This window comes from Blautia sp. Marseille-P2398 (assembly GCF_964240315.1).
GTDB lineage: Bacteria > Bacillota > Clostridia > Lachnospirales > Lachnospiraceae > Blautia_A > Blautia_A wexlerae.
The window spans coordinates 1-57,671 of sequence record NZ_CAXSTD010000019.1; the positions used below are offsets into that span (position 1 = coordinate 1).

General features: G+C 42.2%; 55 protein-coding genes and 3 tRNA genes (1 of these 58 running past the window's edge). 49 read left to right on the forward strand and 9 right to left on the reverse strand.

Annotated features, from left to right (window positions below):
* The 3 genes from ACESZG_RS16885 (at position 1) to ACESZG_RS16895 (ending at position 298) form a co-directional block, all read left to right on the forward strand.
* Positions 1-73 (forward strand) — tRNA-Asn (locus tag ACESZG_RS16885).
* Between the two features lie 44 nt (positions 74-117).
* Positions 118-189: transfer RNA gene (locus ACESZG_RS16890), tRNA-Glu, on the forward strand.
* A 38-nt stretch (positions 190-227) separates the two neighbouring features.
* Positions 228-298, forward strand: a tRNA-Cys gene (locus ACESZG_RS16895).
* Between the two features lie 115 nt (positions 299-413).
* On the opposite strand, the gene ACESZG_RS16900 is transcribed toward ACESZG_RS16895, so the two are convergent.
* Both ACESZG_RS16900 and ACESZG_RS16905 read right to left on the reverse strand, forming a co-directional pair.
* Entirely contained in the window at positions 414-977 is a 564-nt protein-coding gene (locus ACESZG_RS16900; protein ID WP_022380558.1) for a GNAT family N-acetyltransferase, read from the reverse strand.
* A gap of 41 nt (positions 978-1,018) precedes the next feature.
* Positions 1,019-1,249, reverse strand: coding sequence for a hypothetical protein (locus ACESZG_RS16905; RefSeq protein ID WP_026650366.1), 231 nt, complete (start codon positions 1,247-1,249; stop codon positions 1,019-1,021).
* 359 nt (positions 1,250-1,608) lie between these two features.
* Here ACESZG_RS16905 and ACESZG_RS16910 point away from each other — a divergent pair, with 359 nt between their 5' ends.
* Positions 1,609-2,346 (forward strand): LytTR family DNA-binding domain-containing protein, encoded by a 738-nt coding sequence (locus ACESZG_RS16910; RefSeq protein WP_008707876.1) that lies wholly within the window; start codon positions 1,609-1,611, stop codon positions 2,344-2,346.
* 267 nt (positions 2,347-2,613) lie between these two features.
* On the opposite strand, the gene ACESZG_RS16915 is transcribed toward ACESZG_RS16910, so the two are convergent.
* The 4 genes from ACESZG_RS16915 to ACESZG_RS16930 all read right to left on the reverse strand — a co-directional run bounded on the left by ACESZG_RS16915 (position 2,614) and on the right by ACESZG_RS16930 (position 6,631).
* Entirely contained in the window at positions 2,614-3,807 is a 1,194-nt protein-coding gene (locus ACESZG_RS16915) for a DHHW family protein (protein ID WP_022380555.1), read from the reverse strand.
* A 12-nt stretch (positions 3,808-3,819) separates the two neighbouring features.
* Positions 3,820-5,208: an MBOAT family protein gene (locus tag ACESZG_RS16920; protein ID WP_368210762.1), complete on the reverse strand. Its 1,389-nt coding sequence runs from the start codon at positions 5,206-5,208 to the stop codon at positions 3,820-3,822.
* Between the two features lie 155 nt (positions 5,209-5,363).
* Positions 5,364-5,840: a DUF4358 domain-containing protein gene (locus ACESZG_RS16925; protein WP_025579382.1), complete on the reverse strand. Its 477-nt coding sequence runs from the start codon at positions 5,838-5,840 to the stop codon at positions 5,364-5,366.
* Positions 5,837-6,631, reverse strand: coding sequence for a GDSL-type esterase/lipase family protein (locus tag ACESZG_RS16930; protein ID WP_008707883.1), 795 nt, complete (start codon positions 6,629-6,631; stop codon positions 5,837-5,839). Before ACESZG_RS16930 ends, ACESZG_RS16925 begins: the two co-directional genes overlap by 4 nt.
* A 308-nt stretch (positions 6,632-6,939) precedes the next feature.
* Here ACESZG_RS16930 and ACESZG_RS16935 point away from each other — a divergent pair, with 308 nt between their 5' ends.
* From ACESZG_RS16935 to ACESZG_RS16960, 6 genes are all read left to right on the forward strand, one after another.
* Positions 6,940-7,800, forward strand: a complete 861-nt coding sequence (locus ACESZG_RS16935; protein WP_055060232.1) for an HdeD family acid-resistance protein — start codon at positions 6,940-6,942, stop codon at positions 7,798-7,800.
* 7 nt (positions 7,801-7,807) lie between these two features.
* Positions 7,808-8,644 carry an arginase gene (locus tag ACESZG_RS16940; protein ID WP_368210764.1) on the forward strand — a complete coding sequence of 279 codons (837 nt, stop codon included), beginning with the start codon at positions 7,808-7,810 and terminating at the stop codon, positions 8,642-8,644.
* Between the two features lie 55 nt (positions 8,645-8,699).
* Positions 8,700-9,482, forward strand: coding sequence for a prolipoprotein diacylglyceryl transferase (locus ACESZG_RS16945; RefSeq protein WP_373218790.1), 783 nt, complete (start codon positions 8,700-8,702; stop codon positions 9,480-9,482).
* A 133-nt stretch (positions 9,483-9,615) separates the two neighbouring features.
* Complete coding sequence (locus tag ACESZG_RS16950; protein ID WP_373218792.1) at positions 9,616-11,337, forward strand: S8 family peptidase; 1,722 nt, start codon at positions 9,616-9,618, stop codon at positions 11,335-11,337.
* A gap of 160 nt (positions 11,338-11,497) precedes the next feature.
* Positions 11,498-12,889 carry a uracil-xanthine permease family protein gene (locus tag ACESZG_RS16955; protein ID WP_022380549.1) on the forward strand — a complete coding sequence of 464 codons (1,392 nt, stop codon included), beginning with the start codon at positions 11,498-11,500 and terminating at the stop codon, positions 12,887-12,889.
* 145 nt (positions 12,890-13,034) lie between these two features.
* Complete coding sequence (locus ACESZG_RS16960) at positions 13,035-14,267, forward strand: 6-phosphofructokinase (RefSeq protein WP_055060235.1); 1,233 nt, start codon at positions 13,035-13,037, stop codon at positions 14,265-14,267.
* A 296-nt stretch (positions 14,268-14,563) separates the two neighbouring features.
* Here ACESZG_RS16960 and ACESZG_RS16965 read toward each other — a convergent pair whose 3' ends face one another.
* Entirely contained in the window at positions 14,564-16,285 is a 1,722-nt protein-coding gene (locus tag ACESZG_RS16965) for an ABC transporter ATP-binding protein (RefSeq protein WP_055152081.1), read from the reverse strand.
* A gap of 109 nt (positions 16,286-16,394) precedes the next feature.
* Here ACESZG_RS16965 and ACESZG_RS16970 point away from each other — a divergent pair, with 109 nt between their 5' ends.
* From ACESZG_RS16970 to ACESZG_RS17030, 13 genes are all read left to right on the forward strand, one after another.
* Positions 16,395-16,751, forward strand: coding sequence for a hypothetical protein (locus ACESZG_RS16970; RefSeq protein WP_173698178.1), 357 nt, complete (start codon positions 16,395-16,397; stop codon positions 16,749-16,751).
* Positions 16,720-17,958: a VWA-like domain-containing protein gene (locus ACESZG_RS16975; RefSeq protein ID WP_022380546.1), complete on the forward strand. Its 1,239-nt coding sequence runs from the start codon at positions 16,720-16,722 to the stop codon at positions 17,956-17,958. The genes ACESZG_RS16970 and ACESZG_RS16975 overlap by 32 nt, the downstream gene beginning before the upstream one ends.
* Before the next feature lie 183 nt (positions 17,959-18,141).
* The gene (locus ACESZG_RS16980; RefSeq protein ID WP_373218795.1) at positions 18,142-19,692 is read left to right on the forward strand and encodes an AAA family ATPase; all 1,551 of its coding nucleotides are present in this window, start codon (positions 18,142-18,144) and stop codon (positions 19,690-19,692) included.
* 122 nt (positions 19,693-19,814) lie between these two features.
* The gene (gene srtB, locus ACESZG_RS16985) at positions 19,815-20,627 is read left to right on the forward strand and encodes a class B sortase (RefSeq protein ID WP_195659154.1); all 813 of its coding nucleotides are present in this window, start codon (positions 19,815-19,817) and stop codon (positions 20,625-20,627) included.
* 63 nt (positions 20,628-20,690) lie between these two features.
* Positions 20,691-21,413: an NAD-dependent protein deacylase gene (locus ACESZG_RS16990; RefSeq protein ID WP_173700721.1), complete on the forward strand. Its 723-nt coding sequence runs from the start codon at positions 20,691-20,693 to the stop codon at positions 21,411-21,413.
* A gap of 31 nt (positions 21,414-21,444) precedes the next feature.
* Positions 21,445-21,636, forward strand: a complete 192-nt coding sequence (locus ACESZG_RS16995; RefSeq protein WP_008707901.1) for a DUF951 domain-containing protein — start codon at positions 21,445-21,447, stop codon at positions 21,634-21,636.
* A gap of 110 nt (positions 21,637-21,746) precedes the next feature.
* The gene (rpsF, locus tag ACESZG_RS17000) at positions 21,747-22,034 is read left to right on the forward strand and encodes a 30S ribosomal protein S6 (protein WP_020993443.1); all 288 of its coding nucleotides are present in this window, start codon (positions 21,747-21,749) and stop codon (positions 22,032-22,034) included.
* A gap of 79 nt (positions 22,035-22,113) precedes the next feature.
* Positions 22,114-22,569, forward strand: coding sequence for a single-stranded DNA-binding protein (locus ACESZG_RS17005; protein WP_373218798.1), 456 nt, complete (start codon positions 22,114-22,116; stop codon positions 22,567-22,569).
* 36 nt (positions 22,570-22,605) lie between these two features.
* A complete protein-coding gene (gene rpsR / locus ACESZG_RS17010; RefSeq protein ID WP_008707906.1) occupies positions 22,606-22,869 on the forward strand; it encodes a 30S ribosomal protein S18 in 264 nt (87 codons plus the stop codon).
* 405 nt (positions 22,870-23,274) lie between these two features.
* Complete coding sequence (locus tag ACESZG_RS17015) at positions 23,275-25,326, forward strand: DHH family phosphoesterase (protein WP_373218814.1); 2,052 nt, start codon at positions 23,275-23,277, stop codon at positions 25,324-25,326.
* Entirely contained in the window at positions 25,323-25,769 is a 447-nt protein-coding gene (rplI, locus tag ACESZG_RS17020; RefSeq protein ID WP_008707912.1) for a 50S ribosomal protein L9, read from the forward strand. The genes ACESZG_RS17015 and rplI overlap by 4 nt, the downstream gene beginning before the upstream one ends.
* Positions 25,770-25,789: 20 nt before the next feature.
* Positions 25,790-27,118, forward strand: coding sequence for a replicative DNA helicase (dnaB, locus tag ACESZG_RS17025; RefSeq protein ID WP_008707914.1), 1,329 nt, complete (start codon positions 25,790-25,792; stop codon positions 27,116-27,118).
* 407 nt (positions 27,119-27,525) lie between these two features.
* Positions 27,526-27,996 carry a MerR family transcriptional regulator gene (locus ACESZG_RS17030; RefSeq protein WP_008707916.1) on the forward strand — a complete coding sequence of 157 codons (471 nt, stop codon included), beginning with the start codon at positions 27,526-27,528 and terminating at the stop codon, positions 27,994-27,996.
* Positions 27,997-28,065: 69 nt separating this feature from the next.
* Here the strand turns inward: ACESZG_RS17030 and ACESZG_RS17035 are convergent, their stop codons facing one another.
* Positions 28,066-28,239, reverse strand: a complete 174-nt coding sequence (locus tag ACESZG_RS17035; protein ID WP_008707918.1) for a DUF362 domain-containing protein — start codon at positions 28,237-28,239, stop codon at positions 28,066-28,068.
* Between the two features lie 468 nt (positions 28,240-28,707).
* On the opposite strand from ACESZG_RS17035, the gene ACESZG_RS17040 reads away from it, so the two are divergent.
* The 5 genes from ACESZG_RS17040 to ACESZG_RS17060 all read left to right on the forward strand — a co-directional run bounded on the left by ACESZG_RS17040 (position 28,708) and on the right by ACESZG_RS17060 (position 33,998).
* Positions 28,708-29,838, forward strand: coding sequence for a BMP family ABC transporter substrate-binding protein (locus tag ACESZG_RS17040; RefSeq protein ID WP_370792857.1), 1,131 nt, complete (start codon positions 28,708-28,710; stop codon positions 29,836-29,838).
* A gap of 254 nt (positions 29,839-30,092) precedes the next feature.
* Positions 30,093-31,628, forward strand: a complete 1,536-nt coding sequence (locus tag ACESZG_RS17045; protein WP_347048898.1) for an ABC transporter ATP-binding protein — start codon at positions 30,093-30,095, stop codon at positions 31,626-31,628.
* Positions 31,625-32,704, forward strand: a complete 1,080-nt coding sequence (locus ACESZG_RS17050) for an ABC transporter permease (RefSeq protein WP_008707921.1) — start codon at positions 31,625-31,627, stop codon at positions 32,702-32,704. The genes ACESZG_RS17045 and ACESZG_RS17050 overlap by 4 nt, the downstream gene beginning before the upstream one ends.
* 12 nt (positions 32,705-32,716) lie before the next feature.
* Entirely contained in the window at positions 32,717-33,697 is a 981-nt protein-coding gene (locus ACESZG_RS17055) for an ABC transporter permease (RefSeq protein WP_008707922.1), read from the forward strand.
* Positions 33,698-33,797: 100 nt separating this feature from the next.
* Positions 33,798-33,998 (forward strand): DUF1858 domain-containing protein, encoded by a 201-nt coding sequence (locus ACESZG_RS17060; RefSeq protein ID WP_008707923.1) that lies wholly within the window; start codon positions 33,798-33,800, stop codon positions 33,996-33,998.
* Positions 33,999-34,179: 181 nt separating this feature from the next.
* On the opposite strand, the gene ACESZG_RS17065 is transcribed toward ACESZG_RS17060, so the two are convergent.
* The gene (locus ACESZG_RS17065; RefSeq protein WP_055054059.1) at positions 34,180-34,926 is read right to left on the reverse strand and encodes an adaptor protein MecA; all 747 of its coding nucleotides are present in this window, start codon (positions 34,924-34,926) and stop codon (positions 34,180-34,182) included.
* A gap of 697 nt (positions 34,927-35,623) precedes the next feature.
* Between ACESZG_RS17065 and ACESZG_RS17070 the strand changes: the two genes are divergently transcribed.
* The 21 genes from ACESZG_RS17070 to ftsH all read left to right on the forward strand — a co-directional run.
* Complete coding sequence (locus tag ACESZG_RS17070; RefSeq protein WP_008707925.1) at positions 35,624-35,824, forward strand: hypothetical protein; 201 nt, start codon at positions 35,624-35,626, stop codon at positions 35,822-35,824.
* 311 nt (positions 35,825-36,135) lie between these two features.
* The gene (locus tag ACESZG_RS17075; RefSeq protein ID WP_008707927.1) at positions 36,136-37,785 is read left to right on the forward strand and encodes a glycosyl hydrolase family 18 protein; all 1,650 of its coding nucleotides are present in this window, start codon (positions 36,136-36,138) and stop codon (positions 37,783-37,785) included.
* 164 nt (positions 37,786-37,949) lie between these two features.
* On the forward strand, positions 37,950-38,645 hold the full coding sequence (locus tag ACESZG_RS17080) for an N-acetylmuramoyl-L-alanine amidase (protein ID WP_020993441.1): 696 nt from the start codon (positions 37,950-37,952) through the stop codon (positions 38,643-38,645).
* Between the two features lie 125 nt (positions 38,646-38,770).
* On the forward strand, positions 38,771-40,783 hold the full coding sequence (locus ACESZG_RS17085) for a hypothetical protein (RefSeq protein ID WP_020993440.1): 2,013 nt from the start codon (positions 38,771-38,773) through the stop codon (positions 40,781-40,783).
* A 139-nt stretch (positions 40,784-40,922) separates the two neighbouring features.
* Positions 40,923-43,160, forward strand: coding sequence for a DUF2298 domain-containing protein (locus ACESZG_RS17090; protein ID WP_373218804.1), 2,238 nt, complete (start codon positions 40,923-40,925; stop codon positions 43,158-43,160).
* Between the two features lie 304 nt (positions 43,161-43,464).
* Positions 43,465-44,565, forward strand: coding sequence for an InlB B-repeat-containing protein (locus tag ACESZG_RS17095; protein ID WP_161233757.1), 1,101 nt, complete (start codon positions 43,465-43,467; stop codon positions 44,563-44,565).
* Positions 44,566-44,881: 316 nt separating this feature from the next.
* Positions 44,882-45,934: an L-threonylcarbamoyladenylate synthase gene (locus ACESZG_RS17100; RefSeq protein WP_025581118.1), complete on the forward strand. Its 1,053-nt coding sequence runs from the start codon at positions 44,882-44,884 to the stop codon at positions 45,932-45,934.
* A 137-nt stretch (positions 45,935-46,071) separates the two neighbouring features.
* The gene (gene rpiB / locus ACESZG_RS17105; protein ID WP_008707935.1) at positions 46,072-46,503 is read left to right on the forward strand and encodes a ribose 5-phosphate isomerase B; all 432 of its coding nucleotides are present in this window, start codon (positions 46,072-46,074) and stop codon (positions 46,501-46,503) included.
* A 227-nt stretch (positions 46,504-46,730) separates the two neighbouring features.
* A complete protein-coding gene (locus tag ACESZG_RS17110; protein WP_025581117.1) occupies positions 46,731-47,222 on the forward strand; it encodes a dCMP deaminase family protein in 492 nt (163 codons plus the stop codon).
* A gap of 555 nt (positions 47,223-47,777) precedes the next feature.
* Positions 47,778-49,217 carry a proline--tRNA ligase gene (proS, locus tag ACESZG_RS17115; protein WP_008707939.1) on the forward strand — a complete coding sequence of 480 codons (1,440 nt, stop codon included), beginning with the start codon at positions 47,778-47,780 and terminating at the stop codon, positions 49,215-49,217.
* 91 nt (positions 49,218-49,308) lie between these two features.
* Positions 49,309-50,634, forward strand: coding sequence for a CCA tRNA nucleotidyltransferase (locus ACESZG_RS17120; protein ID WP_008707941.1), 1,326 nt, complete (start codon positions 49,309-49,311; stop codon positions 50,632-50,634).
* Between the two features lie 117 nt (positions 50,635-50,751).
* Positions 50,752-51,750 (forward strand): phosphotransferase, encoded by a 999-nt coding sequence (locus ACESZG_RS17125; RefSeq protein ID WP_172678332.1) that lies wholly within the window; start codon positions 50,752-50,754, stop codon positions 51,748-51,750.
* 139 nt (positions 51,751-51,889) lie between these two features.
* The gene (locus ACESZG_RS17130) at positions 51,890-52,168 is read left to right on the forward strand and encodes an HU family DNA-binding protein (protein WP_008707945.1); all 279 of its coding nucleotides are present in this window, start codon (positions 51,890-51,892) and stop codon (positions 52,166-52,168) included.
* A gap of 87 nt (positions 52,169-52,255) precedes the next feature.
* A complete protein-coding gene (locus ACESZG_RS17135) occupies positions 52,256-52,495 on the forward strand; it encodes an RNA-binding S4 domain-containing protein (protein WP_008707948.1) in 240 nt (79 codons plus the stop codon).
* Positions 52,496-52,651: 156 nt separating this feature from the next.
* Positions 52,652-52,933: a sporulation protein YabP gene (yabP, locus tag ACESZG_RS17140; RefSeq protein ID WP_008707950.1), complete on the forward strand. Its 282-nt coding sequence runs from the start codon at positions 52,652-52,654 to the stop codon at positions 52,931-52,933.
* Positions 52,934-52,936: 3 nt separating this feature from the next.
* Positions 52,937-53,395 carry a spore cortex biosynthesis protein YabQ gene (gene yabQ, locus ACESZG_RS17145; RefSeq protein WP_055152126.1) on the forward strand — a complete coding sequence of 153 codons (459 nt, stop codon included), beginning with the start codon at positions 52,937-52,939 and terminating at the stop codon, positions 53,393-53,395.
* Entirely contained in the window at positions 53,356-53,670 is a 315-nt protein-coding gene (locus ACESZG_RS17150; protein WP_022380528.1) for a septum formation initiator family protein, read from the forward strand. The genes yabQ and ACESZG_RS17150 overlap by 40 nt, the downstream gene beginning before the upstream one ends.
* A gap of 186 nt (positions 53,671-53,856) precedes the next feature.
* Positions 53,857-55,350, forward strand: coding sequence for a SpoIIE family protein phosphatase (locus ACESZG_RS17155; protein WP_008707956.1), 1,494 nt, complete (start codon positions 53,857-53,859; stop codon positions 55,348-55,350).
* 40 nt (positions 55,351-55,390) lie between these two features.
* Positions 55,391-56,848: a tRNA lysidine(34) synthetase TilS gene (gene tilS, locus ACESZG_RS17160; protein ID WP_119243334.1), complete on the forward strand. Its 1,458-nt coding sequence runs from the start codon at positions 55,391-55,393 to the stop codon at positions 56,846-56,848.
* Positions 56,841-57,371, forward strand: coding sequence for a hypoxanthine phosphoribosyltransferase (hpt, locus tag ACESZG_RS17165; protein ID WP_020993437.1), 531 nt, complete (start codon positions 56,841-56,843; stop codon positions 57,369-57,371). Before tilS ends, hpt begins: the two co-directional genes overlap by 8 nt.
* A 16-nt stretch (positions 57,372-57,387) precedes the next feature.
* Positions 57,388-57,671: the start of an ATP-dependent zinc metalloprotease FtsH gene (gene ftsH / locus ACESZG_RS17170; protein ID WP_118572325.1), read on the forward strand. The gene runs 1,570 nt beyond the window's last position; the window shows 284 of its 1,854 coding nt (coding positions 1-284); its start codon is at positions 57,388-57,390; its stop codon lies off the right edge, out of view.

Here is a 57,671-nt window from a genome sequence, read left to right on the forward strand (position 1 = left end):
TCCTCCTTAGCTCAGTCGGTAGAGCATGCGGCTGTTAACCGCAGTGTCGTTGGTTCGAGTCCAACAGGGGGAGTTTTCGGAAACATGAAGTCCGATATCAAATTCAATTTTCTACCAGGCTCCATGGTCAAGCGGTTAAGACACCGCCCTTTCACGGCGGTAACAGGGGTTCAAATCCCCTTGGAGTCATTATGTAAGATTTCTTACATATAATAAAAAGTGAATATGGTGCCATAGCCAAGTGGTAAGGCAAAGGTCTGCAACACCTCTATCCCCGGTTCAAATCCGGGTGGCACCTCTTGAAAAACCTTAGAAATATCTTCTAAGGTTTTTTTGTGTTAATGTATACTGACACTTGCGATAGTGACACAGGATTGATTCTGATAATTTCTGGAAGTCACAGAAATAACAGGCTACAGGAGAGGGAATTTCGGTGGCTCCTGAACTGTTAGATGTTCACCGATCAGCTTCTCCATCCAGACCATATTATACCAGTGGTTGAATTTGTAACCGCATTTATGGAACTCACCTACAAGACGATATCCCATATGAGTGTGAAATTCCACACTGTTTTTGTCAAGATGTTCATCTTCCTTTGGAGGATAGGCAATGCAGGCATTCATATTTAAGATACCCTGCTCACGTAAAGCGGTTTCAAGGGCATCATGAAGCCTGCGGCCTATCCCTCTGTGTTTAAGAGACTGATCAACATAAATAGATGTTTCCACAGCCCAGTCATATGCAGGTCTTTCATGGAAAGGACCTGCATATGCATATCCAAGCAAAGTTCCTTTTTCCTCAGCTACAAGGTAAGGGTATTTTCTCAGAGTGTGTTGAATCCGGGAAGCAAATTCTTCTGTGGAGGGAACATCATATTCAAAGGTGATGGCTGTATTTTCTACATATGGTCTGTAAATTTTAAGCAGTGCCGGTGCATCTGCAGCAGAAGCGGTACGGATTATTATTTTATTGTCCATGATAATTTCCTTTCTGAAGTGTGTTTGAAAAATATATGTAACTATTCATCAAATTCTGCAGTCACTATAAAACCTCGCGGTGTATGTTCAATATTTTTTACGATTCCTTTTCTGGATCTGATGCGTTCTGCATTTGGATAACAGCCGGACATTGCCACAGCCGGTTCAATGATATAACTGTAATTCATAAAAGATTGATATTCGGAAATTTCTATTTCATCTCCCACATTTATTAATCCTTGACGTTCCATTTTAAATTTTTCCTGACGCATATAATTCCTTCTTTCTGTGTCAAGCGGATAAAATCATCCGCTTTGCTACGCAGCTTTACACCGAATAACTGCTCCGCAGGGGACTTACCTGATTCGGTTAAATAGAGTAACAGTTCTGTATATGATTGTTTTACCAAAGTGCTGTCATAAGTGAAGCTGCCATATAAGTATAACACAAAAAAAGTAAACAACAATGATTGTTATAAAAAAGTAAAATAAATGAAAAAAGTACTTGAATACGTAGGATTAAGCATATATAATTAATAGAAATTGTGCTGTTTACAGATAAATGTCAGAACTTTGCGACTGACAGGATTTTGGAAGCTGCTTTTTATATTGATACGGAAAGGGGAAATTACATGAAAACGATCGTCGTTTGTGATGATGTTGAGATTGAAAGACTTCTTTTAAAAGAAATATTGTGTCAGTATTTTGAAGAAATAAATGAAGAGGTTTCAATTGTAGAATATGATTCAGGAGAGACGCTTATAGCCGATGTGGAAGAAGGATACATTGCTATGGATCTGCTTTTTCTGGATATTTGTATGAAGAAACTTAATGGAATGGAAACTGCAAGAAAATTGAGACAGATACAGTGTAAGGTGCCGATCATTTTTCTTACCGCCTCACCGGATTATGCCATAGAGAGTTATGAAGTACAGGCTTCCGGATATTTGTTGAAATCATTTTCAGAAGAGAAACTGATGAAACTTCTGAACAGGATTCTTAAAACGGATATGAAAAGGCGTGTTGCAATCAAAAACAGAAGACAGTACCGTTATCCATGTACAGATGATATCATGTATATTGACAGCGATAAACATAATGTCACCCTGCATCTGTCAGATGGTTCCGAAATTATAACAGTGGACAAGCTGGGAGAAATTGAGAAGAGAATCAACGAGAAACGTTTTCTGCGCTGCCATCAGAGTTATCTGGTGAATATGGATTATATTAAGGATGTAGAGGACGATTTTATTATGGAAGATGGAACACTTGTGCCTATACGTGTTCGTGGGCGGAAAGAAATACTGGATACGTACTATGATTATTTTGTAAATCATTTTGGAGACTCAAAGGACACTTTTGCAGAATAAATTGCTGAATTTGCATAAAATGAAAAGTAGGCATAAATGCTGATATAATACACATTAAGGTACAGCTGATATAAAAACAGATAAACTGGGAACGGGGAATGAAAGACACAGTATTATTGTTTTAAATCAGTCGTTATACCTGACCTATTATTAAAAAGTGTGTGAAAAGTGTGTGTTATAAAATGTGTGTGAATGTGTGAAAAATCCCCACCGAAAGTCAATGTTTCCTCGGCATTGAAATTTCGGTGGGGATTTTTTGATATAATATTATCTGATATCAGATGTATCAGAAGAATCCTGTTCAGCAGTTGTCAGGGCAAGCTCCAGAGAAGTGTCTGTGAAGAAGGTATTAGCATTATACAGGTACAGAATTTCCTGAACATTTTCAACCTGCATTAACTGCTCCAGATCTCCAAAGTAATAACGGGGATCAATCATTATGATCTTTCGGTAATGCTGAGCAAGAAATGGGATGAAGCTGTTTGCGTATGAATCCTTAAGCACAAGCAGTGTATTATCTGTTTCAGTAGGAGTACTGATCTTTATCTGAGCGTGGTTTCCACCAAAGAATAATGCATATTTATCTCTTGTCTCAAGTTTCTCAGTATCATAGAAGCTGGCACTTTTTTTCTGTTCGTCTACATAATTAACTACAGAAGAGAGTGCCTGATCTCCGGTGGGGAGAAATACATCGATCTCATCTTTTTCGCCGGAGCGGAAACCGCTTTTGGCAGACAGTGTTCCCTGAAAAGAACGGGTGACAGGTGCTTTGTCATAAGTGTCTGCTGAAGTATCAATTCCCATATCTTTGGCTGCCTTAAGGTAGGCATAATAAGCACCCTGGGTAGTCCAGTGATGATCAGTGTGATAATAGAGGTCTTCCATTTTGTGATCTTTAAAAGTGCTGCGAACATCAATAAAGGTCACACCTGCATCGGTCAGGGAGGCAGAGAGGCTGTCAAGCCAGGAATTCTGATCCTGGACAGGGGCAAAAGCAGGAAGCCTGTCGCTCAGGATATTCACAGAATTTGGGGCGATCAGTGCATATTGTTTCAGATCAGAATGTTTTTGCGCAAAGTCAGTCATTGCTTTTACAGTGGCGTCATACTGTGTCTGATCAGGCGCTTTAAATTCTTCCATAAGATATCCGGATTTTCCAACGTATACGCCATTAGATTCTACTTTGCCCATCAGACGGTCAGTTCCTGCTTTCAGGGTAATCCACAGATCGCGAAGGGGAAACTGATCATTTTCATAGGTTTCAAATTGTTTTTCAAATCCGCCGGAAGCAATCTGACTGCCGTTTAAATGAGGCAGGGAAGAAAGTACGCGGTTTTCTTTTTCAGAAAATCCTCTGTCAGGAAGCACAATGCTCAGAATGAGTACGATCAAGGGGATAAATAAAAATAAAAGTCCCATTCTGTGGAAAAATAAACGATAATTTCTTAATGATTTTTTCATATTGTTTACCTTTTAAAATTTTGCATATAAAAATGGTGTGTAAGAGTTATAAACCATATAGGCAATCGATAATGCAAATAAAATAAGATTTATGATCACTGCAGCAACAGGTCTGCGTCTGACCAGACGCTTAAAGTACTGGTAAGGAGCAGGACGGCACATAAGAATACTGATCAGAAGAAGGATAAATCCTGTCTTGAGGTAGTAAAGTGCAGTTTTGTCTATGAAACCGGAAGCTCCGATCCCAAACATAGTTCCAAGGTAATGGCCAAGGGCACCAAAGTCTGTCTGGCTGAAGAATACCCATCCGATCATGACTGCAAGCATAGTGTATACAGTGCAAAGCCAGGATGGTATTTTTTTCAGATATTTCTGAAGTACAAATTTTTCGAGTAAAAGGAAGAGTCCGTAATAAACACCCCATAGTACGAAATTCCAGCTTGCACCATGCCATAGACCGGTAAGTGCCCATACCACAAGGATATTTCGGATATGTTTCAGAGTGGAGACCCGATTACCGCCAAGCGGGATATAAATATAATCTCTGAACCAGCTTCCAAGAGAAATATGCCAGCGTCTCCAGAATTCAGAAACACTGGTGGAAATATAGGGATAATCAAAGTTCTTATTAAAATCAAATCCCAGCATTTTTCCCAGACCGATGGCCATATCCGAATAGCCGCTGAAGTCAAAATAAAGCTGCATTGTATAAGCCAGAATGCCAAGCCATGAAGTAAATACAGACATCTGTGGATGACCACAGATACTGCTGTATAAAACCGAGAGGTTATCTGCCAGAAGAACTTTCTTTGCAAGACCTTTGACAAAAAGCTCTGCACCGATACCGAATTTGGAGATATTGATGGTACGCTGCTTCAGCTGCGTCTCTATATCCGCATATCGTACGATTGGTCCGGCAGAGGTATAAGGAAACATTGTGCTGTATACGGAAAAGGTCAGGAAATTTCGCTGCGCACTGACCTTACTTAAATAAATATCAAAAAGATAGGACAAATTACGGAAAGTGTAGAAAGAAAGTCCTATCGGCAGCGAAAGCTCCGGATGAGGGATATGGATACCGATGATTCCTCCGATTGTGTTAAGTAAGAATCCATAATATTTAAAAAACACAAGTACTGCAAGATTTATAATGATCGAGAAAATCAGATTAATTTTCTGTTTCCTGTCATCATAATATAAACGTTCCAGTTCTGTACCCATATAATAGTTGAAGATACTGGAAAACAGCATGAGGATCACATATACAGGTTCTCCCCAGGCATAAAAGATCAGACTGCCCAAAAACAGCAGCAGATTGCGGAGCTTTCCCGGTACCAGGTAGTAGATCAGCATGAAAACCGGAAGAAAGCAGAATATAAAAAATATACTGTTGAATACCATATTAAAAGTTCTCCAATCTGGATATTATGAATATTATAGTAATTCTCTTAACTGCATTTTCTCTTAACGGTATTATTAAGAGGACTGCCATAGTAATGGTTCTGCAGTCCATTAGCGTAAAATGCGGAACAGTTACGAGGATTAAAGTAAAATGCTTATATCATGGAAAGAAAGGCAGTGCGCCAGTTCTGTGCGTCTGCGCCGCACATATAATATACATAGTTCCCTTTTTTTCCAACAACTGCATTGTTCAGAAGAGCCATCTGATCTGTGCCATAGCCCTCAAATACCTGCTTCTGACCGGAGAGATGGGCGTTTGCATTTTCAAGCAAAGTATTTGCCTGGGTATTGTCAGTGGCCTTCATAATACAGATTTCTTCTACTGCCATGGGTGAAGCGGCTTTGTAGAAGAAATAACCGTCAATATTGCGGTCATCTGTCTGATAATAATGTTTCAGATCAGAACGTGCTTCTTTATTTAAAGAAGTGATATCAGAATCCTGTTCCATAGTCTGTGCAATCTGTTCCATGGGTACATTCTTTGCGCTGTCGGAGGTATACAGGACAGTCAGATATGCGATAAGGAAAAGAACAAATGCACCTTTGATAAAAATATGTAAATAATTTTTCATGCCTTTAACCCCGCAATCTGTGCCATATTTGTCAGCCATTTGGGATAGTAGTCCTGAATCACATGTTCACCGTCCGGTTCATACAGATTTTCTGAACTGTCTGTTACAATCGTTGAATTGTCAATAAAGGTACATCCCATTTCCTGACAGAGTTTGATAAGTCCTTCATTATAATCAGGGTAATATCCAAGATCAGGAGTCTGTGCGATCGCTTCATCAGTAATCGGCAGAATGCAGTTGATATAAATTGGGACATCCGGTAAGGCTGTCTGGATTTTCTTTATTTGCGTCCTGTATGCATCAATAAATTCTGATGAAGCCGAACCATATATTTCCAGGTCGTTGGAACCAAATGCCATGAATACATGAGAGGGATTCAGAGCAATTGCCGTACTGATCTGATCATCGGCTGCACCTACATTTAATCCTCGTTTGCTGACTACCACATCCGTATCCAGATATCCGTATTCTACGATGGATTCTGTGATAGAGTCACCGATGATGACGTTTCCGGCAAAAACCTGTCGGATTTCTACATCACTTAACAGGGTAGATCCGGAACCGTCTGAAGCATCAGAACCGGAAGAAATGCCGGTTGTCTGTTTCAGAGCCTGAAGCTGTTCTTCTGTCTGTGAAATGTCTGAATTTTCCAGAGCCTGAAGGCGGGCTACATTTTCTTTACAGACAGAATCATTCTCATTTCCGCGGGTGCATAAAAAAATCACTGCACCGGCGAGTATAACACCGACAGGGATAAGAAATAAAACTTTATTCTTTGGTTGTTTTTTCAAAATAAATCCTTCCTATGGAAAAATATCCATTTTATGACATAGTTTTATTTATAGCAATACTCTCAAATGTATTATTTATGAGTATCGCTATAATTATAATACGCACTAAAAAAACTTCAAGGAAAAATTCACAAATTTTACACAAAGTCATGCAGTTGCCTGTGGACGAAGAGAAAGAAAGAAGTTATACTATTTTAGAAGAAATGGAATAGTATTTTTAACCGAATCAAGTAAGTCCCCTGCGGAGATTGCGAAAAGCAATAAGAGTGGGTGTGGACTTGCTATCATACAGTCAGGAGGAAAAGGTTATGGGGAAAAAAGTTTCTGATTTTTTAAAAAGCGAGATTTTATCATCGGTTTTTTATCTGGCATTTGGTCTGTGTCTGCTCCTGGTTCCGGACCAGACCGTAAACATTATCTGCAAGATTGTATTCGGACTGGTAATGATCGCTTCCGGTATTTATCATATTGTTATTTATACAGCTGAGAAGGAAAAGGCAACGATTCTTGATCTGTTTACAGGTGTGATTGTCATGGTGCTTGGAATTTTTCTTTTCTTTACACCGCAGATCGTGATCAAAATCCTGCCATATTTACTGGGAGCCTTGGTACTGGTTGACAGTATCTGGAAGATAAAGGGAAGTTACAGACTGAAAAAAGCCCAGAGAGGACGCTGGAAGATTATTCTTATTGGCTGTCTGGTATTTATTGCGCTGGGTGTTTCCATGTTGCTCTATTCTTTTTTGAGTGTAACCCGGATGATCCTGTTTTCCGGAATTATTCTGACTGCTGATGGAGTGGCAGACATTGTATTTTTGATCATGATTCGTCTTGGAATGAAAAAATCCGAAAAACTCTGTGCTGAAAAAGAACAGGAAGAGAATGGCAAAGAGAAACCATGGGATGACCCGGCAGATGCAGGTCTGGACGAAAAAGTGCAGGATAAATCTTTAAATGAAGATGAAACAGAATGGAAGCAAGATACAGATTCTCAGGTTCAGGAAGCGGAGATGGAAATAGAAACCGGGAAGACTGCAGATGCAGCAGATGCAGACGCCATTCTGGATGCAGAGATGCAGACTCCGGATGAAGGCGTGGAAAGTCCCGGCAGAGAAATCCGGGAAATGCTGAAAAATCATGATGAACCGCTGGAAGAATGGAAGGACTGAGTGAAATATGCAGGAACAGAATCCCATTGTACTGATGAATTTCTCCGGAATTTACAGAGAAGAAGAATTCTGGAAAAACAGACAGGTATCCTGGATTGAGCTTCAGGATGTCTGTGGGACAAACTGCTATTGTGATGAGGAAGCAATCGCAGAGATTAATAAACGAACAGAAAATTATCCAACTGCCGGAATCCATTTTATTGATTCCGGCAATTATCACTATATGACAAGACTTTGGCTGACAAGAATGGATCAACCGTTCTGTCTGCTGGTATACGATAATCATACAGATATGCAGCCTCCGGCTTTTGGTGGGATTTTGTCGTGTGGAGGATGGATCGCGGCAGCGTTGGAGGAACTGGAGAATCTGAAATATGTGATCCTTGTGGGACCGGATGAAGCAGCCTATGAGCAGGTAGATGAGAATCTGAAGGACAGAGTGCTACTTCTCTCCAGAGAGAAACTTCAGGTGATGAATGATGAAGAGAGAAACTGGTTTCTCAGGGAAACAGTCAGTGAAGTATGTAATTGGAGAAAATCGGAAGGTTTACAGGAAGATGCTGAAAAATTCCTTCCATTATATATATCTGTTGATAAAGATGTGCTTTGTACAGAGGATGCACAGACGACATGGAGCCAGGGGGATATGAGGCTGACAACTTTGGTGTCCGGTGTACAGACTGTATTGGAATGTGCAAAAGAAAGCAGTGGAAAGATTGCCGGTGTGGATATCTGCGGAGAAGCAGATGCGGAAGCGGTACATGAGAATGAAGCCAATGATTATGCAAATGAAAAATTGCTGGAGGTTTTTGAAGGTTTATTTGGGAAATCCGACTGTGAATAATAAATAAAATGAGAGAGTGACAGGAAGTATTTTAAGATTTGAGAGGATTTGAGACATGCATAATGAATTGTTGCATATAGGACCGTTGACGGTATATGGTTATGGATTTATGATTGCCATGGGAGTATTGGCTGCCTGGTTTGTGGCTGAGCAGAGAGCGCGTAAACTGAAACTTGCATGTGAACATATTTTTTATCTGGTAGTGTGGTGCGCCATTGGTGGATTTACATCTGCGAAGATTTTGTTCTGGATCACCAACTGGAGGGAATTTCTGCAGAATCCAAGGCAGATCATAGGATCAGATGGATTTGTGGTATATGGAGGAATCATCGGAGGAATTCTGGTGGGCTGGCTGTACTGCAGGATAAAGAAGTTGAAATTTCTGGAGTATTTTGATCTGATGATGCCATCCATTGCACTGGCACAGGGATTTGGCAGGATTGGATGCTTTCTGGCAGGCTGCTGTTATGGGAAAGAAACTTCAGGGCCTCTGGCGGTTACGTTTACAAATTCAGATTTTGCACCCAACAATATTGCTCTGATCCCGACACAGATTTATTCCGTTTTTTTGGATTTTGCCCATTTTCTGTTGCTGCTTTATGTGGCAAAGCATAAGAAAGCAGATGGACAGGTGGCTGCCTGCTATCTTATTTTCTACAGTATAGGAAGATTTGTGATCGAATTTTTCAGAGGAGATATTGAAAGAGGAAGCGTAGGAGTATTGTCGACTTCGCAGTTTATCAGTATTTTTACAACTGTGGCTGGAATTATATTATTACTGACTGTTGTGAAGAAACAAAAGCAGGAAGCGAATATCAGTCTGAACAGTAAAGGTTAGAAGTGTCATAAAGAGCATATATTGTGCATATCATGTATAAAAAATCTAGAGTGTGTTTGAAAAATGCTTTACGCAAGATGTACGTCACAATTTGTGGGAATGATTTTTCAAACACGCTCCAGGGAGGACAGTAATGTTCAGACCTGACGATTTTGAAGTGCAGATACAGCAGGAAACCCCCCCGGGCATTCATGCTGAGCCGTCAATACCGCCGGCACAGGATGAAGAGTACGGGGATTTTATTGTAAAACATGGACAGAATATGGGCGGAAAATTTCTTCCTGTGAATGAATTGTTTGGAATTCTATATATTCCGCTGAATGAGATTGGTCCGCTGGAAATTAATTCCTATACGTATGCATCTTTGCCGAAGTGTTATACATTTATGGATGCGGATGCATTAAATTCATCCGGGATTACGCGGTTACATAATCATCCCTATCTGAAACTTCAGGGAGAGGGCACAGTGATCGCAGTGATTGATTCCGGGATTGATTATCTGAATCCAATCTTTCGAAACGGAGATGTAAGCCGTATTGCATATATCTGGGATCAGACAATTCCGGGAAATGAGGATGAACAGGTTCCTTATGGAAAGGTTTTTACCGGAGAGGAAATTAATCAGGCATTGCTGTCGGAGAATCCACAGGAGATTGTACCCTCATTGGATGAGAACGGACATGGTACAGCTATGGCAGGGCTGGCAGCAGGCAATTTTGTACCCACAGAAAATTTCTCAGGAGCAGCTCCGAAAGCAACGATCATTGTGGTGAAATTAAAGAAAGCAAAATCCTATCTGAGAAAATTTTACCAGTATCCGCCACAGGCACCGGTATTTCAGGAAGACGACATTATGCTGGGGATTTCTTTTGCAGTGAAGATGGCACAAGAGATGGGAATGCCGGTTTCCGTTTGTCTGGGACTTGGCACCAATCAGAGCGCACATGTTGGTGACAGTGAGCTGAGTCGATATGTAGATTATATTAATGAAGATTCTCAGGTATCAGTATCTGTGGCAGCAGGAAATGAGGGTGCAGCACAGCATCATTATACAGCAGAGTTGGACTATGTGAAAAATCAGGATACTGTTGAACTTCGTATTGCGGATAAAGAAGAAGGATTTTCCATGGAATTTTGGGGAGATCCGCCGGATGACTATGGGATATCGTTACAGTCACCAGCAGGAGAAAAGCTGTATGTGAGCAGTTCTCTTGGTGCAGGTACTCAGGAATTAAGTTTCATTTTTGTGGAGACGAAAGTGCTGGTCAATTACGTAAAGATGGAGCGGATGACCGGGAAACAGCTGATTTATTTTCGCTTCTTTCATCCGGCAGCAGGTATCTGGAAGGTAAATGTCAGTAAAAAAGGAATATCGGGAAGCAGGTTTCACATGTGGCTTCCGGTGCAAGGGCTGATTTCGCCGGATACTTATTTTCTGGAGTCTACACCTTATATAACTGTTACTGCACCTGGGGATTCAACCAGAGGTATTACGGCAACAGCTTATCAGTATCTGGATAACAGTCTGTATTTTCAGGCTGGGAGAGGGTTTACTCCAAATAACCAGGTGACACCTGATCTGGCAGCACCGGGAGTAGATCTGCTCATTCCATTGCCGGGAGGGGCGTTTGGAAAGGCTTCGGGGAGCAGTCTTTCTTCGGCTGTTGTTGCAGGAGCAGCAGCATTGGTGCAGGAATGGGCGATCGTGAGAGGAAATATTCCTTATGCATCGGGAAATACGGTGAAGTTTTATCTGCAGAAAGGGGCAGTGAGAGAAGAACAGATGGAATACCCCAATCCGGGATGGGGATATGGAAGACTGGATCTGTATCGGACATTTGAGATTATAAACTGAAAGGTTTATGAAATACTGGAAAATACATATAAAAGATAAAATAATAACCAAATTTTAAGAGTAAATATTGTATAGTTTTAGACCAAAAATAATTAGGAGGTCTAATTGTTTTTTGGGACAAAAAATGTTACAATCGTACAAAAGAAATTGGGAGGCAATTATGAAGAGAGGCAGTATTTTTGAAACTGACGGAATTCCCCGCATGAGTGAGGCTTTACCTCTTGCCATGCAGCATGTCGTAGCTATGATCGTTGGCTGTGTCACACCGGCGATCATCGTTTCCGGAGCAGTTCCAGGCGGACTCTCCAGAGAAGACCAGGTTATCCTGATCCAGTCGGCACTGGTCATTGCAGCATTGTCAACTTTGCTTCAGCTGTTTCCGATTGGCGGAAAGGCGAAATTTGCAATTGGCTCAGGCCTGCCTATTATCATGGGTGTCAGCTTTGCTTACGTGCCAAGTATGCAGGCGATAGCGGAATCGTATGGAATAGCAGCAATCATGGGTGCGGAGATTGTTGGTGGTGTCGTAGCAGTTGTTATGGGTTTGCTGGTCAAGAAGATTCGGGTATTTTTCCCGCCGCTAATCACAGGAACAGTCGTATTTACCATCGGTCTTTCCCTGTATCCGACTGCCATTAATTATATGGCAGGCGGTACCAGCAGTCCGAATTACGGATCCTGGCAGAACTGGGCAATTGCATTTTTCACGCTGATCGTTGTTACAGCTCTGAATCATTTTGGAAAGGGAATCTGGAAACTGGCATCTATTCTGATCGGTATTATAGTGGGATATCTGGTTTCTATTCCGTTTGGAATGGTAGATTTCTCAAGCATAGGGGAAGCAGGTGTCTGTCAGCTTCCATCTCTGATGCATTTTGGAGTACAGTTTGAGCCGTCTTCTTGTGTTGCACTGGGAATTTTATTTGCTATCAACTCTATTCAGGCAATCGGTGATTATTCAGCGACTACGATCGGAGCTATGGACAGAACACCTAAGGATGATGAACTGCAGCGTGGAATCGTTGGTTATGGTCTTTCTAACGTTGTAGGCGCATTGCTCGGCGGACTTCCCACAGCAACATACAGCCAGAACGTTGGTATTGTTACAACTACAAAGGTTATCAACCGTTGGGTACTGGGACTTGCAGCTGCAATTCTCGGTATAGCAGGTCTGGTTCCGAAATTCTCAGCTATCCTGACAACGATTCCTCAGTGTGTACTGGGTGGTGCAACTGTGTCTGTATTTGCATCGATCGCAATGACAGGTATGAAGCTGGTTGCTTCTGCTGAGATGGATTACCGTAATTCATCTATCGTAGGACTTGCAGCTGCACTGGGAATGGGTGTATCTCAGGCAACAGCTGCACTTGCAAGCTTTCCCACATGGGTAACAACAATTTTCGGTAAATCACCGGTTGTCCTTGCAACTATTATTGCAGTAATGCTTAATGTGATCCTTCCGAAAACACGGGATGAGCAGAAAGAAGAGGCAAAAAAAAAGATTAAAATAGAACAGAAACTGGAAGAAGACCACAGGGAATTCGGGGAATAAAAACAGAAACTGAATATGGGAAATATAAGGTGTGCTTTCACAGGGGGATGTGGGAACACACCTTTTTATTGAATTGCTATGGAAGGCAGTTGTATGATATAATGAAAAGCAATCACATTAAATCAAACGATACAGGAGGTTTCTTATGTCCAGAAAGAATCTGATCGTCGGTCAGTCCGGCGGTCCTACCGCAGTAATTAACAGCAGCCTTTACGGAGTTGTATCCGAGGGAATGCGTCATCCGGAAGCTATTGAGCATGTTTACGGAATGATAAACGGAATTGAAGGATTTTTAAATGGAACAGTTCTTGACTTTGCCGAAGCACTTCCGGGAGAGAAACTTGACGGTCTGAAAGTCACACCAGGTGCTTATCTTGGTTCCTGCCGCTATAAATTGCCGGAATCACTGGAAGATCCGGTTTATCCAAGACTTTTTAAAAAATTTGAAGAAATGAATATTGGCTGGTTCTTCTATATCGGTGGAAATGATTCCATGGATACGGTGAGCAAACTTTCCCGTTATGCTGCGCAGACAGGCAGTGATATCCGTATCCTCGGAGAACCAAAAACAATCGACAATGATCTGATCCACACAGACCATACTCCGGGATTTGGAAGTGCAGCCAGATATGTAGCTTCTACAGTCCGCGAGATTACCATAGATGCAAATGTTTATGAAAAGAAATCCGTAACGATTATAGAAATTATGGGCCGCCACGCAGGATGGCTCACTGCTGCATCTGCACTTGCCCGCAAATATACAGGAGACAACCCTCTTCTCATCTACCTTCCGGAAACAGCCTTTGACCAGGAAGAATTTCTTAAAGCAGTAGAGAACTCCTTTGAGAAAAACTGCAATGTCATTGTCTGCGTATCAGAAGGAATCCATGACGACAAGGGCACATTTATCTGTGAATACGACAATTCCGTAGGCACTGATACCTTTGGACACAAAATGCTGGCAGGCTGTGGTAAATATCTCGAAAACCTTGTCAGAAACCGCCTCGGTGTAAAAGCCCGTTCTGTAGAACTCAACGTCAGCCAGCGTTGCTCTGCATCCATGATGTCCGCCACAGACCAGCAGGAAGCCATCAAAGCCGGAGAATTCGGCGTACAGGCAGCCCTCAACGGCGAAACAGGAAAAATGATCTCATTTATCCGCAAAGAAACCTCTGACGGAACCTATATCATGGAATGTGGTCTTGAAGACGTCAATGCCATCTGCAACGAAGAAAAAACAGTTCCATCAGAGTGGATCACAGAAGACGGATCTGACGTCACTGAAGCCTTCATAAACTACGCCCGCCCCCTGATCCAGGGAACAGTACAGATCCCCTGCGGCGAAGACGGCCTCCCGGCATTCGTATACCGAAAATAGTATAGATTGACGGACGCGCAGGAAAATTAATTGTCTGGCGTGCGGTTTCGGACACTAAGATATTCTAAGGCGATAAAAATCTGCTAAAAGCATGAGCCCGCAGGGTCAAACTCGCTGTCGCTCAGACAGTGACCCTGTGGGCTCATAACGCATATTTTTATCGTCTAAGAATATCTAAGTATCCTGCAAATGCACGCCAGACAATTAATTTTCCTGCGCTGTTATAATATATATCAGTAGATTGCAAATATAAAGATAACTGTTTCGCAGTTTATTATCGGATACTATAAACAAAATCACATATTATAATAAGCCGCATACACTCCATTCATATCCAACAGCTCTTCATGTGTCCCCCTCTCAGCAATCCCATCCTCAGTGATCACAATAATCTCATCCGCATCCCTGATCGTAGAAAGTCTGTGCGCAATGGTAATAGTAGTACGGTTCTGTGAAAGCTCTTCAAGACTTCTCTGGATCCATCGTTCACTCTCATTATCCAGAGCGCTCGTAGCTTCATCAAGGATCAGGATCGGCGGATTCTTCAGGAACACACGTGCAATGGAAATCCTCTGTTTCTGACCGCCCGAAAGTCTTGTTCCGCGTTCTCCGACATAGGTATCATACTGCTGTGGAAGTTCCATAATAAAATCATGAATGCTTGCCCGCTTTGCAGCTGCAATAATCTCTTCATCAGAAGCTCCCGGTTTTCCATATGCAATATTATCCCGGATCGTACCGTCAAACAGATAGACATCCTGCTGTACAGTTCCGATATTATTTCTGAGACTCTTCAGAGTCAGGCTGCGGATATCTTTTCCATCAACAGTGATCCGTCCCTCTGTTACATCATAAAAGCGTGGCAGAAGAGAACAGATAGTAGTTTTCCCGCCACCTGACGGACCCACAAGTGCCACAGACTTTCCGGCAGGGATATCAATAGAGATATCACTGAGAACAGGGGTATTATCGTCACTGTAATGAAAAGATACATGCTCATAGCTTACATGTCCTTTCACATCAGTAAGTTCTCTGGCATCCGGAGCGTCTGTGATCTCTGACTCTGTTTCCATAACATCAAGGAAACGGCGAAAGCCTGAAAGACCCTTTTGCATCATTTCTACCAGCTCGACCAGAATCTGGATCGGACTGATAAAGATTCCGATATAAAGTGCATACATGGCAAGATCTGCAGTCTGCATTTCTCCGTTGGCAATAAGATAACCGCCATACACCAGAGTGACCAGATACATCATTCCCTGAAAGAACAGATTAGAGCTCATAAAGCTTCCCATACAGCGATAATTATCACGCTTTGAAAGCAGAAAAGCTTCATTGCTTTTTTTGAATTTGTTATGTTCAATATCTTCATTTGCAAAGGACTGTACCACACGGATACCGGAAAGTGTGTCCTGGAGACTTGCATTGACATCCCCGATCTTACGTCTGTTTTCCATAAAAGTTGCCTGCATTCGGGCATTCTGCTTAAAGGAAAACCAAAACATAACAATAACAAGGATGATCAGTGGAAATGCCAGTTTCTTATTGATAAAGAAAAGAAAGACAAAAGCACCGATGATCTTTACCAGAGAGATAAAAAGGTTTTCAGGACCATGGTGTGCAAACTCGGAAATATCAAAAAGATCACTGACCAGCTTGCTCATCATCTGACCGGAATTATTCTGACTGTAATAGGAAAATGAAAGCTGCTGGTAATGATCAAATAATTCCTGCCGCATATCCCGTTCCATATTTGCTCCCATCATGTGTCCCTGGCAGGTTACATAATATTTGCAGAGACATTGGATCACATACATAAGAAAGAGTCCTCCTGCGATCACAGGCAGTGCATGAAGAATCCTTGACTGATCCTGAGTGAACAGTGTTTTTGTCATAGTCCGCAGGATCTGAGGATATGCCAGATCTATCAGACTGATCACGGCAGCACATATCAGATCAATAAAAAAGACCGTTTTATACGGACCATAGTAGTGGATGAATTTTTTGATAGTATTCATAAGATAAAATCCTTTCATCTGTGATAGAATATATGTAATTTTATAGTAACATAACGGAAAGGAAAGTCAATAGAGGGGCAGGAACAGGACTTTAAAATGAGGCTTTTTTGTGTTATATTGTGGTTATGGTAATTTCACAGGAGAGGAAGATGATCTGATGCAGGACAGAAAGCTTGAACAGGCTCTGGAGATTTATTTTCAGGAAAATCCGGACAGAGAGTCCGATAAATATCAGGAGATACAGAAATACCTGAAGCTCAGAATACGTTCTGTAATGGAGCTTCTGATAGAGAATGAGGATACAGAAAGGATGGAGCAGATCGAGAAATGCGGATGGTTTTCCGTAAATGAGCTGGAGAATTTTATAAGATGTGCACAGGAAAAAGCAAAGCTGCGTTCTCTGGTATGGCTGCTTCATCTGAAAGATAAAAAATATGGATACCCAAAAAAAGACTTTTCACTGTAAAACAACAACAGAGCAGGAACTTACCGGAAAAAAAATCCTGCAAAACTGCAGAAATCAATTATATCTGGACTTTCCTTATCTGGACGGGGCATTTGCAAGTCTGGAATACAAAGCAGACAGCAGCATTGATACAATTGGGACAGACGGGGAGCTGATTTATTTTAATCCGGTATTTCTTATGAAAAAATATCTGGAAGATCCGGCAGCAGTAAGAAGAGGATATCTGCACATGCTGCTTCACTGTCTGTACCTTCATATTTTCATGGAACCTGACAGAGATTCCGGTGAATGGGACAGGGAATGCGACTGTTTTGTAGAGCAGCTGATCGACAAGGCTGTCGGAGAAGGCAAAATCAGCCTGAAGAAAAGAAAATCAGATGATACACAGGTGAACACAAATACTTTTGATGATCACATATTCTGGCAGAGAACTGCCGGACAGGCATCAGGAGGCAGGAGAACAAAGGAAAAATGGGAACATATCCTTGCTTATACCTCACAGAATAAGACCGGTATGCAAAGCAGGGCAGGGACTCAGACAAACGATCAGCAGGAAGAACTGGATGAGATCTACCGCAGTAAATATGATTACCGGAAATTTCTGAAGCAGTTCTGCAGACTGCGGGAGGAAGTGGAGCTGGATACGGAGAGCTTTGATTATATTTTTTACAGCTTTGGAATGGAACATTATGGAAATATTCCATTGATAGAACCGTTGGAGTATAAAGAAGTAAACCGTCTGGAGGAGCTGGTGATCGCCATTGACACATCCGGTTCATGTTCAGGAGAAACTGTACAGAGATTTCTGGGTGAAACCTATGGGATTTTAAGTGAAAAAGAGAATTTTTTCAGCAGGATGAAGGTATATATCGTCCAGTGCGACTGTTTTATCCAGAAAGTGGATGTGATCCATTCTGAGGAAGAGTGGAAGGAATACATCCGGAACGTTAAGATCCAGGGCAGGGGAGGTACAGATTTCCGCCCTGTATTTGAATTGATCCGTCAGGAAAAAGAGAGAAAAGAACTGAAGAATCTCAGAGCACTGATCTATTTTACAGATGGTGACGGGATTTATCCGGGACAAAAGCCGGATTATGAGACTGCATTTGTATTTCTGAAACGGACGGACAAGATGAAACTGGTGCCGCCATGGGCGAAATGTCTGATCACAGGAACGGGACAAACTGCGGAGCAGATGTCAGTTTGAGTAAATAATGTTACTGTTCACTGGTAATATCCCGCGAGGTGTTTTTTGTGAGCGAAGGTCACAGAAAACCCGAGACATACCGCGCGAATTTATGCGATTAGCATAAATTCTGTGCATCGCGAAGCGTGTTGCTGGGAACGGAGTGAACAGTAACTAAATAATTAGCAGGAGTATGATAATAAAATGAACATACAGGAAGCAAAAGCAGAAATCTGTAATACACTTCGTGCATATCTGGCGAAGGATGAGAATGGATATTATACTTATCCTCTGATCCGTCAGAGACCGCTGTTGCTGATCGGTCCGCCGGGAATCGGCAAAACTGCCATTATGGAACAGGCGGCAGCAGAGTGCGGTGTGGGACTTGTAGCCTACACCATTACCCATCACACCCGTCAGAGTGCCATCGGTCTTCCGGAGATCGTTAAACGGAATTACGGTGGAAAAGGAATGATGGTGACAGATTACACAATGAGTGAGATCGTGGCATCTGTCTATGATTGTATGGAGAAGACAGGCAGGAAAGAGGGAATCCTGTTTATTGATGAGATCAACTGTGTGTCTGAAACCCTGGCACCGGCAATGCTGGCACTTCTCCAGAATAAAACCTTTGGAAGTCATAAGATTCCGGAAGGCTGGATTCTGGCAGCAGCGGGAAATCCACCGGAGTATAATAAATCTGTCAGGGAATTTGATATTGTCACACTCGACCGTGTCCGTAAGCTTACAATTGAGCCTGACTGCGATATCTGGCTGAAATATGCAGGACAGCAGAAGGTGCACCAGGCGATCATTTCTTATCTGTCTGTGAAGAAAAACAATTTCTATGCGGTGGAGAATACAGTAGACGGTAAATTCTTTGTGACTGCCAGGGGCTGGGAGGATCTTTCAAGACTTCTGCAAAGCTATGAAAAGCTGGGGATCGGGATCAGTGAGGAACTGGTGGAGGAATTTCTCCAGAAAGAGGAAACAGCCAGAGATTTTGCAGGTTTTTATCAGTTATATACAAAGTATGGGGAGGATTATGAAATCCCGTCGATCCTGTCCGGAAATCTGAGCCGGGAGAATCTGGCGCTGAAGGAGAAGATGGCTGCAGATGGAGCTTTTGAGGAGCGTTTTGTAGTTGTAAATCTGATTCTGGGGGCATTGAGAGAAAAAGCGGAAGAATACGGACAGGCAGATCATCAGCTTGAGGTACTCTATGAGATGCTTCTGCATCTGAGAACTCAGGTGAGAAAGAATGCTGAGGAAGAGAAGCTGGGAATTTCATTGCTTGAAGAATTTGTGCAGGAACAGGAAAACAGTCTGCAGATCAAAGTAAAGATGGAACTGATCTCAGTAAGAGAACAGAAATATCAGGAGACGGCAATCCGCAGGCTGAGGGAATATATTCTGATAGCAAAGAAAGAACATGTGCGGTCAGCTGAAAATGGATTTAAGCGGATCAGTAAATGTTTTGAAAAAGAAGCAGTATGCAGAGAAGATATGATCCAGAAACTCCAGGGAGAACTGCAGAATGCCTTTTCATTTATTAAAGAGAGCTTTGGCGAAAATCAGGAAATGCTGCTTTTCGTGACAGGGATCACAGCGGATAAGTCAATGACTTCGTTTATTGCCGGAAATGGCTGTCCGGCATATTTTGAACACAGCGAGATGCTTTTATATAATAAAGAAGAAAATGAACTGCGAAAAGCGTGTCTGGAGGCAGTGCATGATGGATTACAGGAAGAATGATGTGACCGGGTATAATAGTCTGTCACAGACAGCGGTTGGAAACGGATGTCTGTATATTATATAGAAGTCAATCAGACAGCAGCTGATACATAGCAGCAATGTGCTGCGGAAATGGAGGAAGAATGTCAGAAAAACAGCCTAAAAAAAAGAAGACAGCAGGGGATGTTGTGTTGACGGTTGTTCTGATCGCAGCAATCTGTGTATTCTGTTATGCAGGATATAATCTGTTTCATATTTATACAGAATATAAGAAAGGTACGGATGAGTACAATTCAATCACACAGATGGCGGTAACAGAACGAGATCCGGATGGAGAAGCGGCAGGACCGGAAGCCGGCAGTGAGCTGAAAGCACCTATGGATATTGACTTTGCATCTCTTAAAAGTGTAAATAATGATGTAGTGGGATGGATTTATGTGGAAGCAGTGCCGGATATCAATTATCCCATTGTGCATGGCAAAGACAATGAAACTTATCTTCACAGAACCTATGAGAAGAATTACAATTTTGCAGGTACTATCTTTGTGGATTATGAAAACAAAGGGGATTTCAGTGACTGTAATACGATCGTGTATGGCCATAATATGAAAAATGGTTCCATGTTTGCTCAGCTTAAGAAGTTTACACAGGATGAAGAGACTTATAAGAAGAGCAAATATTTCTGGATCTTTACACCTGAGAAAAACTACAGGTATGAGATTATTTCTGCGTACACCACAGGTGTGAACAGTGATACCTATACACTGTTTAAGGGACCTGGTGAGGAATTTGAAAAATATCTGGAGAAGATCAGAGGATATTCCGAGATTCAGACAGATGCAGAAGGAATGAACATAAAGGACAAGATCATTACTCTGTCTACCTGTACAGGAAACGAGGCAACCCGTTATGTTGTCCAGGGAAAACGTGTGGATACACTTGATGTTGAAAAGTAGAAGTTAAGAGGATGATAAAATTTCAGTAACAGTGTTTTGAAAAAAATAAAGGAGGAATTCTAAATGGCAGGAGAAGTTGAGAGATTACAGGAACTTGTAGACAAATATGACAATATTGTCTTCTTCGGTGGAGCAGGTGTTTCCACAGAGAGCGGAATCCCGGATTTCAGAAGTCAGGATGGACTTTATCATCAGAAATATGACTATCCTCCAGAAACAATCTTAAGCCATACATTCTTTATAAGAAAGCCGGAAGAATTTTTCAAATTCTACAGAGACAAGATGCTTTGTGACACTGCAAAACCAAATGCAGCACATCTGAAGCTGGCAGAGCTGGAACGGGCAGGAAAACTGAAAGCAGTTATTACCCAGAATATCGACAATCTGCATCAGATGGCAGGCAGTAAGAAGGTGCTGGAGCTTCATGGAAGTGTATACCGCAATTACTGCATGAAGTGTCACAGATTTTATGATTTTGCCCACATGAAAGCATCCACAGGTGTTCCGAGATGCGAATGTGGTGGAATTATCAAGCCGGATGTGGTATTGTATGAAGAAGGTCTGGACAATCAGACGATCAATGAAGCAGTGAAGGCAATCTCAGAGGCACAGGTGCTGATCATAGGGGGAACTTCCCTGGCTGTTTACCCGGCAGCAGGACTGATCGATTACTTCCGGGGAGAGCACCTTGTAGTGATCAACAAATCCCCGACTCCGAGAGACAGATATGCAGACCTTCTGATCCAGGGGCCGATCGGACAGGTATTTTCACAGATTCACTGTTAGTGTCAAAGTTATATAAGAGGAGTAAGAGATTATGGGACTTCCCTATGAAGTTGGTGATATTGTTACATTAAAGAAAGTCCATCCCTGCGGAAGCAGAGACTGGGAAATCTTAAGGGTAGGTGCTGATTTTCGCCTGAAATGTACAGGATGCGGACATCAGATCATGGTACCGCGCAAGATGGTTGAGAAAAATACTAAAAATTTGATAAAAAAAGAAAAATAGTACTTTACAGACACGAAAAACTATGTTAGAATCAACACTCGTGATATATTTTATATCCTTGCTCTTTGACAGGCAAAGGGCCAACAGACCATAAGGAGGTAAAGCAAGACATGAACAAGTACGAGTTAGCATTAGTTGTTAGTGCAAAAGTTGAAGACGAAGTACGTGATGCAGTTGTTGAGAAAGCAAAAGGATACATCACACGTTACAACGGCACTATCACAGAAGTAGAAGAATGGGGTAAGAAAAAATTAGCTTACGAAATTCAGAAAATGCATGAAGGCTTCTACTATTTCATTCAGTTTGAAGCAGACGCACAGTGCCCGGCGGAAGTTGAAAGACACGTTCGCATCATGGACAATGTATTAAGATACTTAGTCGTAAGAAAAGACGCATAATCTTATACAGGGTGGATTTTAGAAGGCACCATTAATTGATCCGTTCAACCATTCAAAGCAGAAACGAAGAGGTATTTATATGAACAAAGTAATTTTAATGGGACGCTTAACAAGAGATCCTGAGGTGAGATATTCCGCAGGAGAGAATGCATTGGCAATTGCCAGATATACACTGGCAGTAGACAGAAGATTCCGCCGTGACGGTGAAGCAACAGCAGACTTTATCAGTTGTGTATCCTTTGGACGTACAGCCGAGTTTGCTGAGAAGTATTTCCGTCAGGGACTTAAGATCATTGTTTCAGGACGCATTCAGACAGGCAGCTACACCAATCGTGATGGCCAGAAGGTTTATACCACAGAGGTAGTAGTTGAGGAACAGGAGTTTGCTGAGAGCAAGGCGGCCAGCGATAATTACGCAGCTTCCCATCCTCAGACATCAGCACCTGCACCATCCATGCCGGCTCCGGGAGCAGCCAGTGCAGACGGTTTCATGAACATTCCGGATGGAATTGATGAAGAACTGCCGTTTATTTAATACAAACTGATAGAATAAAATAGGAGGAAAGCAATCATGGCTTACAATAGAGGCGAAAGACCAGACTCTCCAATGAAGAGAAGAGGCGGCCGCAGAAGAAAAAAAGTTTGTGTATTCTGTGGTAAAGAGAATAACGAGATCGACTACAAGGATGTAGCAAAATTAAGAAAATATGTTTCTGAAAGAGGAAAAATCCTTCCAAGAAGAATTACAGGAAACTGTGCAAAACATCAGAGAGCACTGACAGTTGCTATCAAGAGAGCACGTCATATGTCTATGATGCCATACATCCAGGACTAATTCTGAAGATGATAAATGCTGCTCCGCATTTGGCGGAGCAGCATTTTTGCATTATTTACGAGAATTGCTATATAACAGAATGAACAGTAACACAATAGTTACTGTTCACACGTCACTATCCCGCGAGGTGTTTTGGCATGAGAATGCCAAAATCCCGAGACATACCGCGCGAATTTATGCGAATAGCATAAATTCTGTGCATCGCGAAGCGTGTTACTGGGCACGGAGTGAACAGTAACACACAATAACCATTATTTTTGTGCGTTCTTCTGTTGCTATGGTAAATTCTGTTCAAATCTGTTATAATATGATTCAAAGGGCGTTTTTCACAGAACCTGCCTATATGCAGCACATTTGCTGTGTACAGGCGAAACAAATAGAATGATGAAGAACGGAAAGAAAGATATGAGTGATAAACTGAAATTAAAAGGGCATATGAAAGCATTCATGCGGTGGCCTCTGATTCTCTCGGCTTTACTGATCGTACTTAATATCTGGGTATATTTTGTCAGCGTGAAGGCTGGTATTATTGTGTCAGGTGGAATCCTGATTTATGTGGGATGTGCAGTAATAATACTCCGATGCCACAGACCGTTCATTGTAAATGAACTGATAGCCTTTGCCAATCAGTATGATTCGCTTGAAAAGAGAATCCTTGAAGAACTGGCATTGCCCTATGCCATTATGGATATGAATGGCAGAATGATCTGGTCCAACAAAGTATTTGCGGAGCTTACAGGTAAAGATCAGTTTTATAAGAAAAATGTCAGCACTGTTTTTCCGGATGTAACAGCTGACAAATTACCGGTTGCAGATAAGAAAGAGACTGCTGAGATCAGTACTCGATTTGGAGAGAAGACTTATCGTATTTCCATGCAGAGGGTGTCTCTTGGTGAAGTGGTTGCCAAAAGTGAGCTTCTGGAGAATTCAAACAGGAATGTCAGCCTGATCGCCATGTATCTGTATGACGATACAGAACTGAAGTCTTACATTAAAAAGAATGAAGACAATAAGCTTGTTGTAGCGTTGGCTTATCTGGATAACTATGAGGAAGCACTTGAGAGTGTAGAGGATGTGAGACGTTCACTTCTGATTGCTCTGATTGACCGGAAGATTACGAAATATTTTTCCAATTTCGATGGTCTTGTAAAGAAACTTGAGAAGGACAAATATTTCCTGATCATGCGCCAGAGTTCGCTTGAGGCTCTGAAAGAACAGAGATTTCATATTCTGGACGAGGTTAAAACAGTTAATATCGGAAATGAGATGGCAATCACTTTGAGTATTGGTGTGGGACTGAATGCCTCCACTTATATTCAAAATTATGAGTATTCACGTATTGCTATAGAGATGGCACTTGGACGTGGCGGTGATCAGGTTGTTATTAAGAATGGAAATAATATTACCTATTACGGCGGAAAGACTCAGCAGATGGAGAAGAATACCCGCGTAAAAGCCAGGGTAAAAGCGCAGGCACTGAAAGAGTTTATGAGTACGAAAGACAGAGTCGTTGTCATGGGACATAAAATCACAGATGTGGATGCGTTGGGAGCAGCAATCGGTATTTTCCGTGCAGGTAAAACACTTGGAAAATCTGTCAGTATTGTAGTGAATGATCCGACAAAATCTATCAGACCGTTGATCGCAGGATATGTGAATAATCCAGACTACGAGCCATCTATGTTTGTGGACAGCGAGCAGGCTAAAGATATGGTAGATAACAATACAGTGGTGGTTGTAGTTGATACTAACAGACCAAGCTATACGGAATGCGAGGAGCTTCTGCACATGACAAAGACAATTGTTGTGCTGGATCATCACAGGCGGGGAAGCGAAGTGATAGAGAATGCGGTGCTTTCCTATGTGGAGCCTTATGCATCCTCAGCCTGTGAGATGGTAGCAGAGATCCTGCAGTATTTCTCGGATGACCTGCGTATCCGCAATATGGAGGCTGACTGTCTCTATGCGGGAATTATGATCGATACAAACAATTTTACGACAAGAGCAGGTGTACGTACCTTTGAGGCTGCTGCATTCTTAAGAAGGAGTGGAGCAGACGTGACCAGAGTACGTAAACTGTTAAGGGATGATCTGAAATCTTATCAGGCACGTGCAGAAGCAGTGAGAACTGCACAGATTTACAGAGAATGCTATGCCATTGCCAGATGTCCAAGTGAAAATCTGGACAGCCCTACAGTCATAGGAGCACAGGCAGCCAATGAGCTTCTGAATATTGCAGGGGTTAAGGCATCCTTTGTACTGACTCAGTACAATAATGAAGTTTATATCAGTGCCAGAGCTATTGATGAAATTAATGTACAGGTAATGATGGAAAAGATGGGCGGAGGCGGTCATATGAATATTGCCGGTGCGCAGGTCAAGGCTTCTCCGGATGAGGTGGAGAGAATGCTTAAAGACATCATAGATCAGGAATATCAGGAGGAAAACACAAAATGAAAGTAATCTTACTTGAAGACGTAAAAGCACTTGGAAAAAAGGGACAGATCGTAAATGTAAGTGACGGATATGCAAGAAACATGATCCTTCCTAAGAAACTGGGGCTGGAGGCAACTCCTAAGAATTTAAATGATCTGAAACTTCAGAAAGCAAACGAAGAGAAGGTCGCAAAAGAAGTATATGAAGCAGCACAGGCATTTGCAAAGGATCTCGAGACAAAAGAAATTATCCTTACACTGAAAACAGGAGAAGGCGGAAGAACCTTTGGTTCCGTTTCTTCCAAAGAAATCTCTGAAGCAGCAAAGAAACAGTTGAATCTTGACATTGATAAAAAGAAACTGCAGCTTCCTGAGCCAATCCGTACACTTGGTGTTACCCAGGTGCCTGTCAGATTACATCCTAAGGTAACAGGAACTCTTAAAGTATGGGTAAAAGAAGCATAAGTCTTCCGGAGGGATAAAGAATGGAAGAAGCGCTGATTAAAAGAATACTCCCCCACAGTATAGAGGCAGAGCAGTCTGTAATCGGCTCAATGATCCTGGACAGAGATGCGATCCTTGTGGCATCTGAGATACTTACCAGTGATGATTTTTATCAGAAACAATATGGCATCATCTTTGATGCAATGGTGGAATTGTGTAATGAAGGGAAACCGGTAGATCTGGTGACCCTTCAGAATCGTTTAAAGGAGAAAGAACTCCCGCCGGATATCAGCAGTATGGAATATGTAAGAGATCTGATCTCAGCGGTTCCTACTTCTGCAAATGTGAAGTACTACGCAAAGATCGTCAGTGAGAAAGCAGTTCTTCGCAGACTTATCAAGGCAAATGAAGAGATTGCCAACACCTGCTATCTGGAGAAGGAGAATACAGAGATTATTCTGGAAGAAGCGGAAAAAAAACTGTTCAATATTCTCCAGAGACGCAACAATGAAGAATATGTTCCAATCCAGCAGGTGGTTCTGAATGCCATTAATAACATTGAGAAAGCGTCTAAGCTTAAAGGTTCTGTAACAGGTATTCCCACAGGCTTTATGGATCTGGATTATAAAACATCCGGTATGCATCCTTCTGATCTGGTGCTGATCGCAGCCCGTCCTTCCATGGGGAAAACAGCCTTTGTACTGAACATTGCACAGTATATGGCATTCCGAAAGGATGTCACAGTTGCCATATTCAGTCTGGAAATGTCAAAGGAACAGTTGGTGAACCGACTTCTGGCAATGGAATCTCATGTAGATTCCCAGAATATGAGAACAGGTAATCTGAAAGACGAGGACTGGACAAAACTGGTAGAAGGAGCAGATATTATCGGTAAATCTAATCTGATCATTGATGACACGCCGGGTATTTCCATTGCGGAAATGCGTTCCAAATGCAGGAAATATAAGCTGGAACATAATCTCGGGATTATCATGATCGACTATCTGCAGCTGATGAGCGGAAGTGGAAAAAGTGATTCCAGACAGCAGGAAATTTCAGATATTTCCCGTTCTCTGAAAGCTCTTGCCAGAGAGCTGAATGTGCCGGTGATCGCATTGTCTCAGCTCAGCCGTGCGGTAGAACAGCGTCCGGATCACAGACCAATGCTTTCGGATCTTCGAGAATCCGGAGCCATTGAACAGGATGCCGATGTGGTAATGTTTATCTACAGAGATGACTATTATCATAAGGATACAGAGAAGAAGGACATTGCAGAGATCATCATTGCCAAACAGAGAAACGGTCCCATCGGAACAGTAGAACTGGTATGGCTGCCGAGATATACACAGTTTGTGAATATGAAGAAATAATCTATCTCAGAGGAGTTTGATCTTTGACTTGAATAATATTATAGCAATCCTCTAAAATAATGCATCTTAATCCAGCCCATCAGAGTGTGAAATCCTGCTGAATTGTCTTAAATGCATTATTTACGAGGATTGCTATAGAAAAATTTTACAGGGAAACAGTATCAGGGGGAGAATCCGGTACTGTTTCCCTGTTTTTTTGTGTCAAAATAAAGTTTTATAGGGAAGTTTGTCAATCGAAACTTCTTGCAATCTCGGTATGGCGTTTTATAATAAATATACATGATATCAGGATTACGACAGCTGTTTTTACAGTGCAGTGGTTCAATGATATCAGGTGATAGATTGAGTTGTTGATATGCATCAGTGGTTTCTGATGAAAAAATGGACTCAAAAGGAGGAGGGGCAGCATGGAGCAGCGGTATACTGTGACTCAGACCGCAGAAATCCTTGGCGTGAGGGCATCGGTCCTCCGGTACTGGGAGGAAGAACTGGAACTGAGGATATGCAGGAATGAGCAGGGACATCGTTACTATACAGGAAATGATATTACGCTTCTGGCTAATATAAAGGAACTAAAGAAAAGAGGACTTGCCCTGAGAGCGATCAAAGAACTGGTTCCAAGAATTTCAAGGACTGCACCCGGGACTACTGCGAGCAAAGTGAAGCTTCTTGAAGATGAACAGCCTGAGAGGGAAAAAATACTTGAATTTCAGAAAATCATGGAACGTCTGATCGCTCAGGAGCTACATATGAAAAAAGAGGGAGAAGACCAGTGCCGGGATCTGGATGAAACGATCCGTAACAGACAGCTTGCGAGAAAAGAGGCTGCTGCAGCACTGGAAAAAAGAAGCAGGAGGATCAGAAGAAAACATTTGTAAAAGTTATCCATAAAGAAAACAGCTTCGTCTCTGCGGTAAACAGAGATGAAGCTGTTTTGAAATCATGAATTATTCTGCTGGATGAATAGCCTCTGTTGGACATGCATCTGCACATGTTCCGCAGTCTAAGCATGCATCAGCGTCGATTACATAATGCTCATCTCCCTGAGAGATAGCTTCTGCAGGACATTCGCTTTCGCATGTTCCACAGCTTACACATTCGTCTGAAATTACATATGCCATAATTAGAATCCTCCTTATCGTAATAACGTTTTAGGCCCCTTTCGGGGTTCTGCATACATTTTAATATATCTTTGTCTGAATTACAAGTATAAAATCAGATACATTATAAAATAATATTAAGTTAGCATTTGCTTACTTTACCTGCAGATTACAAATAGCTGACGGGCATGTGAATGTCTGTCCGAGCAGAGAAATTATCCTGCCAAAATACAGGCATTTGTATGATGGAAAATAGTCTGTTAATATACAAAAAAAATAAGAGTATCAAAAAGAAAGTGCGTTTTTGCTGAATTTATTGACAATTCAGACATAAACGGTTATAGTAAAGATACTTGCAAGGAGGCATAACACAGAAAGTTGTGCCTCTTTTGTTCCGTAGCAGGAATCAGAAAACAAATAGAAAGAATGGAGGAATGAAGAATGAAGAAAGCATTGGCAATTGGACTTGCAACAGTAATGGCGGTTTCCATGAGTGCACCGGTATTTGCAGAAGATGAAGGCAAAGGGATTGCAAAAGAGGACCTGAAAGTAGGAGTGATCTATATCGGTGATGAGAATGAAGGTTACACAGCAGCTCATATGAAAGGAATTGATGAGATGGAAGAGAAGCTTGGTCTTGACGATTCTCAGATTATTGAGAAAACTCTCATCGGTGAAGATGAAGGATGCTATGATGCGGCAGCAGACCTTGCAGATCAGGGATGTCAGATCATCTTTGCAAACAGCTTTGGACATGAGACTTATATACTGGAAGCAGCAGGGGAATATCCGGAGGTTCAGTTCTGTCATGCAACAGGAACACAGGCTGCATCCAGCGGACTTTCCAATATGCATAACTATTTTACAAATATTTATGAAGCACGTTACGTGTCAGGTGTAGTTGCAGGTCTGAAACTGAATGAAATGATCGAGGACGGAACAGTAAAAGAAGACGCATGCAAGATGGGTTATGTAGGTGCATTCCCATACGCAGAGGTTATCTCCGGTTATACAGCTTTCTATCTTGGTGCGAAGAGCGTATGCCCGTCTGTAACAATGGAAGTAAAATATACAAACAGCTGGGCAAGCTTTGACCTTGAGAAAGAGTGTGCAGATGCTCTGATTTCTGACGGCTGTGTACTGATCAGCCAGCATGCAGATACAACAGGTGCTCCTACAGCATGCGAAGCAGCAGGCGTTCCATGTGTAGGTTATAATATTGATATGACATCTGTTGCTCCGAACACAGCACTTACTTCTGCATCTATGGACTGGGGTGTATATTATACATACGCAGTACAGTGTATGCTTGACGGCACAGCAATTGATACTGACTGGTGTAAAGGATTTGCGGAAGGTGCAGATAAGATCACAGCTCTCAATGACAAAACTGTAGCAGAGGGTACAGAAGAAAAGGTCAAAGAAGTGGAAGATGCGCTCATTGATGGTTCCCTTCATGTATTTGATACATCTGCATTTACAGTAGACGGCAAGGAACTTGATACTTATAAGAAGGGTGATACAGAGTACATTTCTGACGGATACTTCCATGAATCTGAATATGGTTCCGCACCTGCATTTGATATTGCGATTGATGGAATTACATCTATTACAGAATAAGAAAATTGCTGGAGCTGCAAAGCGCGGAGCAATTTACGACAGCAGGGCTGCCCGGGCGGCAGCTCTGCTGTTTTCATATCGTACGTGCAAAAGAAGTCTTGAAGTCTTCTGACAGAAGGTTTCTTTTGCTGTATTATGGAGTATACAGGAGAGCAATTCCATAATTCAGAAGTAGGATTAAATGATATCGGCAGTCAAAGAGACAGGACTTTTACTGTAGATTGGATATCATTAGATAAAAGGAGGAAACGATAGTGGGAGAAAACTATGCACTTGAACTTAGAGATATTTCCAAGAGTTTTGGTTCGGTCCAGGCGAATGATCATGTAGATCTCACACTGAGAAAATCGGAGATTCTTGCAATTCTGGGGGAAAACGGAAGCGGAAAGACAACTCTGATGAATATGATCTATGGAATTTATTATCCGGATGAAGGACATATTTTTGTAAATGGAAAAGAAGTAACGATCCGTTCACCGAAAGATTCCTATGAACTGGGAATCGGTATGGTACATCAGCATTTTAAACTGGTAGATGTACTGACAGCAGCAGAGAATATTGTTCTGGGACTTCCGGGAAAGGGAAAGCTGGACATGAAGAAGATCACAGAGGATATTCAGAAGCTGGCAGATAAATATGGCTTTGAATTGGATCTGTCACAGAAGATCTACGAAATGTCCGTTTCCCAGAAGCAGACAGTTGAGATCATAAAGATGCTCTACCGCGGCGCGAGGATTCTGATCCTGGATGAGCCGACCGCAGTTCTGACACCACAGGAGTCTGACCGGTTATTCGATATTTTGAGAAATATGAGAAAAGATGGATGTTCCATTATGATCATCACGCACAAACTCCAGGAAGTTCTGGCGTTATCAGATCGTGTGGCAATCCTCAGAAAAGGAAAGTATATTGATACAGTAGAAACAGCTCAGGCAAATGCACAGAGTCTGTCAGAGATGATGGTAGGCGGCAGAGTAGATCTCAATATCGACCGTCCTGAACCGGAGAATGTAAGGAAACGATTAGTAGTCAAAGGTCTGAACTGTAAAAACAAAGAAGAGGTAAAAACTCTGGATGATGTTGATCTGACAGTAAATGCAGGAGAGATTCTGGGTATTGCCGGCATTTCCGGAAGCGGCCAGAAAGAATTTCTGGAGGCAATTGCAGGACTCCAGGCAATAGAGAGCGGTTCGATCACCCTGTTTGATGACAATGGAAAAGGAACAGAGCTTGCAGGAATGGATTCTATCTCCATTAATAAAGCAGGGATCAGCCTTGCTTTTGTTCCGGAAGACCGTATTGGTATGGGGCTTGTGGGCGATATGGATATGACCGATAATATGATGCTCAGAAGCTATCGCAATGGCAAAAGTCCATTCCTGGATCGAAAAGGTCCAAAGGCACTGGCGTTAAAAATCAAAGAACAGCTTGAAGTCATGACTCCAAGTATTTCTGCACCTGTCCGTCAGATGTCAGGAGGAAATGTGCAGAAGGTTCTGGTAGGAAGAGAAATTGCCCAGAATCCGAAAGTGCTTCTGGTAGCTTTCCCAACTCGAGGGGTGGATGTCAATACTTCCCATGTGATTTACCGCCTTCTGAATGAACAGAAGAAAAAAGGGGTTGCAGTAGTCTGTGTTATTGAGGATCTTGATGTAGTTCTTGAACTGTGTGACAGGATTGCAGTGTTCTGCGGAGGTAAAATCAGCGGAATTGAGGATGGAAGAACTGCAACGAAAGAAGGAATCGGGATTCTTATGACGAAGCATGAAAAAGGAGGGACACAGGCATGAAGAAAGAACCTTTCTTACAGGTAAGTAAAAGAAGAAACAAAGCCAGATGGCAGGAACGTCTTCTGATCCGTTTCATTGCATTGATCCTTGCACTGATCGTGTGCGGAGCGGTGATCGTTGCTCTGGTAAAGATGAATCCGGTGGATGTCTATAAGGCAATCTGGGATGGAGCAATGGGTTCGGATCGCCGTCTGTGGCAGACCATACGAGATACAATGGTACTGCTGTGTATTTCCATTGGTCTGGCACCTGCATTTAAAATGAAATTCTGGAACATCGGTGCAGAAGGTCAGATCCTGATCGGTGGTGCCTGCTCTGCTGCCGTCATGATCTATGCAGGAGATAAGATGCCTACAGGGTTACTCCTGATCGTAATGTTTGTGGCAAGTGCACTTGGCGGAATGATCTGGGGAATGATCCCGGCTGTATTTAAAGCAAACTGGAATACAAATGAGACACTGTTTACTCTGATGTTGAATTATGTTGCCATGCAGGTAGTAACTTATTGTATTGTATTCTGGGAAAATCCGAAAGGTTCTAATACAGTCGGTATCATCAATCAGGCTACAAAAGGCGGATGGCTTCCGGAATTGTTCGGACAGAAATATGGCTGGAATGTAGTCATTGTCCTGATTCTGACAGTGGGAATGTTTATTTATCTGAAATACTGTAAGCAGGGCTATGAGATCGCAGTAGTAGGTGAGAGCGAGAATACTGCCAGATATGCCGGTATCCAGGTGAAAAAGGTTATTATCCGTACAATGGCAATCTCCGGTGCAATCTGTGGTATCGCAGGTTTTGTTATTGTCAGCGGAGCCAGCCATACGATTTCCACTGCAACAGCAGGCGGTCGTGGATTTACTGCAATCATTGTCGCATGGCTTTCCAAGTTTAATACATTTATTATGGTTGCAGTTTCCTTTGGCATCGTATTTATGAACCAGGGTGCCGTACAGATCGCAACACAGTATGGACTGAATGAGAATGCTTCCAATGTTCTTCTGGGAATCATTCTGTTTTTCCTGATCGGTGCAGAATTCTTTATCAACTACAGAGTAAAGCGTGCAAAGAAATAGGAGGTAGCGGCAATGAGTGTACTGATAGTTTTTATTCAAAAAGCAATTGTCCAGGGCATCTGTATTCTGTATGGGGCGCTTGGTGAGATTATGACAGAGAAATCCGGTAATCTGAATCTTGGTATTCCGGGAATTATGTATATGGGCGGCATTTCAGGTTTGATGGGAGCTTTCCTCTATGAGAAGGATAATCCTGATCCCAATGCACTTGTGGGTGTACTGATATCGTTTTTGTGTGCATTTGCATGTGCTGCAATCGGTGGTCTGATCTACAGTATCCTGACTATCACACTTCGTGTAAATCAGAATGTAACAGGTCTTGCACTTACCATTTTTGGTACAGGTTTTGGTAACTTCTTTGGCGGTTCTATTTCCAAGCTTGCAGGCGGTGTAGGACAGATTTCCGTAAAAGTAACAGGAAGTGCCTATACGGCAAAAATCCCGGGATTGTCTAAGATTCCGGTTATCGGAGGTATTTTATTTAATTATGGTTTCCTTACATATCTCTGTATTATTATAGCAGTCCTGTTATCGTTTTTTCTGTTCAAGACAAGAGCGGGATTGAATCTCAGGGCAATCGGTGAAAATCCGGGAACTGCAGATGCAGCAGGTATCAATGTTATCAAATATAAGTATCTGTCAACCTGTATCGGTGCAGGTCTGGCAGGTCTGGGCGGACTCTATTTCGTAATGGAATATTCAGGAGGAACCTGGACAGACAATGGTTTTGGAGATCGTGGCTGGCTTGCTGTTGCACTGGTAATCTTTGCATTATGGAAACCACTGAATGCAATCTGGGGAGCATTCCTGTTCGGAGCTCTTTATATTCTGTATCTTTATATCCCGGGACTTGGACGAAGCATGCAGGAAGTATTTAAAGCACTGCCTTATGTGGTAACGATTATCGTACTGGTATTCACAAGCTTCCGAAAGAAAAAGGAACACCAGCCGCCTGCTGCGCTGGGACTTCCGTATTTCAGGGAGGAACGATAAAATTAAAAGTTTGCAGTTGATTCCAGAGTAAAATAGTATTATAATATCAGAAGCTATAAAAGCTGAGTAGTATGAAGAAAAATTAAGGAGGAAATATACAATGGCTAAAGTATCAAAAGATATGCTGATCGGTCAGCTTCTTCAGATTGATGCAAATATCGCACCGATTCTTATGAGAGCAGGAATGCATTGCCTTGGATGCCCATCTTCCCAGATGGAATCTCTCGAAGAGGCAGCTATGGTTCATGGACTGGATGTTGATGTACTGGTTAACCAGATCAATGATTTTCTTGGAGAATAATCTTCCTGAAAGGTAATCATATGACGGACTATGACAATTGTTGAATTGTCATAGACTGACATGTAAAAAGGATGTTCTGAATAAGTTCAGGACATCCTTTTTTGAGAAATCTGTAATTTACTATGGTATAAGAAAAGAGCTTTCAGATGAAAACTGAATGCTCTTTTAATTATGAAAATTATTACAGCTGAATCAGCTGCTGAAGGGCAGAATCGGAAATCAGTTCTCCATGTTCTGTCAGATAAGCTTCTCCTGAAAGAGAGAAAGCCTTTCCCTGTCCATATTCCGTAAGAATATTACATACCCTGTTAAAATCCTCCGGAGAAAGTGATGACTGGTGAAGTACCAGTTTGTAAAGCTCATCGGCCGGATCTTTGTACAGGGTGTTTGCACCGGTAAAATAGCCGTTCAATCCATGGGCGGCCGCAATCACATCGTCCAGTGTGTCGAACTCATAGAGACGGATAAGATTTACATCAGGAACCTGAGTATCGTCATTTTCCTTTGCTCCGGTATTCTGAGCAGATTTGCCATCTTTTGTCTGAGTACTCTTCATCTTTGCTTCGTAAAGCTTCTGGAAGATATCAATAATATTGTCTGCACCGTCAAGCTGAAGAGTATCTGTCTTATCATTCCCTCTGAATGGAGCAAATTTGGAGAAACGGGTATCCAGTTCTTCAGGATCCTCTACTTTGGTAATGATCAGGATGATGCTCTCGGTACTCACCGGGATGGCCTCGATCATTAATGGAATATTATCTGCCTCAAAACCAAACTGTATCTGTGCCTGCTGCATCATATCGCGGAAAAGTTTCTTGGCTTTCTCAGTGCCGTAAGCCAGTTCACTGATACGGATCTGATGGTTCTCCAGGTCTTCTCTTGTCAGTGTGCAGCGTATCTGGTTGTCGTTGATCTTTTCTATCTTCATGTTGTCACATCCTATTCTGAATAACATTGAATTATCTGGCAGCTTCATAATTGCCTGTGAAAATCCATTAAAAGTGTTTCTGATAATGAAAATTTAACTTTTGAAAGCTGCGGACAATTACGGATAAATTAAAAGTTACTATTGTTTTTTTGAACAGCAATTTTAAAGGATTGCCATAGATGCGCTGCCTTTGGAAAATTGCTGCAAGTAACTTCAAAAATTCTATTGTCTGACTGTGAATTTATAAAATTTTATACACTATATTATATAACACAGAACTGCAAAATGTAAAGATAAGTAATCAACCAAAATATTAAATTTTTAGAAACAAAACAGAAAAAAATACATAAATGAAGAAAAACACTTGCATCTGTTTACCAGATGGATATAATGAAAACAGAAGAAGCAGTAAACCTGCGGTTCACATAAGCGAAGATCTGAAACATTAACCAAAGTGATCTTTTATTTCTAAACTTCATTGCCGTTTTTCATGCAGCGTTCCTGCTGTGGCAATGTACAGGTAAAATTTCCATGATGATAAGAAGTTGAAACGTTACTGTTCACTCCGTTCACAGTAACGATAAAACAGGTGCAGGGATATTGCTTTTTCAACAGCCGATAAGGTGCTTTCTAAAAAATCTTATGAAAGAAGGGAGGTAAGCTTACGGAAAATATATCACGGGCAACCAAAAAGAGCATGCGTAAACCACTGGAAAAAGAATTGAAGAGTTATCGTGAACAGGGAATTTCTCTGTATCTGAATGGTATACTCAGTAATCCGAAAACAATTGCAAAAGCCTGTCAGATTGCAGAAGGTGGTGGATACATGCGTGATTACGTTGAAGATGAAAAAGGACGGATCGCTCGTGTGGATTTTGATTTCGTCAAAGAAAAATAACAAAAGAGAAAGCTGCCCGAACAGATTCTGAATCAGTCCCCCCGATGTTCATAATGCCTTCGGGCAGCATAAGAATATAATTACGCATATCTTAAAAATTTGTGAAAAATACGATTTTGCAATACAATTGTAATATTTTATGGTATACTTAAGCCAGTATCATCAAGTTACCGATACAGTTGATAATACTGGTACATCATACTCAAAATAACTATATGAAATACCTTTCTGTGAGCTGATGTATCAATAGCGATCGTGTTACAGTCTGCTTTGTTTCCGGTAACACAATATTTACTGAAAGGAAAAATACTATGAATAAAAAGTATAAACCAGTTATCGCAGTTGCCGTTTTGGTCATTCTTGTTGCGATTCTTGGAATTGTCACTCATGTAGTAATGAAGTACATACCATCTTCTGAGAAAATGGATCTGAATGAATATTATGGAGAAATGGCAGATGGGGAGATTGCCCTGGTCATTGGAACTGAGAAAATGGAAGAACGTGGTCTGGTGGACGGAGACAGAGTCTATTTACCACTGGATGTGGTGAATACTTATCTGAACCAGAGATATTACTGGGATTCTGCCAATCAGCAGATACTTTATGCAACACCTTCGGAGCTGACTTCTGCGAGTGCATCATCTGAGGCAGGAGATAAGGTATGGGTGAAAGATGATAAAGTGTATCTGAATCTTACTTATGTGCAGGAATTTACAGATCTTGATGCATACATCACAAAAGATCCATACAGGATTGCCATACAGTATAAATTCAAAAATGTAAAAACAGTCACAGTTAAGAAGAATACAAGCATACGTTACCGCGGAGGAATTAAATCGGCTATTCTTACTTCTGTAAAGAAAGGTACAAAGCTTCGTCTTATCGAAGAAATGGAGAACTGGGATCAGGTAGCTACGGATGACGGATATATCGGTTATATAGATAAGAAGAAAGTGGGAGAAGCAGAGAAGACAAAATTTGAACGAAGCTTTAAGAGGGAACAGTACTCCTATCTTACTATGGACAGCAAGGTTAATATGGTGTGGCATCAGGTGACTTCCACAGATGCCAATGCTTATTTTGCGGATGCGACAGCAAATATGACAGGTGTGAATGTGATCTCGCCTACCTGGTTCTATCTGACAGATACTTCAGGAAACATTGCAAGCATTGCGAGTGCAGATTATGTATCACAGGCTCATGAAAAGGGGCTCCAGGTATGGGGACTGATCGACAACTTTACACAGGAAGTAAGTACAACGGAAACACTTTCCAGCACTGCGGCGAGACAGAATATTATCAGTCAGCTGATCCAGGCAGCCCAAGATGTGGGAATGGATGGCATCAATGTGGATTTTGAATCTCTCAGCGAGGATGTGGGAACTCATTTTCTGGAATTTCTGAGAGAACTTTCCATAGAGTGTCATAAGAATAATCTGGTTCTTTCAGTGGATAACCCGGTTCCTGAGGATTTCACAAGCCATTATGACCGGGCTGAGCAGGGAAGGGTTGTAGATTATGTGATCATCATGGGATATGACGAGCATTATGTAGGATCTGAAGCCGGTTCTGTGGCATCTCTTCCATGGGTGGAACAGGGAATCCAGGATACACTGGATGAGGTTCCGGCTGAACGTGTGATCAATGCCATTCCGTTTTATACCAGACTGTGGAGGACCACAGGGGGAAATGTAACCAGTGAAGCAATCGGTATGGATCAGGCGCAGCAGACAATTGCAGATAATAATGTGGAAACCTACTGGGATAAGACCACTTCCCAGAATTATGGAAAATATGATATAGATAATTCTACCTATCAGATCTGGCTTGAGGATGCTCAGTCAGTTGCAGAGAAAGTGAAGCTGGTATCCAAATATGACCTTGCAGGAGTTTCTGCATGGAAGCTTGGATTTGAAAACAACGTAATCTGGCAGGTAATCTCGGACAATCTGAATAATTAAAAGTTCTGCATCAGCAGGCTATAAAAACATCTTCTGAAACATATATTAATATAGAATTTTATGAAATACTGATTGCATTATTTTATGGAATTGCTATAGCCAGTCTACAGGAACAGTGAATTTTCCCGTAGACTGTAAAAGATGTCTCAGGAGGTGTTTTTAGTTTGAAAAAATATGGACTGGAATTAATGTTAGGGTGTCTGCTTCTTGTCAGTTTTCTCATTCTGTCAAAACAGGCAGCTGAAGTTTCAGAGACTATGAGTTCAACAGAAAATTCAAAAATCATTCTGGTAGATGCAGGACATGGTGGAGCGGATCCGGGAATGATCGGAGTGAACGGACTGGAAGAAAAGGGGATAAATCTTCAGATTGCCGTAAAATTAAAGGATTCTCTGGAAAAACAAGGATTTTCTGTAATCATGACAAGGGAAGAAGATAAGGGCCTTTATGAGGAGGACAGCAGAAATCAGAAAGCACAGGATATGCAGTGCAGGATTGCTATGATAAAGAAATACAGACCTGTGCTGTGCATAAGTGTTCATCAGAACAGCTATCAGGATTCGTCTGTATGCGGTCCCCAGGTGTTTTATTATGAAGATTCTGTCCGGGGAAAGAATCTGGCAGAGTTTATCCAGGAAGAACTGAATCTGGGACTGAAAGTAAAACGCCCTCGTGTGGCAAAAGGTAATAAAACCTATTATCTGTTAAAAAGAAGTGAAAGTGTTTTGAATATTGTAGAGTGTGGTTTTCTTACAAATCCGGAAGAGGCCGGACTTCTCTGCAAAGAAGAATATCAGAATAAAATAGTGGAAGCTATAGTGAAAGGGATTGAACAATATCTGAAGCAACAAAAAATTTAAAATGTTTAATTTATGTGAACTTGCTTTTAATAAGTAGGGATTTTTGCTATACTGATACTTGTTTGATAAAATCCCCCGGGAGGATAGGAATATCTGCATGGCGGGGAAATGTACAGGGAGAAATTATGCTTGGAATTATTTATCTGCTTCTGGCAGGAATGCTGGGCTGTGAAGCATCGAAAATGCTGACAGGAGAGGGAAGGAGTGTGTCAGGTATTAATCGTATCTGGCTCATGCTTCCGGCTTCTTTTGGAGTCGGAACACTTTTACTGACCTGGATGGTATATATTATTTCCTGGTTTTTCAGTGTTGTGGGAAAAGCTGAAAATCCACTTTTGTATGGAAATATTATCGGGATGACAGGTGCAGCAGTTATTATGATACTGCTCAGCGTACAGAAATACAGAAAACAGGGAAGTTACAGGATATGGAATATTGATAAAACACAGGATAAGCGCAGATTAAAAAAGGAAATATTACTCTTTGGTCTGCTGACTGTATTTATTACATATATGATGTTTTATGTATTCTATATAAAAGACGGAATCCTGTATTCCGGCCTGACTGTGTATGGAGATTATGCACCACATACGGCGATGATGCGTTCTTTTTCTGCAGGAAATAATTTTCCCACACAGTATCCTCATTATGGAGGTGCAGATGTAAAGTATCATTTTATGTTTCAGTTTCTCACAGGAAATCTGGAATATCTTGGAATGCGTATAGACTTTGCCTATAATATCGTAAGTACCTTGTCGCTTGTGGGATTTCTTATGCTGTTATATCAGCTTGCACTTAGGATCACAGGCAAAATGTGCTGCGGTGTACTGGCATTGTTTCTGTTCTTTTTCAGAAGCGGAATGGCTTTTTTCAGATTTGTATGGGAGCATATCCAGGCAGGGAATCTTGTGGAAACCCTGGAAGAAAATACTTCCTTTATCGGATATACTGTCAATGAGAACTGGGGATTGTGGAACTTTAATGTTTATCTTAATCAGAGGCATCTGGCATTTGGACTTCTGATGGCGACTTTGGCGCTATATCTGTTTATGGACTGGCTGGAAGCCGGGACGGCACATGAAGAGAAGGGAATACTCTGGATAAAAAACAGAATCTTTTCGAAGGAAGGATGGAAAAGCAGAAATCTGGATCAGGCACTGCTTATGGGAATGTTTCTGGGTCTGTGTGCGTTCTGGAATGGGGCAGCAGTGATCGGTGGTCTGCTGATTTTGTGCGGCTTTGCGATTTTCTCGGATGGAAAAGTGGATTACGCTGTCATGGCGGGGGTATCCATCTTCTTTTCCTGGCTTCAGTCAAAGATTTTTATTGTTGGAAGTGCTATGAGTCCTCAGATTTATCTGGGATTTCTGGCAGAGGATAAGACTGTCCCGGGAGTTGTGAAATATCTGTTCTGGATGAGTGGAGTTTTTTTCCTTGGGCTGGTACTAATGGTATGGTTTATGAGAAGACGGGAGAGAGCAATCCTTGTGAGTTTCCTGTTTCCGGTGATTTTTGCTTTTGTGCTTCTGATGACACCGGATATTAATGTAAACCATAAATATATCATGATATCATATGCGTTTCTGACGATTTTCTGGGCATGGGCAGTATGCAGTCTTTGGAAAGGGAGAAATGGGCAGTCCGGGATACAGAAAACTATGGGAAAGATACTGGCAATAGTATTGGTGATATCTCTGAGTGTGACCGGGATTTATGACTTTGTGGTGATCATAAAGGGAAATGGTCCGGGCAGACGTGTGACTGTAAATATGAACAGCGAGCTGACCCAATGGCTGGAGGAGAATCTGGAGAAAAACGATCTTTTACTTACTCCTGAGTACAGCATGAATGAAGTGACGATGTCCGGAGCTATGCTTTACTGTGGATGGCCATATTACGCATGGTCTGCAGGCTATGATACGAATTACAGGGCTGCACAGGCTGTAACGATATATACCACATCTGACAGTGAAACATTGAAAAAAACAGTACAACAGGAAAAAATAACATATATCCTGTTTGAAGAAGGTTCGGAATTTGAACAGCAGGAATGTCGTGAGGAGACAATTGCTGCAGCATATGAAAAGGTTTATGAGACTCAGGATGGACGGATACGGATCTATAAAACAACAGAATAATCCTCAAATGCATTATTACGGGGATTACTCCGAATTTATGATTATGAGCCGGGTGATCACAGATTTACAGAGATAAGAGAGAATGTGTAAGATTATAGTAACCACAATAATTTTATAAATGATTAAGGAGGACGTACGGATGAAGAAATGGGCACCGAGAGTGCTTCTTGCAGCAGCTCTTGCAGGGCTGTCTGCATTCCTGTTAAAGGGAGATGTATGGACATTCTGGACCTGGTGGCTGTTGGCATTTCTGATGGGAATGGTTGCCATGCCTGTGACAGGGAGACTGTTTGCCGGACTTGAGGACAAAGGCTGGATGTTTTCAAAAGTGCTGGCGATCACAGTGACGGGGTTTCTTACGTGGTTTCTGGTAACTGCGAAGATACTGCCATTTACTGCAGCGACATGTATCGGTGTGTCTGTTGTATGTGCTGTTGGCTGTGGGGTCTTATATCATTTTCAGGGAAAAAATGGAATTGACTGCTTTCCGTCCGGAAAGGTAAATCTGATTTACGGAGAGGAAATTCTGTTCTTTGTATTTTTCCTGATGTGGACTTATTTCGCAGGATTCCGCCCGCAGGCGTACGGAACTGAGAAATTTATGGATTATGGTTTCATGGAAGCCATGATGAGAAGTACGACACTTCCTGCACGAGATCTGTGGTATTCAGAAGGTACGATCAATTATTATTATGGCGGACAGTATTTTGCAGTATTTCTGACGAAGCTGACTGGCAGTAAAGTAGAACTCACTTACAATCTGATGCGTACTTTTGTGGCTGCATTTGCGTTTGTGCTTCCGTTTTCACTGGTTCACCAGATGTCTGTGGACAGGCTTAAAGGAAGCCTGACAGGAAAGAAACGTTGTGTGCCGGCAGTGGCCGGGATCATAGCAGGACTTTCTGTATCAATTGCGGGAAATATGCATTATGTGGTTTACAGTAAGATCATTCCATGGCTCCAGAAGCTGCAGGGAAGAGAAGCGGACAGCTACTGGTTCCCGGATGCGACCCGTTATATTGGATACAATCCGGATGTGCCGGACAAGACGATCCATGAATTTCCATGTTATTCCTTTGTGCTGGGAGATCTCCATGCCCATGTGGTAAATGTAATGTTTGTGCTGTTTCTGGTGGGACTTCTTTATGCGTGGATGAGAAGTGTCCGGATGAGAGAAGCTGTGATTATGAAACCTGGACGAAAAGAGTTCTGGAAGAAGCAACTCCTGATTCCGCATATCCTGCTGGCAGCAGTGATGGTCGGTATGTTTCGGTTTACGAATTACTGGGATTTTATTATTTATTTCGTGGTGACCGGCGGAGTGGTGTTGTTTACCAATATTGTTCAGTTTGATGGTAAGGTGAAGAGGATTCTGGCAGTGACTGCGGTTCAGGCAGTGGAGATCATTGTGATCTCATACGTTGTTTCTCTGCCGTTTACTTTGCAGTTTGACAGCATGTTTAAAGGTGTGGGAATTGCGCAGAATCATTCTATGATCCATCAGCTGCTGATTTTGTGGGGACTGCCTGTGGTTCTGACAGTTCTGCTGATTATCTGTATTATCTGGGAGAAGCTTCGTGGTGGTGCGAACAGAAGTCTGTATAAACTGATGAAAGCAATCTCTGTGCCGGATCTGTTTGCGATTGTCATGGGACTCTGTGCGATCGGGTTGATCGTGATTCCGGAGTTGGTTTATGTAAGAGATATTTATGAAAATGGGAACGCCAGGGCGAATACCATGTTTAAGCTGACTTATCAGGCGTATATGCTGTTTGGGATGACTATGGGATATGGTATTTTCCGTATGCTGGTGGCTGCACGTAAGAAAGTGTTTAAGGTTGTGTCAGTGATCGGCCTGGTATTGCTTTGCTGGACCTTTGGTTATTTTGGAAACAGTGTGTATGCGTGGTTTGGAAAGATATGGGAGCCTTCTGAATATAAAGGATTGAATGCGACATCTTTCCTGTCAAATGATTTCACAGAGGATGTGGCTGGTATTAAATGGCTGAAGAAGAATGTGAAAGGGTCACCGGTTGTGCTTGAGGCGAACGGGGACAGCTATAGTGGTTATGAGCGTGTTTCTGCTATGACAGGGCTTCCGACTGTGCTGGGATGGTATGTGCATGAGTGGCTGTGGAGAGATGATACTGCGGACTTGAATGAGAAGAGCGCGGATATTGAGAGTATTTATACTTCTTCGGATGAGGAGTATGTGAAGGAGCTGCTGGAAGAGTATGATGTTTCTTATATTTTTGTCGGATCGAAGGAACGGGAGAAATATGGGGATGCACTGAATGAAGAGGTGCTGAACTCGCTTGGAGAAGTTGTGTTCCAGGATGAGGTGTATAGTACTTATATTCTTAAGATTAATAAGTAAGAGAGTGAAAAATGGCGGCAGTTTGTGTCGCCATTTTTTGTTTGGGTCAAAAAGGGACGCGTAAAAAAATATTTTTTTACGCTGGTTATTGATTGGAATGGTTTTGGGGAAATAATTATCAGGTGGAAAAGAGGGAAAAAGTAAAATTTACAGATATGGATTACGATTGTATTATGATAATGTATGTGCAATATATATAAGAAAAATATGTTGCTACAGTGGAAAAATGAAAAGATGACACTGTATAAGTAGTAGGAGAAAATGAGGATTGTGAATATTTACATGACAGGAAAGGAGTTTTAAAATGAGGAATCGAATAATTCAGGTTAGACATTATAGCAGGAAAATGATGATTATGATGTTGACAGGAGCAATTTGCTGTAGTTCATGTTTTTGTCAAACAGCTTTTGCGAAAACCAGCAAAGTAAGGGTTTACGATGTGGAAAAAGGAACCACAAGCTTCACATCTTTTACATATTCGGATAGTAAGAAGGATGAATCACTGGCTCCGTCGGAGGGAACAGGAGCGATTTCATCTGCTTCTCAGAAGGCGGTTATTTTCCATCAGGCAGATGGGTCTACGATAATAAGAAAAGCAGACAGTAATGGAAAAGTGACACTTCCAGCAATAAGAAATCAGACAGGATATACTTTTCTTGGATGGAGCACGAAGCCGGATCAGACTCAGAATCCGCAGTATCAGGCGGGACAGGTGATACAGGTAAGGAAGAAAACCCATTTATATGCAGTTATGTATAACTGGCAACAGGAGCCGGATATTCAGGTCAATAATCTGGCAGCTCAGCTGTCGGAGTATTCCGGAATTATTTTTGTGGGAGATTCCAGAACGTATTTTATGCAGAAAACTCTTCTTCGGGAATATGGAAAGGATGCAGTTTCAAAAGTATCATTTGTGTGTAAGACAGGGGAGGGACTGAGCTGGTTTGAAACAGCAGGAGAGAGAGTAATGAGAAGTGAAATTGCCCGTCTGCAGTCAGATTCAGATAAGCCCGTAGCAGTTATTTTTAATCTTGGTGTGAATGATCTTTCGAGTCATAATTCCGGGAATGGGGTTGATTATAAAGGCGAGGCAAATGCATATCTTGCGCGTATGAACACTCTTGCAGAGGAACTTGAAAGTGACTGCAGATTGTTTTATATGTCTGTGAATCCGGTAAATACAGCAATGAAACCAACTCGAAAAGAAGCGCAGTTACGTTACTTTAATGACAGATTGCAGAGCAGGTTAAATAAGAGATTTCAATGGATAGATACCTATAAATATCTGATGAAGAATGGTTACAGTACATACAATGAGTTTAAGGGAAATATAGATGACGGCGTTCACTATTCTACATGTACCTATAAAAGAATCTATAAATATTGTATGAATGCGATCAGATAATGCTTTTTGATTTATACACAAATTATAATCTTGTTTCAGGTAAGCAGTATAAGCAGAAGTTAAGGCCACAGAACTCACAAAAGAAAGGTTATATGTATTGCCTGATAAATTAAGAGATTGATGTACGAGCTGACAGGAGAAATATTTTCTGTCAGCTTGTTATTTGTTTGGTTGGATAATGGAGAATATCTGTTTGCCAAAGAAGAAACATTTGACGAATTTTTATCTCTGTTGTATCATGAACATACAAAACGAAAATAAAGTAAGAGGAATATTGTTATATAAAATACAGAACAGATAAGAAGGCAGGAATTTAATGAGAGCAGAAGTTGTATCCATGACAGCGGATAATCTTGATATGGAGGCTATCCGGCGTGGTGGAGATATTTTGAAGCAGGGTGGTCTGGTTGCGTTTCCTACGGAGACTGTGTATGGTCTTGGAGGAGATGCGTTGAACCCGCAGGCTTCTATGAAAATTTATGCGGCGAAGGGCAGACCTTCGGATAATCCGCTGATCGTGCATATTGCGGAGTTTGACAAGCTGGCTCCTATTGTAGCGGAGGTTCCGGAGAAGGCGAAGATCCTGGCAGAGAAGTACTGGCCGGGTCCGCTGACTATGATTCTTCCGAAGTCGGATCTTGTGCCACAGGAAACTACGGGTGGTCTGGACAGTGTGGCGGTTCGTTTTCCGAGTGACAGGATCGCGCAGGAACTTATCAAGGCTGCCGGCGGCTATGTGGCTGCGCCCAGTGCCAACACTTCGGGAAGACCAAGCCCGACTACTGCACAGCATGTAGAGGAGGATCTTGGTGAAGCGATTGAGATGATTATTGACGGAGGCCAGGTGGGAATCGGTCTTGAGTCTACGATCGTTGATTTTACTGAGGATGTGCCTGTGGTTTTACGTCCGGGTTATATTTCTCTGGAGATGCTTCAGGAGACTCTGGGGGATGTAAGGATGGACAAGGGGCTGATTGCATCTGACAGCAAGGTCCGTCCGAAAGCACCGGGTATGAAATATCGCCATTATGCACCGAAGGCAGATCTGGCAATTGTTGAGGGACCGGAGGAAGCTGTTGTGAAGAAGATCAATGAGCTGGCTGCGGAGGCGAAAGCACACGGCGAGCAGGTTGGAATCATTGCAACGGACGAGACAAAGGACAGATATCCCGAAGGTCTGGTAGTCAGCATCGGAAGTCGGAAGGAAGAAGAGACGATAGCGCATCATCTGTATGAAGTGTTGCGGGACTTTGACCAGAGTGCAGTCAGGTCTATTTATTCAGAAGCGTTTTATACACCAAGAATGGGACAGGCCATTATGAATCGTCTGCTGAAAGCAGCGGGACATAAGATCATACAGGTGGTATGATATAATCAGGTAGTGAAGCAGATATATGCCTGACTATATAATCTTATCAGCAGTAATGGCCAGATGGATAATGAAGATTCATTTAAATAGTCTGCTGAAGAGGTAAAGAAAATAAATTAATTTCAGGAGGAAGATTAATGATAGCTTTAGGATGTGATCATGGTGGATATGAATTAAAACAGGAGATTAAGAAATATCTGGATGAGAAAGGAATTGAATATAAAGATTATGGATGTGACAGTCTGGATTCCGTAGATTATCCGGTATATGCAAAGAAGGTTGCACATGCAATTCTTGACGGCGAATGTGAGAAGGGAATCCTGATCTGCGGAACAGGTATCGGAATTTCCATTACAGCAAACAAGTTTAAAGGAATCAGAGCTGCAGTCTGCACAGATTGTTTTACAGCAGAGGCTACAAGACTTCACAATGATGCCAATATCCTTGCACTTGGCGGAAGAGTGGTAGGACCTGGGCTGGCATTGAAGATTGTGGATACATTTTTGAATACACCGTTTTCCAACGATGAGAGACATATCAGAAGAATTAATCAGATAGAGACTGAATAAGCCATAAAATAAGAAAACTGATAAAACAGCCAGAGCCTGCATGATTATAGTAATTCTCTCACATGTATGATGAATGAGGGTTGCCGTAGAGTAAAGTGTTAAGTTCTGGCTGTGTCAGTTATAAGCAGATAATGGTTACTGTTCTTCGTTCCGTTCACAGTAACAGACAATGTGCTGATTTTATGAAGCGGATGAAGGGTGAAGTATGTGAAGGGGAGGTTTGAGAAATGGATGCAAATCATAAACGCACAGATTATTTATCATGGGATGAATATTTTATGGGAGTTGCCATGATGTCAGGGATGCGTTCCAAGGATCCGAATTCTCAGGTAGGTGCCTGTATTGTGAGTGAGGATAATAAAATCCTGTCCATGGGCTATAATGGTTTTCCAAAGGGCTGTTCAGATGATGAATTTCCATGGGCGAGAGAGGGTGACAGTCTTCATACGAAATATTTTTATGTGACCCACAGTGAGCTGAATGCGATCCTTAATTACAGGGGAGGAAGTCTGGAAGGTGCAAAGCTTTATGTTTCCCTTTTTCCATGTAATGAATGTGCCAAGGCAATTATTCAGGCAGGTATTAAGACGATTGTCTATGACTGCGATAAATATGCAGACACGCCGGCAGTGCTCGCTTCCAAGAGAATGCTGGATGCAGCCGGGGTCCGTTATTATAAATATAACCGGACAGGACGTAAGATTACAATAGAAGTGTGATTTTGGCATATTCATACCAAAACACCTCGCGGAATAGTGGTGTGTGAACAGTAACGATTTTACTCTTGACACATCAATTTATTTCAAATAAAATATAACCAAATGCGAAATATATACAGCGATGAAGAGAATAGTACATAAGGAGCAATCCCAGAGAAGAGTCCCGGAGGAACAGCCGGTTGGCTGTGAAACAGTGGTGGAAGGATTCTGTGCGTGAATTATGGAACCGGCCTCGGAGCTCCGTACAATTGAAGTACGGCGTTTTTCCTGCGTTATCGGAAGAAGAGCGAGCAATGTGCAGGCATTTGGGCACAGTGCTAATTAGGGTGGTACCGCCGAAGCCTTTCGGTCCCTTGTGAGGGATGCTGGGCTTCTTTTTTTCGTTTTTTATAATATGACATATTTTGCCGGATTATAAAAAAACAGATTTTTGTACTGTGAAGCAGATAGGGAAATTTATTTATAGAAGAAAAATAAGAAGAATATGCATTCCGCCGCGACTATATCCTGATGCGCTTTCAGGATCAACATATCACATAAAAAGGAGAAACAATTATGGCAAACAACAAGAAACTGGTAGAAGCCATCACATCCATGGAAGAGGATTTCGCCCAGTGGTATACCGACGTTGTAAAGAAAGCTGAACTCTGCGGTTATACCAGCGTTAAAGGCTGCATGGCAATTAAACCTGCAGGATATGCAATCTGGGAAAATATCCAGCACGAACTGGACAGAAGATTTAAAGAGACTGGCGTACAGAACGTATACATGCCAATCTTTATTCCGGAATCTCTTCTTCAGAAAGAGAAAGATCATGTAGAAGGATTTGCACCTGAGGTTGCATGGGTAACTCACGGTGGTCTGGATCCGCTTCAGGAGCGTCTGTGCGTACGTCCTACATCAGAGACATTATTCTGTGACTTTTATGCAAAAGAAATTCAGTCCCACAGAGACCTGCCGAAGGTATACAATCAGTGGTGCTCTGTAGTGCGTTGGGAAAAGACAACACGTCCGTTCCTTCGTTCACGTGAGTTCTTATGGCAGGAAGGCCATACAGCTCATGCTACAGCCGAGGAAGCAGAAGAGCGTACTATCCAGATGCTGAATCTGTATGCAGATTTCTGTGAGGAAGTACTTGCAATCCCGGTTATCAAGGGACAGAAAACAGACAAGGAGAAATTCTCCGGTGCAGAAGCTACTTATACAATTGAATCCCTGATGCATGATGGAAAAGCCCTTCAGTCCGGTACAAGCCATAACTTTGGCGATGGATTTGCAAGAGCATTCGGTATCCAGTATACAGATAAAGAAAATAAACTTCAGTATGTACATCAGACATCCTGGGGAATGACAACACGTATGATCGGTGCTATTATCATGGTACATGGTGATAACAGTGGTCTGGTGCTGCCTCCGAGAATCGCTCCTGTACAGGCAGTGATCATTCCGATCCAGCAGAGAAAAGAGGGCGTTCTTGAGAAAGCAGATGAGATGTTTGCAGCATTAAAAGCAGCAGGAGTCCGCGTAAAAGTAGACGACACAGACAAGAGCCCGGGATTCAAATTCGCAGAGCAGGAAATGCGTGGTATCCCGATCCGTATCGAGTGCGGTCCGAAGGATATCGAGAATGGTCAGGCTGTGATCTGCCGTCGTGATACAAGAGAGAAATATACTGTTACATTTGATGAGCTTGTGGAAAAAGTACAGGAAATCCTGGAAACAATCCAGAAAGATATGCTGGAGCGTGCACGTAAGCACAGAGATTCCCATACTTATGTTGCTACAAACTATGAAGAATTCAAAGATACTATTGTTAACAAACCAGGCTTCGTAAAAGCTATGTGGTGCGGTGACCGCGCATGTGAGGACAAGATCAAAGAAGATGTTCAGGCTACATCCAGATGTATGCCGTTTGAGCAGGAACACTTAAGTGATGTCTGCGTATGCTGTGGAAAACCTGCCAAGAAGATGGTTTACTGGGGAAGAGCATACTAATCAATAAGAAAATAAAGAAAACCGGCAGCAGAGATATCTGAGTGCCGGTTTTCGGGGTTAAGAATAAATAGAAGAAGATAAGGATGGTCATATGATTCTGGAAATACCGAAAAACGCGGAAACAATTTTGCATATACTGGAAAAAGCAGGCTATGAAGCCTATGTGGTAGGCGGCTGTGTGCGTGATTCCATTCTGGGACGGAGCCCGGATGACTGGGATATCACCACATCCGCAAAGCCGGAGCAGGTCAAGGCTTTGTTTCACAGAACAGTGGATACAGGTCTGCAGCATGGAACAGTGACTGTTCTTATGGAAAAAGAAGGATATGAGGTCACGACTTATCGTGTAGATGGTGAGTACGAGGACGGCAGACATCCCAAAGAGGTCACCTTTACAGCAAGCCTTAAGGAAGACCTGAAACGCCGGGACTTCACCATCAATGCAATGGCATATAATCCTTCTTCAGGACTGGTGGACCTTTTCGGAGGACTGGAGGATATTGAGAGAAAAATCATCCGCTGTGTGGGAGATCCGCTGGAGCGTTTTACAGAGGATGCACTGCGAATCATGCGTGCAGTCCGTTTCAGTGCGCAGTTGGGCTTTGCCATTGAAGAAGAGACTCGTAAGGCACTGAAGGTTCTGGCACCGAATCTGAAGCATGTCAGCGCAGAGCGGATTCAGGTAGAGCTTGTGAAGCTTCTGATGTCTCCTCATCCGGATTATCTCAGGGTGGCTTATGAAGCCGGGATCACAGCTGAATTTCTTCCGGAGTTTGATGCATGTATGACAACATCCCAGAATACGCCGCACCACTGTTACACAGTAGGGGAGCATATCCTGCACAGTCTCTGTCATGTACGTGCAGATAAAGTTCTCAGGATTACCATGCTGCTTCATGATATTGGAAAGCCGGTTGTCCGGAAAACAGATGAGAATGGAAGAGATCATTTCAAGATGCATGGGATTGCGGGAGAAAAGAGGGCTGCACAGATCCTGCGCAGGCTGAAATTCGATAATGATACGATCCGCAAGGTAACCCGTCTGGTAAAATGGCATGATGACAGACCGGATGGAACGACAAAGGCAGTGCGCAGGGCAGTGAATCGTATCGGTGAGGATCTCTTCCCGTATTATCTGGAAGTGCAGCAGGCAGATATGCTGGCACAGAGTGATTACAGACGCGCAGAGAAGCAGGAACGTCTGGATAAGGTGAAAGAGGCTTATGAGACGATCATTAATGAACATCAGTGTGTATCTTTAAAAACTCTGGCAGTGACAGGGAAAGATCTGATTGAAGCCGGTTATAAGCCGGGGCGTGAAATAGGAGAAACGCTGAACCGTCTTCTGGAAGTAGTGCTTGCCGATCCACAGAAGAATCAGAAAGAGATATTATTGGGTCTGCTTGATGAGAAATAGTGCAGTTTTATGGAATGGTCAGTATATCAGAATATAGTAAATAACTAAAATCCGGGGGTATATCCACCGGATTTTCTTCATATGTATAGAAAGAATTAAGATGATTAAGAGGGGGATATGTCATTGTATGATTACGGACTTGGCACTTTGGCTCAGTATGAGCTGACAGCAGACCGTTCTGCAAGGACAAGAGGAGCTTTACTCTGCTATACAGCTCAGGGACTTCTGATCCTGAGGGAATTTCACGGTTCTGAAAAAAAGCTGGAAAAACAGCAGGAGCTTTTGATGAGACTTCAGGAAAATGGTATAAATACCGATTATTTTCTGCGGAATAATCAGGAAAGTCTGGTCAGTAAAGATAAGACTGAACAAAGGTTTACACTCCAGCACTGGTATGAAGGAAAAGAGTGTGACACAAAATCCCGGGAAGATATTTTAAAAAGTGTCCGGACACTGGCAAGGTTACATATTTTAATGAAAATGGAACCTGTGGAGGAATACAGGGAAAGATCTCTCAGGGAGGAATATCTTCGGCACAATCAGGAGCTTCGTAAGATACGCAAATTTATACGGAACAAAGGAGCATCCAATGTATTTGAGAAAAATTATCTGGCAAGTGTGGAGCAGTTTCTTGAAAGGGCACAGTATGCAGTAAAGCTTCTGGACGAGACGGATTATGATGATCTCAGGGAAAGGGCATGGCGGGAAGGACAGGTATGTCATGGAGAATATAATCAGCATAATATTCTGATGCTGAAAGGTGATCATTTGGGGACGGCAGTCACAAATTTTGGTCACTGGAGTTTTGATATTCAGGTAGCAGATTTGTATCGTTTTATGAGAAAAATACTGGAGAAATATAACTGGAATCTGGAACTGGCAGGGGAAATGCTCAGGGAATATCATAAAATCCGTCCAATCTCGGCAGAAGAGTGGAAAAATCTGCGTGTACGTTTCACTTATCCTGAAAAATACTGGAAACTGGCAAATTATTATTATTCACACAAAAAGGTGTGGATTTCAGAGAAAAATGTGGAAAAGCTTCAGAATCTTATCAGACAGAGAGAAATCTGGGAGAATTTTGCAGAGGAATGTTTCAGGGATCATCCTCAGTAACAGTGCGGAACAGTTGTACGGAACAGTTACGAAAAACCTTGACAATATGGGGAAAAAGGTATATATATAGAGGATAGAGCTCTGTCGCTTTTGGCAGATGCCACCAAACAAGAAAGAGATCATTAGAGGAGGAAACACCATGAATAAAACAGAATTAGTAGCAGCTATGGCGAAAGAGACAAACTTATCCAAGAAGGACGTAGAAGACGTTCTGAAATCTTTCGTTGATGTCGTTTCTAAAGAACTGAAAAATGGCGGAAAAATCCAGTTAGTAGGATTTGGTACATTTGAAGTAAGTGAAAGAGCTGCTCGCGAGGGAAGAAATCCTCAGACTGGTGAAACTATGAAAATCGAAGCTTCTAAATCACCGAAATTCAAAGCTGGAAAAGCATTAAAAGATATGGTTAACGGTAAATAATAAAGGCGATAACCGGGGGAACGAAAGTTCCCCTTTTTTGATACTCTGGCGGAGTAATTCGTGAGTATCCATTTACAGGAGTAGAATATGAGATTAGATAAATACTTAAAGGTGTCACGTCTGATCAAACGCCGTACAGTGGCAAACGAAGCATGTGATGCAGGAAGAGTTCTTGTCAACGATAAGCCTGCCAAGGCATCTGTACAGGTAAAGACGGGAGATACTATTGAAATCCAGTTCGGAAGTAAGAATGTCAAAGTAGAAGTACTGGATGTAAAAGAAACTGTCAAAAAAGAAGATGTAGAGAGTATGTACAAATATCTTTGATTCCGGATGGTAATTTGCAGCTTTTTGCATTTATGCAGTGGGAACATATAAATTTTTAACATTTTATTGTCTATTTCCATTTTCCGGCACATAAACTACTGATAAGTAACAGATTGGCAGGTCATAGTTTCCGGAGGCTGTGACCGGGAGGCGTCTGTGGAAGAGAAGAAGATACTTTCAACTCACAGCCTGATGCTGGAAAACCGTCAGAACGGGAGAATTACCGGGGTAAAGGATATTAAATCCTTTGATGAAAAAGAAATCCTGCTTTTTACACAGGCAGGGAAACTTGTAATAAAGGGAGAACAGCTTCATGTGAAGCAGCTTGATCTGGAAAAGGGAGAAGTAGATCTGGAGGGAAAAGTGGACAGTCTTACCTATCTGTCAAAGAATACAGATAACAGGGATGAATCCTTATTTAGAAGGATGTTCCGGTGAGAGATGAGTGCATTTATTCATCATGAATTACTTCTGCTGCTCCGGACAATAGCTGTGGGTGCTGTTCTCCTTTTGTGTTATGATCTGCTGGCTGCATTCAGGAATGTTTTTGCACATTCGGATAAAGCTGTCGGGACGGAAGATATTTTGTACTGGCTTTGTTGTGCCTTTTTTGTTTTTTCGGAGATTTACAGGAGCAATGAAGGAATCCTGCGTTTTTTTATGGTTTTAGGCTTTTTATCCGGAGCGTATATCTGCAACAGGGTCCTCGGAGATATTTTTGTAAAATGCTGTACGAAATTTATGGAGATTCCTGTAATAATTATTAAATTTTTGATAAAATGGTTGCTATTTCCGGTCAAAAGATGTAAACTCCTGTGGTATAAAGCGTATAAATATGCTAAAAAAGGAAGGCTGGCAAATTGGGTAATTCTAAGAAAAGGAAGAAAAAAAAGAAAGTAGGGTATAACTCTCTTGGAATGATTGCGATTGCGCTGGTTGTTTTAGTCCTTCTGGGAGGACTGATGCTAGAAAGTAATGACCTTAAGGAACGCCTCACAGGATATGATGCTAAGGCCGCCACTCTTCAGCAACAGATTGAAGATGAGCAGACACGTACAGAAGAAATTGATAAATTAAAGAAATATATGGAGACAGACGAATATGCAGAAGAGGTTGCCAGAGAGAAACTGGGACTTGTGAAGGACAATGAGACTGTTTTTAAGAAACAGCAGTAATAAATGTCGAAAACTTTTGCGAAGGATTCGTCTGCGTTTGACAGATATTTCAGAAACCCTTCCATATAATATCTGTAACTGTTTAGTACTTTGTGAAAGAGAGGACTGTTGAACAGTTATAGAGATTCTCTGATAAAAATGCAGTAGTCTGCTATATACAGAGAATGAATAAGGGGAGGGGAGAATATGCAGGAATGGATGATTGCCATGCTCGTTATCAGCATTATGCTGATCATACGGGACATGGCAAAAACTATTTTAGCAGAAAATCTGCCGGATACAGAAGAACTGCCGTCTCTGCAGGAGGGCCATCCTCAGAAAGAGAGGGTGGAGAAGTATGCGGCATCTTTTCAGAAACTGGCAGATACTTTCTACGGGATGCCTTATCGGAAAGATTATCTGAGCAGCAGGCAGGTTGAGCAGATCATTGAGGATACAAATGCAAAGGTATGCAGCAGATGCTATCAGAGGGAAATCTGCTGGGGAGAACACAGTCAGGAACTGGTGAAAGGAGTGGAGGCACTGGTACGTTCTATGGAGAGTGGAAACGAGGAAAATGTCAGAGGCATCCGCGCTGACTGGACAGGCATATGTCCCCGTTCCGTACAATATTATGAGACGGTTGCAGAGAATTTTCAGAAAGAAAGGCAGAACTTGATGTGGGATAACCGTATGATCGAGAATCGGCTGGCAGTAGCACAGCAGCTTATGGAAGTCTCACATATCATGGAGAACGTAGCCAGTGATCTGTATGACCTGGAGCGAGTAACGCCGCAGTTTGAAGAAGAACTTCGCAAGGGACTGAGAAAGAGCCATGTGATCCTTCGCAGGGCATGGATGATGAATAAGGTGAAAGGACGTAAACAGATTTTTCTCACCATGCGTGCCAGAAGCGGTCAGTGTATTTCCATGACAGAGATCGCACAGCTTCTTTCAAAATACTGTGAAATTTCCATGGTACCTGTAAATGGGAGCAGATGTATTGTAAACGGAGAATATCACACTGTACATTTTGCTGAGGATGTAAGCTATCAGGTTCTCTATGGAACGGCCAGGCTTACCAGAGAAGAAGAGAAGGTTTCCGGAGATAATTATATATGCAGACAGGAGGATGGCGGCAGGTTTGTTATGTGCCTTTCGGATGGCATGGGCTCAGGGATGGAAGCATGCAGGGAGAGCGAGACAGTTGTGGAACTTCTGGAACAGTTTATGGAGTCAGGATTTTCCCAGGAAACGGCAGCAAAGATGGTAAATTCTGCTCTGGTACTCAAAGGAGAGGAGGGTATGTTTTCTACAGTGGATATCTGCGCAGTGGACCTGTATACAGGAATCTGCAATTTTCTGAAGGCGGGGGCAGCGTCTACATTTATCAAAAGAGATCACTGGGTGGAATCTATTACTTCTGAAAGTCTGGCCGCAGGGCTTGTACAGCAGATTGATTTTGAGACAGCTACCAGAAAGCTGTACCATGGGGATTACCTGATCATGATGACAGATGGAGTCCTGGATGCATTGCCTGACCAGAAAGAGGAGGAAACCATGAAAGAAATCATTATGGATGTTCACGAGGAATCACCGAAAGATTTCGGCAGGGGAATACTGGAACGGGTGCTGGGATACAGCGATTATCATGCACGGGATGATATGACAGTGCTGGTGGCAGGCGTGTGGAAAAAATAATGCTGCGGATACTAAGATAGAAAAGGAAATCAGGATAAAAATGGAAAGAGAAATTCTTGCTTATATAAAGCAAAACAGGATGATCGGAAAAAATGATGTGGTCCTGGCAGGAGTGTCCGGCGGAAGTGACTCTATGGCAATGCTCCGCATTTTAAAGGAGCTTCAGGGAAAACTGGATTTTACATTGAGAGTGGTCCATATACATCATGGAATACGTGGAAAGGAAGCGGACAGGGACCAAAGCTTTGTGGAAAACATATGCCGGAAGTGGCAGATTCCATGTACTGTTTATTGTTATGATGTTCCGGGATTGAGCCGGGAGTGGAAGCTGGGCGAGGAAGAGACGGGAAGGATTGTAAGAAAAGAAGCTTTTCAGAGGGAAGCTGCCGTCTGTGGGAGAAAGGACAGTGAGATAAAAATTGCATTAGCGCATAATCAGGAGGATCTTGCGGAAACTATGCTTCATAATCTGTGCAGAGGAACAGGTCTGCGGGGACTATGCACCATGCGCCCTGTAGACGGAGAGATTATCCGCCCGATTCTGTGCTTAAACCGGGACAAAATTGCAGAGTATCTGAAAGAAAAGAAGATTTCTCATATTCAGGACAGCACCAATCTGTCAGATGAATATACCAGAAACCGAATCAGACATCATATTCTTCCTATATTGGAACAGCAGGTCAATGGAAAGGCAGCGGCACATATGGCAGAGACTGCGGCAAGGATTTCCCAGGCAGAGGAATATCTTACGCAGCAGAGCTGCCTGGTTTTGGGCGAGTTTCAGAAAGGTAAGGAATATTACTTTACTGAAAAATTTTTTATGGAGCCTCAAATCATTCAGGTTTATGCATTACAACAGGCGATGGAACAGCTGGCAGGCAGACGGAAGGATCTGGCGGCTGTTCACTATGAGAAGGTTCTGGAACTTTATGAAATGCAGACTGGAAGACGGATCAGCCTTCCTTATCACATGGAAGCCAGAAGAGATTACGAGGGAGTAAGACTTTGTCGGTACGGAGAGGAGAAGTCAGCCGGGATGATCGGTGAAAAGCATAAAGGTTCAGATATCCAAAACGGAAAAACAGTTTGCGGAAAAAATATATCAGACAGGGAATGGAAAATCAGAATTCCGGGGACTGTGACCAGTCCGCTGGGAATTTTTTCGGCAGAAATATTTTTGTATGAAGGTCAGAAGATTGAAGAAAAAAAGTATACGAAATGGATGGATTATGATAAAATAGAAAAGAATCCGTATATTCGCACCAGACGGACAGGAGATTATATGGTTATCAATGCGCAGGGGAACACAAAGAAGCTGAACCGCTGTATGATCGATGAGAAAATCCCGTCGGAATACAGAGACAGCATTCCGCTGATCGCATGTGGAAAAGAAATCCTCTGGATGGTGGGAAGCAGGATGAATGAGAGGTATAAAATTAACCCCCAAACCAGGAAGGTGTTAGTATTAAATTACCAAGGAGGAAACGAAAATGAGTGAGAAAATCAAAGTTTTACTCAGCGAAGAGGAAGTAGATTCCCGTATTAAGCAGATCGCAGCAAAGGTCAGCAAGGATTATGCAGGCAAGGAAATCCATTTAATCTGTGTATTAAAAGGTGGTGTATTCTTTACCTGTGAACTTGCAAAGAGAATCACAGTGCCGGTTTCTCTTGACTTTATGTCTGTATCCAGTTATGGTGATGACACCAAGTCCAGCGGTGTTGTAAAGATCGTCAAAGACCTTGACCAGCCACTGGAAGGAAAGGACGTTCTGATCGTAGAGGATATCATTGACTCAGGAAGAACATTAAGTTATCTCATCGAAATTCTGAAGCAGAGAAATCCAAACAGCATCCGTCTGTGTACATTGCTGGACAAACCGGAGCGAAGAGTCAGAGATGTAAGAGTTGATTATTGCTGCTTTAACATCCCGGATGAGTTTGTAGTTGGCTATGGTCTGGACTATGCACAGAAATACAGGAATCTTCCATTCATAGGAGTAGTGGAACTGGGGGAAGACTGAAAGGAGATTTAAGTAAGTGAATAAACAGCCAAGCAGAATTGGTCTGTATCTGGTGCTGATCATTGCGCTGGTAGCCGGTTATTTTTATCTGAATAACCAGGTGGTTTCCCAGAGTAATTACACACAGAAGCAACTGGAGCAGGCTCTTGAAGACAACAAGGTGGTTGATGCGACAATTCAACAGAACAGAGAAGTGCCTACAGGTTCTGTGATCGTAGATACTACTGACTCCGGTCAGAAGAAGGTTTATGTGACAGATGTCAATCAGGCAATCGAACTGTTGAATAAATACGATATTGA

Coding starts and splice junctions, on each gene's coding strand:
- ACESZG_RS17130 (WP_008707945.1), top strand. CDS start 51,890: ATGAATAAAACAGAATTAGTAGCAGCTATGGCGAAAGAGACAAACTTA.
- ACESZG_RS17090 (WP_373218804.1), top strand. CDS start 40,923: ATGAAGAAATGGGCACCGAGAGTGCTTCTTGCAGCAGCTCTTGCAGGG.
- ACESZG_RS16940 (WP_368210764.1), top strand. CDS start 7,808: ATGCAGGAACAGAATCCCATTGTACTGATGAATTTCTCCGGAATTTAC.
- ACESZG_RS16960 (WP_055060235.1), top strand. CDS start 13,035: ATGTCCAGAAAGAATCTGATCGTCGGTCAGTCCGGCGGTCCTACCGCA.
- ACESZG_RS17050 (WP_008707921.1), top strand. CDS start 31,625: ATGAAGAAAGAACCTTTCTTACAGGTAAGTAAAAGAAGAAACAAAGCC.
- ACESZG_RS16950 (WP_373218792.1), top strand. CDS start 9,616: ATGTTCAGACCTGACGATTTTGAAGTGCAGATACAGCAGGAAACCCCC.
- hpt (WP_020993437.1), top strand. CDS start 56,841: ATGAGTGAGAAAATCAAAGTTTTACTCAGCGAAGAGGAAGTAGATTCC.
- ACESZG_RS16955 (WP_022380549.1), top strand. CDS start 11,498: ATGAAGAGAGGCAGTATTTTTGAAACTGACGGAATTCCCCGCATGAGT.
- ACESZG_RS17005 (WP_373218798.1), top strand. CDS start 22,114: ATGAACAAAGTAATTTTAATGGGACGCTTAACAAGAGATCCTGAGGTG.
- ACESZG_RS16905 (WP_026650366.1), bottom strand. CDS start 1,249: ATGCGTCAGGAAAAATTTAAAATGGAACGTCAAGGATTAATAAATGTG.
- ACESZG_RS16920 (WP_368210762.1), bottom strand. CDS start 5,208: ATGGTATTCAACAGTATATTTTTTATATTCTGCTTTCTTCCGGTTTTC.
- yabQ (WP_055152126.1), top strand. CDS start 52,937: ATGAGTGCATTTATTCATCATGAATTACTTCTGCTGCTCCGGACAATA.
- ACESZG_RS17155 (WP_008707956.1), top strand. CDS start 53,857: ATGCAGGAATGGATGATTGCCATGCTCGTTATCAGCATTATGCTGATC.
- ACESZG_RS17060 (WP_008707923.1), top strand. CDS start 33,798: ATGGCTAAAGTATCAAAAGATATGCTGATCGGTCAGCTTCTTCAGATT.
- ACESZG_RS17040 (WP_370792857.1), top strand. CDS start 28,708: ATGAGTGCACCGGTATTTGCAGAAGATGAAGGCAAAGGGATTGCAAAA.
- rpiB (WP_008707935.1), top strand. CDS start 46,072: ATGATAGCTTTAGGATGTGATCATGGTGGATATGAATTAAAACAGGAG.
- ACESZG_RS17085 (WP_020993440.1), top strand. CDS start 38,771: ATGCTTGGAATTATTTATCTGCTTCTGGCAGGAATGCTGGGCTGTGAA.
- ACESZG_RS16945 (WP_373218790.1), top strand. CDS start 8,700: ATGCATAATGAATTGTTGCATATAGGACCGTTGACGGTATATGGTTAT.
- dnaB (WP_008707914.1), top strand. CDS start 25,790: ATGGAAGAAGCGCTGATTAAAAGAATACTCCCCCACAGTATAGAGGCA.
- ACESZG_RS17135 (WP_008707948.1), top strand. CDS start 52,256: ATGAGATTAGATAAATACTTAAAGGTGTCACGTCTGATCAAACGCCGT.
- ACESZG_RS17100 (WP_025581118.1), top strand. CDS start 44,882: ATGAGAGCAGAAGTTGTATCCATGACAGCGGATAATCTTGATATGGAG.
- ACESZG_RS16995 (WP_008707901.1), top strand. CDS start 21,445: ATGGGACTTCCCTATGAAGTTGGTGATATTGTTACATTAAAGAAAGTC.
- ACESZG_RS17035 (WP_008707918.1), bottom strand. CDS start 28,239: ATGGCATATGTAATTTCAGACGAATGTGTAAGCTGTGGAACATGCGAA.
- ACESZG_RS17055 (WP_008707922.1), top strand. CDS start 32,717: ATGAGTGTACTGATAGTTTTTATTCAAAAAGCAATTGTCCAGGGCATC.
- ACESZG_RS16965 (WP_055152081.1), bottom strand. CDS start 16,285: ATGAATACTATCAAAAAATTCATCCACTACTATGGTCCGTATAAAACG.
- rpsR (WP_008707906.1), top strand. CDS start 22,606: ATGGCTTACAATAGAGGCGAAAGACCAGACTCTCCAATGAAGAGAAGA.
- ACESZG_RS17065 (WP_055054059.1), bottom strand. CDS start 34,926: ATGAAGATAGAAAAGATCAACGACAACCAGATACGCTGCACACTGACA.
- ACESZG_RS17110 (WP_025581117.1), top strand. CDS start 46,731: ATGGATGCAAATCATAAACGCACAGATTATTTATCATGGGATGAATAT.
- ACESZG_RS17075 (WP_008707927.1), top strand. CDS start 36,136: ATGAATAAAAAGTATAAACCAGTTATCGCAGTTGCCGTTTTGGTCATT.
- proS (WP_008707939.1), top strand. CDS start 47,778: ATGGCAAACAACAAGAAACTGGTAGAAGCCATCACATCCATGGAAGAG.
- ACESZG_RS17015 (WP_373218814.1), top strand. CDS start 23,275: ATGAGTGATAAACTGAAATTAAAAGGGCATATGAAAGCATTCATGCGG.
- ACESZG_RS17120 (WP_008707941.1), top strand. CDS start 49,309: ATGATTCTGGAAATACCGAAAAACGCGGAAACAATTTTGCATATACTG.
- tilS (WP_119243334.1), top strand. CDS start 55,391: ATGGAAAGAGAAATTCTTGCTTATATAAAGCAAAACAGGATGATCGGA.
- ACESZG_RS16980 (WP_373218795.1), top strand. CDS start 18,142: ATGAACATACAGGAAGCAAAAGCAGAAATCTGTAATACACTTCGTGCA.
- ACESZG_RS17030 (WP_008707916.1), top strand. CDS start 27,526: ATGGAGCAGCGGTATACTGTGACTCAGACCGCAGAAATCCTTGGCGTG.
- rpsF (WP_020993443.1), top strand. CDS start 21,747: ATGAACAAGTACGAGTTAGCATTAGTTGTTAGTGCAAAAGTTGAAGAC.
- ACESZG_RS16910 (WP_008707876.1), top strand. CDS start 1,609: ATGAAAACGATCGTCGTTTGTGATGATGTTGAGATTGAAAGACTTCTT.
- ACESZG_RS17095 (WP_161233757.1), top strand. CDS start 43,465: ATGAGGAATCGAATAATTCAGGTTAGACATTATAGCAGGAAAATGATG.
- ACESZG_RS16975 (WP_022380546.1), top strand. CDS start 16,720: ATGGATACCCAAAAAAAGACTTTTCACTGTAAAACAACAACAGAGCAG.
- srtB (WP_195659154.1), top strand. CDS start 19,815: ATGTCAGAAAAACAGCCTAAAAAAAAGAAGACAGCAGGGGATGTTGTG.
- ACESZG_RS16935 (WP_055060232.1), top strand. CDS start 6,940: ATGGGGAAAAAAGTTTCTGATTTTTTAAAAAGCGAGATTTTATCATCG.
- ACESZG_RS17070 (WP_008707925.1), top strand. CDS start 35,624: ATGCGTAAACCACTGGAAAAAGAATTGAAGAGTTATCGTGAACAGGGA.
- ACESZG_RS16925 (WP_025579382.1), bottom strand. CDS start 5,840: ATGAAAAATTATTTACATATTTTTATCAAAGGTGCATTTGTTCTTTTC.
- ACESZG_RS16990 (WP_173700721.1), top strand. CDS start 20,691: ATGGCAGGAGAAGTTGAGAGATTACAGGAACTTGTAGACAAATATGAC.
- ACESZG_RS16915 (WP_022380555.1), bottom strand. CDS start 3,807: ATGAAAAAATCATTAAGAAATTATCGTTTATTTTTCCACAGAATGGGA.
- ACESZG_RS17125 (WP_172678332.1), top strand. CDS start 50,752: ATGTCATTGTATGATTACGGACTTGGCACTTTGGCTCAGTATGAGCTG.
- ACESZG_RS16900 (WP_022380558.1), bottom strand. CDS start 977: ATGGACAATAAAATAATAATCCGTACCGCTTCTGCTGCAGATGCACCG.
- rplI (WP_008707912.1), top strand. CDS start 25,323: ATGAAAGTAATCTTACTTGAAGACGTAAAAGCACTTGGAAAAAAGGGA.